The 57,671-nt window shown below is 41.7% G+C and carries 50 protein-coding genes (1 of these 50 only partly in view); 33 read left to right on the top strand and 17 right to left on the bottom strand.

The window, feature by feature from the left end; genetic code table 11:
* From J2Z69_RS05620 to J2Z69_RS05610, 3 genes are all read left to right on the top strand, one after another.
* Positions 1-968, top strand: partial view of a sensor histidine kinase gene (locus tag J2Z69_RS05620; RefSeq protein ID WP_209859908.1) — the 3' portion only. 34 nt of this gene lie to the left of the window's left edge; 968 of the gene's 1,002 nt are visible here — the last part of the coding sequence; its start codon lies off the left edge, out of view; the stop codon is at positions 966-968.
* A gap of 52 nt (positions 969-1,020) precedes the next feature.
* Positions 1,021-1,908, top strand: a complete 888-nt coding sequence (locus tag J2Z69_RS05615; protein WP_209859907.1) for a hypothetical protein — start codon at positions 1,021-1,023, stop codon at positions 1,906-1,908.
* A 63-nt stretch (positions 1,909-1,971) separates the two neighbouring features.
* Positions 1,972-2,409: a small multi-drug export protein gene (locus J2Z69_RS05610; RefSeq protein WP_209859905.1), complete on the top strand. Its 438-nt coding sequence runs from the start codon at positions 1,972-1,974 to the stop codon at positions 2,407-2,409.
* A gap of 130 nt (positions 2,410-2,539) precedes the next feature.
* Here J2Z69_RS05610 and J2Z69_RS05605 read toward each other — a convergent pair whose 3' ends face one another.
* Both J2Z69_RS05605 and J2Z69_RS05600 read right to left on the bottom strand, forming a co-directional pair.
* On the bottom strand, positions 2,540-3,937 hold the full coding sequence (locus J2Z69_RS05605) for an alkaline phosphatase (RefSeq protein ID WP_342591563.1): 1,398 nt from the start codon (positions 3,935-3,937) through the stop codon (positions 2,540-2,542).
* A complete protein-coding gene (locus J2Z69_RS05600) occupies positions 3,934-4,191 on the bottom strand; it encodes a hypothetical protein (RefSeq protein WP_209859904.1) in 258 nt (85 codons plus the stop codon). Before J2Z69_RS05600 ends, J2Z69_RS05605 begins: the two co-directional genes overlap by 4 nt.
* Positions 4,192-4,844: 653 nt before the next feature.
* Between J2Z69_RS05600 and J2Z69_RS05595 the strand changes: the two genes are divergently transcribed.
* The 5 genes from J2Z69_RS05595 (at position 4,845) to J2Z69_RS05575 (ending at position 10,326) form a co-directional block, all read left to right on the top strand.
* Positions 4,845-5,753, top strand: a complete 909-nt coding sequence (locus tag J2Z69_RS05595; RefSeq protein ID WP_209859902.1) for a cation diffusion facilitator family transporter — start codon at positions 4,845-4,847, stop codon at positions 5,751-5,753.
* A 129-nt stretch (positions 5,754-5,882) separates the two neighbouring features.
* Complete coding sequence (locus J2Z69_RS05590; protein ID WP_209859900.1) at positions 5,883-6,200, top strand: hypothetical protein; 318 nt, start codon at positions 5,883-5,885, stop codon at positions 6,198-6,200.
* Between the two features lie 119 nt (positions 6,201-6,319).
* Complete coding sequence (locus J2Z69_RS05585) at positions 6,320-7,528, top strand: cytochrome P450 (RefSeq protein WP_209859898.1); 1,209 nt, start codon at positions 6,320-6,322, stop codon at positions 7,526-7,528.
* 325 nt (positions 7,529-7,853) lie between these two features.
* Positions 7,854-8,810, top strand: a complete 957-nt coding sequence (gene opuFA, locus J2Z69_RS05580) for an osmoprotectant update ABC transporter ATP-binding subunit OpuFA (protein WP_209859897.1) — start codon at positions 7,854-7,856, stop codon at positions 8,808-8,810.
* The gene (locus tag J2Z69_RS05575) at positions 8,803-10,326 is read left to right on the top strand and encodes an ABC transporter permease/substrate-binding protein (protein WP_209859895.1); all 1,524 of its coding nucleotides are present in this window, start codon (positions 8,803-8,805) and stop codon (positions 10,324-10,326) included. Before opuFA ends, J2Z69_RS05575 begins: the two co-directional genes overlap by 8 nt.
* A 255-nt stretch (positions 10,327-10,581) precedes the next feature.
* On the opposite strand, the gene J2Z69_RS19260 is transcribed toward J2Z69_RS05575, so the two are convergent.
* Positions 10,582-10,704 (bottom strand): hypothetical protein, encoded by a 123-nt coding sequence (locus tag J2Z69_RS19260; protein WP_281069368.1) that lies wholly within the window; start codon positions 10,702-10,704, stop codon positions 10,582-10,584.
* 340 nt (positions 10,705-11,044) lie between these two features.
* Here J2Z69_RS19260 and J2Z69_RS05570 point away from each other — a divergent pair, with 340 nt between their 5' ends.
* The 5 genes from J2Z69_RS05570 (at position 11,045) to J2Z69_RS05550 (ending at position 15,752) form a co-directional block, all read left to right on the top strand.
* On the top strand, positions 11,045-12,214 hold the full coding sequence (locus J2Z69_RS05570; RefSeq protein WP_209859893.1) for a type III polyketide synthase: 1,170 nt from the start codon (positions 11,045-11,047) through the stop codon (positions 12,212-12,214).
* Complete coding sequence (locus J2Z69_RS05565) at positions 12,201-12,965, top strand: methyltransferase domain-containing protein (RefSeq protein ID WP_209859891.1); 765 nt, start codon at positions 12,201-12,203, stop codon at positions 12,963-12,965. The genes J2Z69_RS05570 and J2Z69_RS05565 overlap by 14 nt, the downstream gene beginning before the upstream one ends.
* Positions 12,953-14,110, top strand: coding sequence for an NAD(P)/FAD-dependent oxidoreductase (locus J2Z69_RS05560; RefSeq protein WP_209859889.1), 1,158 nt, complete (start codon positions 12,953-12,955; stop codon positions 14,108-14,110). Before J2Z69_RS05565 ends, J2Z69_RS05560 begins: the two co-directional genes overlap by 13 nt.
* A 201-nt stretch (positions 14,111-14,311) precedes the next feature.
* Positions 14,312-14,698: a MerR family transcriptional regulator gene (locus J2Z69_RS05555; protein ID WP_209859887.1), complete on the top strand. Its 387-nt coding sequence runs from the start codon at positions 14,312-14,314 to the stop codon at positions 14,696-14,698.
* Between the two features lie 79 nt (positions 14,699-14,777).
* Entirely contained in the window at positions 14,778-15,752 is a 975-nt protein-coding gene (locus J2Z69_RS05550) for an aldo/keto reductase (protein ID WP_245338958.1), read from the top strand.
* 124 nt (positions 15,753-15,876) lie between these two features.
* Here the strand turns inward: J2Z69_RS05550 and J2Z69_RS05545 are convergent, their stop codons facing one another.
* Positions 15,877-16,809: an amidohydrolase family protein gene (locus J2Z69_RS05545; RefSeq protein WP_245339069.1), complete on the bottom strand. Its 933-nt coding sequence runs from the start codon at positions 16,807-16,809 to the stop codon at positions 15,877-15,879.
* A 20-nt stretch (positions 16,810-16,829) separates the two neighbouring features.
* Positions 16,830-17,672 carry an alpha/beta hydrolase gene (locus tag J2Z69_RS05540; protein ID WP_209859883.1) on the bottom strand — a complete coding sequence of 281 codons (843 nt, stop codon included), beginning with the start codon at positions 17,670-17,672 and terminating at the stop codon, positions 16,830-16,832.
* A gap of 127 nt (positions 17,673-17,799) precedes the next feature.
* Here J2Z69_RS05540 and J2Z69_RS05535 point away from each other — a divergent pair, with 127 nt between their 5' ends.
* The 3 genes from J2Z69_RS05535 to J2Z69_RS05525 all read left to right on the top strand — a co-directional run bounded on the left by J2Z69_RS05535 (position 17,800) and on the right by J2Z69_RS05525 (position 19,808).
* Positions 17,800-18,357, top strand: a complete 558-nt coding sequence (locus J2Z69_RS05535) for a TetR/AcrR family transcriptional regulator (protein ID WP_209859882.1) — start codon at positions 17,800-17,802, stop codon at positions 18,355-18,357.
* A gap of 102 nt (positions 18,358-18,459) precedes the next feature.
* Positions 18,460-18,906, top strand: a complete 447-nt coding sequence (locus J2Z69_RS05530) for a GNAT family N-acetyltransferase (RefSeq protein WP_209859880.1) — start codon at positions 18,460-18,462, stop codon at positions 18,904-18,906.
* Between the two features lie 125 nt (positions 18,907-19,031).
* Positions 19,032-19,808, top strand: coding sequence for a polysaccharide deacetylase family protein (locus tag J2Z69_RS05525; protein WP_209859878.1), 777 nt, complete (start codon positions 19,032-19,034; stop codon positions 19,806-19,808).
* Positions 19,809-19,893: 85 nt separating this feature from the next.
* On the opposite strand, the gene J2Z69_RS19385 is transcribed toward J2Z69_RS05525, so the two are convergent.
* A complete protein-coding gene (locus J2Z69_RS19385; RefSeq protein WP_209859876.1) occupies positions 19,894-21,669 on the bottom strand; it encodes a sensor histidine kinase in 1,776 nt (591 codons plus the stop codon).
* Between the two features lie 7 nt (positions 21,670-21,676).
* Positions 21,677-23,236: a response regulator transcription factor gene (locus tag J2Z69_RS05515; protein WP_209859874.1), complete on the bottom strand. Its 1,560-nt coding sequence runs from the start codon at positions 23,234-23,236 to the stop codon at positions 21,677-21,679.
* 244 nt (positions 23,237-23,480) lie between these two features.
* Here J2Z69_RS05515 and J2Z69_RS05510 point away from each other — a divergent pair, with 244 nt between their 5' ends.
* From J2Z69_RS05510 to J2Z69_RS05490, 6 genes are all read left to right on the top strand, one after another.
* Entirely contained in the window at positions 23,481-24,788 is a 1,308-nt protein-coding gene (locus J2Z69_RS05510; RefSeq protein ID WP_209859872.1) for an ABC transporter substrate-binding protein, read from the top strand.
* 24 nt (positions 24,789-24,812) lie between these two features.
* Complete coding sequence (locus J2Z69_RS05505) at positions 24,813-25,688, top strand: carbohydrate ABC transporter permease (protein WP_209859871.1); 876 nt, start codon at positions 24,813-24,815, stop codon at positions 25,686-25,688.
* Positions 25,685-26,491, top strand: coding sequence for a carbohydrate ABC transporter permease (locus J2Z69_RS05500; RefSeq protein ID WP_209859869.1), 807 nt, complete (start codon positions 25,685-25,687; stop codon positions 26,489-26,491). The genes J2Z69_RS05505 and J2Z69_RS05500 overlap by 4 nt, the downstream gene beginning before the upstream one ends.
* Positions 26,492-26,524: 33 nt before the next feature.
* Positions 26,525-28,585 carry a beta-galactosidase gene (locus J2Z69_RS05495; RefSeq protein WP_245338957.1) on the top strand — a complete coding sequence of 687 codons (2,061 nt, stop codon included), beginning with the start codon at positions 26,525-26,527 and terminating at the stop codon, positions 28,583-28,585.
* A gap of 185 nt (positions 28,586-28,770) precedes the next feature.
* Positions 28,771-28,914: a hypothetical protein gene (locus tag J2Z69_RS19120; protein ID WP_245338956.1), complete on the top strand. Its 144-nt coding sequence runs from the start codon at positions 28,771-28,773 to the stop codon at positions 28,912-28,914.
* A gap of 12 nt (positions 28,915-28,926) precedes the next feature.
* Complete coding sequence (locus tag J2Z69_RS05490; RefSeq protein ID WP_245338955.1) at positions 28,927-29,298, top strand: NUDIX hydrolase; 372 nt, start codon at positions 28,927-28,929, stop codon at positions 29,296-29,298.
* 52 nt (positions 29,299-29,350) lie between these two features.
* On the opposite strand, the gene J2Z69_RS05485 is transcribed toward J2Z69_RS05490, so the two are convergent.
* Positions 29,351-29,659: a hypothetical protein gene (locus tag J2Z69_RS05485; protein ID WP_209859867.1), complete on the bottom strand. Its 309-nt coding sequence runs from the start codon at positions 29,657-29,659 to the stop codon at positions 29,351-29,353.
* A gap of 318 nt (positions 29,660-29,977) precedes the next feature.
* Between J2Z69_RS05485 and J2Z69_RS05480 the strand changes: the two genes are divergently transcribed.
* The 3 genes from J2Z69_RS05480 (at position 29,978) to J2Z69_RS05470 (ending at position 32,399) form a co-directional block, all read left to right on the top strand.
* Positions 29,978-30,400 carry a VOC family protein gene (locus tag J2Z69_RS05480; protein ID WP_209859865.1) on the top strand — a complete coding sequence of 141 codons (423 nt, stop codon included), beginning with the start codon at positions 29,978-29,980 and terminating at the stop codon, positions 30,398-30,400.
* A gap of 120 nt (positions 30,401-30,520) precedes the next feature.
* A complete protein-coding gene (locus J2Z69_RS05475) occupies positions 30,521-31,060 on the top strand; it encodes a GNAT family N-acetyltransferase (protein WP_209859863.1) in 540 nt (179 codons plus the stop codon).
* A 136-nt stretch (positions 31,061-31,196) separates the two neighbouring features.
* A complete protein-coding gene (locus J2Z69_RS05470; protein WP_209859862.1) occupies positions 31,197-32,399 on the top strand; it encodes a cytochrome P450 family protein in 1,203 nt (400 codons plus the stop codon).
* Between the two features lie 79 nt (positions 32,400-32,478).
* Here J2Z69_RS05470 and J2Z69_RS05465 read toward each other — a convergent pair whose 3' ends face one another.
* The gene (locus J2Z69_RS05465) at positions 32,479-33,672 is read right to left on the bottom strand and encodes a YhgE/Pip domain-containing protein (RefSeq protein ID WP_209860527.1); all 1,194 of its coding nucleotides are present in this window, start codon (positions 33,670-33,672) and stop codon (positions 32,479-32,481) included.
* Positions 33,673-33,759: 87 nt separating this feature from the next.
* On the bottom strand, positions 33,760-34,365 hold the full coding sequence (locus J2Z69_RS05460) for a TetR/AcrR family transcriptional regulator (protein ID WP_209859861.1): 606 nt from the start codon (positions 34,363-34,365) through the stop codon (positions 33,760-33,762).
* A 370-nt stretch (positions 34,366-34,735) separates the two neighbouring features.
* Between J2Z69_RS05460 and J2Z69_RS05455 the strand changes: the two genes are divergently transcribed.
* Complete coding sequence (locus J2Z69_RS05455; RefSeq protein WP_209859859.1) at positions 34,736-34,942, top strand: HAD hydrolase-like protein; 207 nt, start codon at positions 34,736-34,738, stop codon at positions 34,940-34,942.
* A gap of 162 nt (positions 34,943-35,104) precedes the next feature.
* Positions 35,105-35,602, top strand: a complete 498-nt coding sequence (locus J2Z69_RS05450) for a Crp/Fnr family transcriptional regulator (protein WP_209859857.1) — start codon at positions 35,105-35,107, stop codon at positions 35,600-35,602.
* Positions 35,603-35,816: 214 nt separating this feature from the next.
* On the opposite strand, the gene hmpA is transcribed toward J2Z69_RS05450, so the two are convergent.
* The 4 genes from hmpA to J2Z69_RS05430 form a co-directional block, all read right to left on the bottom strand.
* A complete protein-coding gene (gene hmpA, locus J2Z69_RS05445) occupies positions 35,817-37,022 on the bottom strand; it encodes an NO-inducible flavohemoprotein (protein ID WP_209859855.1) in 1,206 nt (401 codons plus the stop codon).
* Between the two features lie 668 nt (positions 37,023-37,690).
* The gene (locus J2Z69_RS05440; RefSeq protein WP_209859854.1) at positions 37,691-37,840 is read right to left on the bottom strand and encodes a DUF2188 domain-containing protein; all 150 of its coding nucleotides are present in this window, start codon (positions 37,838-37,840) and stop codon (positions 37,691-37,693) included.
* A gap of 36 nt (positions 37,841-37,876) precedes the next feature.
* A complete protein-coding gene (locus J2Z69_RS05435; RefSeq protein ID WP_209859852.1) occupies positions 37,877-39,103 on the bottom strand; it encodes an MFS transporter in 1,227 nt (408 codons plus the stop codon).
* Between the two features lie 61 nt (positions 39,104-39,164).
* The gene (locus J2Z69_RS05430; protein ID WP_209859850.1) at positions 39,165-40,070 is read right to left on the bottom strand and encodes an ArsR/SmtB family transcription factor; all 906 of its coding nucleotides are present in this window, start codon (positions 40,068-40,070) and stop codon (positions 39,165-39,167) included.
* 443 nt (positions 40,071-40,513) lie between these two features.
* Between J2Z69_RS05430 and J2Z69_RS05425 the strand changes: the two genes are divergently transcribed.
* From J2Z69_RS05425 to J2Z69_RS05410, 4 genes are all read left to right on the top strand, one after another.
* On the top strand, positions 40,514-42,169 hold the full coding sequence (locus J2Z69_RS05425) for a multicopper oxidase family protein (RefSeq protein ID WP_209860526.1): 1,656 nt from the start codon (positions 40,514-40,516) through the stop codon (positions 42,167-42,169).
* 20 nt (positions 42,170-42,189) lie between these two features.
* The gene (locus J2Z69_RS05420) at positions 42,190-43,683 is read left to right on the top strand and encodes a sensor histidine kinase (RefSeq protein WP_209859848.1); all 1,494 of its coding nucleotides are present in this window, start codon (positions 42,190-42,192) and stop codon (positions 43,681-43,683) included.
* A complete protein-coding gene (locus J2Z69_RS05415; protein WP_209859847.1) occupies positions 43,668-44,357 on the top strand; it encodes a response regulator transcription factor in 690 nt (229 codons plus the stop codon). Before J2Z69_RS05420 ends, J2Z69_RS05415 begins: the two co-directional genes overlap by 16 nt.
* 119 nt (positions 44,358-44,476) lie before the next feature.
* A complete protein-coding gene (locus tag J2Z69_RS05410) occupies positions 44,477-45,469 on the top strand; it encodes an NAD-dependent epimerase/dehydratase family protein (protein ID WP_209859845.1) in 993 nt (330 codons plus the stop codon).
* Positions 45,470-45,661: 192 nt separating this feature from the next.
* Here the strand turns inward: J2Z69_RS05410 and J2Z69_RS05405 are convergent, their stop codons facing one another.
* Complete coding sequence (locus J2Z69_RS05405) at positions 45,662-53,341, bottom strand: Ig-like domain-containing protein (RefSeq protein ID WP_209859843.1); 7,680 nt, start codon at positions 53,339-53,341, stop codon at positions 45,662-45,664.
* 646 nt (positions 53,342-53,987) lie between these two features.
* Entirely contained in the window at positions 53,988-54,947 is a 960-nt protein-coding gene (locus J2Z69_RS05400; RefSeq protein WP_209859841.1) for a helix-turn-helix transcriptional regulator, read from the bottom strand.
* A gap of 105 nt (positions 54,948-55,052) precedes the next feature.
* On the opposite strand from J2Z69_RS05400, the gene J2Z69_RS05395 reads away from it, so the two are divergent.
* Positions 55,053-55,535, top strand: coding sequence for a GyrI-like domain-containing protein (locus tag J2Z69_RS05395; RefSeq protein WP_209859839.1), 483 nt, complete (start codon positions 55,053-55,055; stop codon positions 55,533-55,535).
* A gap of 278 nt (positions 55,536-55,813) precedes the next feature.
* Positions 55,814-56,116: a putative quinol monooxygenase gene (locus J2Z69_RS05390; RefSeq protein ID WP_209859838.1), complete on the top strand. Its 303-nt coding sequence runs from the start codon at positions 55,814-55,816 to the stop codon at positions 56,114-56,116.
* Between the two features lie 112 nt (positions 56,117-56,228).
* On the opposite strand, the gene J2Z69_RS05385 is transcribed toward J2Z69_RS05390, so the two are convergent.
* Positions 56,229-57,428 (bottom strand): ROK family protein, encoded by a 1,200-nt coding sequence (locus J2Z69_RS05385; RefSeq protein ID WP_209859837.1) that lies wholly within the window; start codon positions 57,426-57,428, stop codon positions 56,229-56,231.
* Between the last annotated feature and the right edge of the window lie 243 nt (positions 57,429-57,671).

Genomic DNA, 57,671 nt, shown 5'->3' with positions numbered 1-57,671 from the left:
ATAACAATCAATTGACTCGTTATCTTATCATCATAAGCTTCATTATCGAAATGATATTATCTGCTATACTTCTCTTGTTCTTGCGTAAATTAACAAAACCAATTCATATTCTTCAACATGCTACTCGTACGATAGCCAGTGGCGTTTATAAGGATCGCATTCAATTAAAGGGACACGATGAATTGTCGGATTTGGCTTATAGCTTCAATCAAATGGCTGTAAGTATAGAAGATCAAATGGAAGAGTTAGCCCAAAATGCTAGAGACAAGCAACGCCTGATTGATAATTTGGCCCATGAATTGCGTACCCCACTGACCGCAATCCGTGGATATGCGGAATACTTGCAGGGAGCGAGCACTCACGAGCGGAACCGAATTAAGGCAACACAACATATGATTCAAGAGATAGATCGAATCAAGAATTTAGCTTTCAAATTGCTCGACTTATCCCTAACAAGAAATAGCAGTATCGAGTTACAGGATATTGAGCTTATGACCTTACTTTTACAAGTAGAAGCAGTTGCCGCTGCATCTCTCAAAGGCCGAATAATCCGTCTAGTAATACATAACGACTCTGGCCAGGCTAAGCTAAGGTGTGATGTATCTTTAATTCAGTCCTTGCTCCTGAACTTAATAGACAATGCAGCGAAGGCTTCACCCATGGGAACAGAAATTGTGATCAAGGCGTATCTAAATCCCATGATTATCATTGAAGTGCAAGATCAAGGAATTGGCATAGAGGAGGGGCAGTTAAAATTTGTGTTTGAGCCTTTTTATAGGATAGATACAGCTCGTTCTAGTACATTAGGTGGAGCAGGTCTCGGCCTGACGTTATGCCGAGAAATCGCTAACTTACATGGAGCGAACCTTGAAATATTATCAGAATTAGGACAAGGGACAACAGCACGATTGAGTTTTACAACTCCTTTACAACCTATTGAAAACCTTGAAATACCTCATAGAGTATGATGAGGGTGTTATTAATTAAGAGGTTGTAAATCTTGATAAAGGAGGAAATAGAGTGTCTAAACGAAGTAAAATTTTTATAAGTAAGGGCTATATTCTGGTAGCTGCGGGTTTAATGATTTTAGTGGGGGGCTCTATCCTACTTTTGGCTCTGAACAAAAGTCTACCTGAAAGAGTTGAGCTTAACGAAGAAAAAGTTAAAACAGAGGCAGCTCCAAATATTACCAATAAGGTCACACCTGCTGGATATACGATCATCGATTTTTCGCAACCTGTTCCGGGGGAAGAAGAGGCCTATGAAATTTACTTGAAAAAAGCGAATCCCACTCACACTCAAGAACAGATTGATGAGGAAAATAAGGAGTATCGGGAGCAAAAAATGGCTAGAAATCTGGGTCTAAATGCTACTCAGGCTGCTTCATATGCAACGAATTACTTGAAAAAATTCTATGGAGTAGACCTAACAGGTTACAGAGTTGAAACGCATTATTTACGTAATGCATTACCGAATTTGGATTTTTGGTGGTTTACTATTTACAAACAAAGGGAGGGCAAGAATAATAACCTTACATATTATATTAAAATAGATACAATGAAGGGATCTCTCCTAGCAATGAGTTCTGCTAGAGATAATTCAGATAAGGATTTGAGTACTAATCTGAGTGATCCTAGCTGGCGAAAAGCGGCTGTAGCACATGCCAAGCGTCTTATACCTGAGCAAGTCTCTATTATCGATAGCAAGGTGCTTTACGGCAATGCCACATTGGGAATTGTTGTTCTGATCAAGCTTTCTAATGGCTCAGACTCTGTAATCCGGGTTGCCGGCGCTAAGCGAGAAGCAGCAGCATACCAATCTTTCCCTTCAGGTTATGATGGCAGTTGGGAGCAGCCCATCGCAGATGGTGATAGTCCACCCTGTTGCAAGATCACAGAAAAACGTTAATAAGATCTAAAATTACTTTAGGTCTCTTTTTCTTGCTATACTTAGAGGAAAAAGGGGATTTACATGAGTAATATACTAGAGTGGTTATCCGTACTAGGCACCGGAATACTAGAGTTATGGGCAGCAATTCTTCTGGGGCTCGCCTTCAAGATTCATCCGATTCTGACAGGGACATTAAGTGCAGTAGGTTCTATTATCAGTACGTTAATTGTAATTTTCTTTGCTTCCTCGATACGGAATTGGCTGATACATATTACTCAAGGTAAAAATAAAGGAAGAGCCCGCAATATGAACCGAATTTGGGCTAAATACGGAATTGTAGGTATCGGATTCCTATCTCCTCTTATAACGGGCTCATTGCTTGGTGCGGCTATAGGCATATCATTTGGCGCCGAGCCACGCAAGCTGTTCATATGGATGACGATAGGTATTATATTTTGGAGTGCAGTTCTGACTACGGTGGCGGCTTTAGGTTTTAATGCTTTTCTTTTTGGAAATTAAAGTTGGGAACAAGATGCTATATCCTATATCTTCGTTTCATTTTGTTATTCTATTCTATTAAATTACAAAAAAAGCCGAATTCGTTGGTCTATCAACGAATTCGGCTTTTTACTAGCACTTCCCCCTTAAATTACTTGATCCAATCTAAAACACTACGGTCAATCCAAAGCTTGTTATCTATGAGCAAAGTAGAAATGCGCAGGAGTTTCTTTTGTCCATTAAGCAGAGCGTAGTTCTTATCAACGGCTAGGCGTACAGTCACACTTCCCTTTTTAATTACAGCTGCAGGAAAAGCTTTATCGCTATTATCGAAAGTAACCGAAGCGCCTAAGGCACGAATATCATGACCGGAAGCGTACTGCTTTTGAGCAAGCGCAGTCAAGTCCAAGCCAGACACGTATTGTACATATTTATTGATATCTGTATTTTGCACGACACCACTTTTCACAAAATCGGAAGGCTTGAAATTGTTAGGATGATAGGCATAAAGGATAACGTCTTCGGATGTATGATCTTCATGGGCGAAGGAAATGCCAGCTTTTTGTCCAAGCATTCTTCCGATCACGCCCGAGAAGTCCCCTTCTTCTTTTTTCCATTCTTGCTTAATAGTACTCAGATCTTTGGAGGACAGACTGCGCAGTCCATAGCCCTGATCCAACACTCGCTTTAGATTAGAGCCATCTTTGTTGATTTTATTGCGAAGCGCATGATTGGTCATCTTCGCTTGGTGCATCACATCGTTAAATGATGGGGAAGAATCATAATTTGTAAGGTAAAGCCCCCCTGTATTATGATCCGCCATCGATACTACAGCCGTATGGCCATCCTTCTTAGCAAAATCCATAGCTACTTTTAGCGCTTTATCATAAGCACGAGTCTCACTAATTATCCCAACGGGGTCGTTCTCGTGTCCAAATGTATCGATGTCGCTGGCCTCTACCATTAAGAAAAATCCTTTGGGATTAGCAGCCAAGATCGATAAAGATTTCTCGGTCATCTCGGCAAGACTGGGTTGCAGCTTCGGATTACGATCGAAATCGGCGTCTAAATTCCAAGGTTGGAACAAGCCCCAAATTTTAGTGGATTTGGACTGATCCATTTGATTCTTGTTGGTTACATAGCTATACCCTTGCGCTTTTAGGGCTGTAACTAAATTGACTCCGTCTGAACGATCTCCATCATCTACACCTTTGGGCTTCATGAGCGCTGCTCCGCCGCCAAAGAGAACGTCAACCCCACTATAGGCCATTTGCTTAGTAATATTCTCAGAATCATTCCGGCTAACGGCATGGGTTACAAAAGCATCGGGGGTCGCATCATCTATTGTACATGTAAACACGAGTCCCGTAGATTTTCCTGCGAGCTTGGCCGCTTCCAAAAGAGTAGGCACAGGCTTATTGGCCTCACCAGATTTAGTTGCAGGAACGCCAGGCATCGTAACTTTAGCAGGAAGGACACTAAGCGACTCGGTTACAGCTTTATATCCTGTGGCATACGCTGTGGCTGCTGCGCCCGAATCGGTTGTTATGGAATCAGATGCGTAGTTTTCACCAAGCCATCTACATACTTGTCCGCTTCTAGAGGAGTCCCATTCTGATACCAGCGTGTTAAACCTGTAATCGAGTTACCCATACCATCTGGAATCACCATGATTATATTTTTCACAGCATTCTCGCCCGCATTCGTAGCAGGTGCTGCATAGGACATTTGCTGTCCAGCCAAAGTTCCAGAGATAAGAAGTGAACCTAGCATGCCGTAAATCCAAGGTGCTTTTGACTCCATGATGTAACATTCCTCCAGTATTTAAGTATTCCCTAGATTAAGGGCTTATTTTATTAGTATTACGTAAACATGTTTACAGAACGTCAAGGAGAGTAGTTTAATATGTTAACTATTACTTGATAGAGTTCACCAAGTGCACATACATGTTTTTTGAGAATTAAGCAGTACATTGGCATAGCGCCGGCTAAATACATTAAATGGAGCAAGTACATAAAAAGGCAATCTCTCTACATAGATTAATAGACTTTTTTAGGAAAATAAAATAGATATTTATAAACGACACGCATGTCGTTATTATTGTGTTAACTATAACATTCTGCTATTCTTGTACATTGGCAAGTATCGTGGGTATGGTTACCCCTATTATTCTTCATGGGTGGTGGAGCAGCAGGTTTCGTAATTATCCCTTTTCAAGCTGGAGTTAATAAGAGAACGTGGCTTTTATTGTCTCAGGTAGCTTGTTAGTAGGTATAGGTAGTGGAGCTTGGTTGTTGAGGAAGCACGTAGAACGAAGATACATTTGATTGATATGCAAGAGCGTGAGATTCAACTTAAATCATTGTGTTTATGAGATGATACCGGACGTTGAGGACGGTAAATTAATAGAGATAGACAGAGTGTAAGTCGAACTTAGCGCAAAGGGGATCTAATGAATGAGCGAGAAGCATGGGCATGATCATGCTCACGGTACAATGAACTACAATAAGGCTTTCGGCATCGGTATATTTTTAAATAGTGCTTTCGTTATTGTTGAAGCAATTTATGGGGTTATGAGTCATTCTCTATCTCTAATTGCGGATGCAGGGCACAACTTAAGCGATGTGCTTGCATTAGTGTTAGCTTGGGTAGCAAGCATTTTGGTGAATAAAAAGCCTACAGCTCAGCGGACCTATGGTTTTAAGCGTTCTTCTATCCTTGCTGCACTTTTCAATGCACTATTCTTGCTAATTGCGATTGGGGCGATTGCCTGGGAGGCAATACGTAGGTTTAATAATCCTCAGCCCGTGGTTGAAGGAACGGTAATATGGGTTGCGGCCGTAGGCATCGTAATCAATGCAATTACAGCGCTGCTGTTCATGAGGGGGAGCAAAGGAGATATTAATGTCAAAGGCGCGTTTCTTCATATGGCAGCAGATGCAGGCGTTTCACTAGGTGTTGTTATTGCAGGGGTCATTATTCTAATGACCAATTGGGTCTGGCTCGATCCTGTAGTGAGTCTGCTAATTGTTATTGTCGTATTCATCAGTACATGGACTTTATTAAAAGATTCCGTGAATATGGCTCTAGACGCTGTTCCTAATGGTATCAATATTTCAGAAGTAAAAACCTACTTTGAGGGTCTTTCCTCCGTTACTAACGTCCATGATCTGCATATCTGGGGAATGAGCACAACAGAGAATGCTTTAACAGTGCATCTAGTTGTCCAAGAGCCGATGGATCATGAGGAACTGATTAGACAGAGTACACAAGATTTACATGAAAAGTTCAGTATTGATCACGCCACGATACAGATTGAGAAAAATAACTATGATTGCAAATTGGCCCCGGATCATATTGTGTAACTAGAATGAAATGAAGATAACTATTTAGCACGATTCTCTGTTCTATTAAGAGATGAGTGCTTTTTTTATAATTTTTATCCGTACAATTCAATTCTCATCTATAGTCTAAGTTCTGAAAAGGGGCACGATATGAAATTTAACAAAGGGTTATTTATCGCGTGGATTATTCCCCAAATCGCCATGAGTATAGCAAATGTAGGGGTATTAATCTTCATACTCATGCATTGGGAAGGACTTGTACAAATCCATAGGGCAGCCATGTGGACGATGAACTGGTTCCTATTTCTAGTCGTGATGGTCTTTGGCTGGATTCGAATCCGTCATGGTATCGGCAAGGTAGATTTCATGTTCCTTATGACCAAGAGGGTCATGAATGACTGCTACAAAATAATAGAACAAAAAATACTAGCAAGCCTATGGGCGTACCCGATCCAGAGGTCAGGCTAGTTTTGTTTTAACTAAAATAACAAAAATAGAGTATGCCTATATTTTCATATACATAAAAGGTAAAAAATGGTACATTTGTCTTGCGAGATGCCTTATTTTAATTTTAAAGGAGGATACTTATGAAGACGAAGGATCAGCTGTATGTACAGGAAATTACTCAATTCAAGACTAAGGAACAATTCTGGAATCCACACGTATGGTACAAAGAAATGAGAGAGAAATCTCCGGTATTTTATGATGAACAACAAGATACTTGGAATGTATTTCTGTATGAGGATGCCAAGAAAGTGTTGAGTGATTATCAGCTTTTTCCTAGTGCACGAGATCGAAGCCTGATTCCTGTTCCGCTTGAAGAGAACAAAGTGAATCTGATTTTCTCGGATCCTCCTGAACATAAGAAACGTCGGGCACTACTTGCCAAAGCTTTTACTCCTAGAAGCCTTCAGATGTGGGAACCCCGGATTAAGGCACTAGTAGATGAGCTGGTGGGGAACCTTGTACCTGGTGAACCTATTAACATTGTTGAGAAATTAGCCATCCCCTTGCCGGTGACGATCATAGCCAACTTGCTCGGGGTGCCAACTGAAGATTGGAAGATAATCAAAGAATGGTCAGATGTGTTATTCCTGAGTCACGACCTGCAACGTGTGAAAGAGCTCAAACAGCTCAAAGAACAGGCAGGAAAAGAGTTCGGGGCCTATCTTTATCCGATTGTCGTGGCCAAACGACTTGATCCCGCAGATGATATTATCTCGGATCTTATCCGCGCAGAATATGAGGGTTCGCATTTTACAGATATGGAGATTGTGCATACCGTAATGGGTTTACTAGGGGCAGGTAATGAGACCACGACAACCTTAATTACGAATATGTTCTATAGTCTTGCAGAAGATAATATGGCTGCGTATGGGCAGCTCCGTGCAGATCCAAGTCTTGCTCCCAAAGTTATTGAGGAAGTGTTACGCTATCGATTCAATATTACATTAGATCGACGAATTGGCGAGGATACGGATATATTTGGACCTCATATGAAAAAAGATCAACATATCATTGCATGGATTTCTTCAGCGAATCGTGATGAGTCTCAATTTCCGAATGGGGAACAATTTGACATCCTTCGTGAAGGGAGCAACAAACATTTAACCTTTGGAGGGGGTAATCATTTCTGTCTAGGTGCACCTCTTGCTAGAATGGAAGCGGTACTTGCACTCGAGGCTTTCGTTAAGCGATTTAGCAGTTACCGTCTTGCAGATGACTATATTCCACAAGATCATCTAGGGCAAAATAGTCACGAATTGAAGGCATTGTCCATTATCTTAGAAGAATAGTTAAATGATAAAGAGGTTTAACCCGCGAAAGGATAACATTCCAATTGCGGGTTATTTCTGTGACCGTATACCTTATGAGTCATTCCATTGATGAGGCATCCTGCTCATGACGATATTGCATCAAATGATGCTTTCTTGTTTCTGTATTGTATATTTTTGTTAAAGTTGCTGATTCACTTGCTAGTTTTGTGATTAAAGGCTGATAGAGGACATTTGAGAAGTTCTTCATATCCACATATACATAAATTCAATTTACTTCATGAACTAGCTAACAGTTGTTGTTTATTCTAGTAAAATTGTATAACACTTATAAGGGAAGTGACCCATGATAACTTTTAAAGATGCGTCAAAACGTTTTGCAAATGGCGCAGTGGCTGTAGATTCTTTGGATCTAGAGATCGACAAAGGGGAGTTTTTTGTTCTGATTGGCCCTAGTGGCTGCGGGAAAACAACAACATTAAAGATGATCAATCGGTTGATCCCCTTATCAGATGGCACAGTATGGATTAAAGGAAAGCGAATTAGTGATTATGATATCCATGAACTTCGATGGAGTATTGGTTATGTATTACAGCAAATTGGATTGTTCCCTCACATGACTATTGCAGAGAACATAGCGGTCGTGCCAGAACTTAAGCAATGGGACAAGCAAAAGATCAAAGCGCGTGTGGATGAGTTGCTACATATGGTGGGCCTTGAACCATCCGAATATCGTGACCGCAAACCTCATGAACTTTCGGGAGGACAGCAACAGCGCATTGGTGTCTTGCGGGCATTAGCTGCGGATCCAGAAATTCTACTAATGGATGAGCCGTTCAGCGCCTTAGATCCTTTTAGCCGAGAGAAATTGCAAGATGACTTGTTAGATATCCAACGTAAAATTAAAAAGACCATTGTGTTTGTCACCCATGATATGCAGGAGGCTGTAAAGCTTGGGGACCGGATATGTCTAATGAAAGATGGGAAAATCGTGCAACTGGGAACACCGCAGGAACTGATATCAAATCCTGTGAATGACTTTGTCCGTGAATTTGTAGGCGAGCAAGCCGTTCGCTTTGATTGGGAGAAGCTAGTTACTCCGCATGGACCATCAGACATCCATTCAGAGCACACGAGCAAAGTAACTTTAAGCACGCCTTTACATGAAGTGTTAGAGCATTTCAGTGAACACGAGCTGTTGAACGTCGAGGATCAAGGGCAGTTCATCGGAACTATCCGTAGACAACAGGTGCTTGAAGAATTAGCGGACCAACTGAAGAAAAGAGGACAACTCCATGAATAATGTCATGAATACATTTGTGGAGCGAAAAGGGCAGCTCTTCACAGCTTTGTTGCAGCATATACAGCTCTCCCTAGTAGCCTTGTTTTTTGCATTGCTGATTGCGATCCCCCTTGGAATTTATCTAACGCGAAAAAGAAAAGTCGCGGAGTTCATCATTGGAATTACGGCGGTTCTGCAGACGATTCCCTCTCTAGCGCTCCTTGGATTATTGATTCCTTTATTCGGCATCGGCATTGTTCCAGCGATGATAGCCTTAATCGTGTATGCGCTGTTACCGATTTTACGGAATACGTATACGGGAATTAAGGAAGTAAGTCCCTTACTGATAGAAGCAGCAAGTGCAATGGGCATGAATTCTCGCAAAAGATTAATTAAAGTAGAGTTGCCTTTAGCTATGCCTGTCATTATGGCGGGTGTAAGGACAGCGGCGATTCTTATTATCGGGACGGCTACGATGGCAGCACTGATTGGTGCTGGTGGATTAGGAGATTTAATTTTGCTTGGAATTGATCGGAACGATTCCTCACTTATCATCTTAGGTGCGGTACCCGCTGCGTTATTAGCTATTCTATTTGATATTTCCCTTCGTCAAATGGAGAAGATTTCGTTCAAAAAGACGATGATTACCGCAGGAGTATTCGCTCTAATTGTGGTTCTTGTCGTCACGATTCCTTGGATGGGGAAGGGCAGCAAACAAGAGTTAGTTATTGCAGGTAAGCTAGGTAGTGAACCTGAAATACTAATCAATATGTATAAACTCCTCATTGAGCAGGATACGGATCTGAACGTCGAATTGAAACCGGGGCTAGGTGGAACATCTCTGGTATATAATGCTTTGAAATCAGGCAGTATTGACATCTACCCTGAATTCTCCGGTACGGCTATTGCCGAATTTTTGAAAGAAAAGCCTATAAATACGGATAGTAAATCCGTATATGAACAGGCCCAAGCAGGAATGGCTAAAAAACTTAATATGGTTATGTTAGAACCCATGCAGTATAACAATACGTATGCGCTAGCCGTTCCTCAAAAACTTTCACAACAATATCAACTAAAAAAGATTTCTGACCTTGTACAAGTCCAAAATCAGATCCATGCAGGCTTTACTAGAGAGTTCACAGATCGCTCGGACGGATATCCGGGGCTAAAGAAAGTATATAATTTAAACTTCCCATCAATCACTACGATGGAGTCCAAGCTTAGATATACCGCCTTAAATAGTGGAGATATTAATTTGGTGGATGCTTACTCTACGGACAGTGAATTGCAACAATATAAAATGACTGTATTAGAAGACGACAAGCACTTCTTCCCTCCTTATCAAGGTGCACCTTTGCTGAAGCAAGTCACTCTAGATGAGCATCCGGAACTTAAGGGCGTACTCAACAAGCTAGGCGGCAAAGTTACCGATGACGAAATGCGCAAAATGAATTATGAAGTAGCTGTTCAGGGTAAGAGTGCTAAACAGGTAGCTGAGGAGTTCTTACGAGAAGCGGGTCTATTGAATAGTAAATAATTTCATTTGAAGGATGGTATCAGGAGTAATAAATTAACATTTAAAATATAAGAAAAAAGTCCACGCTTTGAGGTGGGCTTTTTTCTTATATAAAAATTGAATTTTAATATGTGGGAAGCTTATATTATGCTCTGTAAAAAAAGAAAAAGAGAGGCAAAGGACGCCTCTCTATGGATAGCTTATGATAGCTACAGATCATTCTTAAGTAGTGCTGCTTGATGATAGGCTAACAATACTAGAATGCTTTTTTGCTAATTAGCAGCAGCCATCCGCGTAATAACCGCCAAAGTCATTCCAGCTATAATGTGTGTTGTAATAATGACCACTATTACCATAGCAGTTCAGAGCACTTCCACAATAAGGTTGATGTGCTTGCATAGGATTCACCTCCTTTCAATAGACAACTTGAGTAAAGTCATATATTTCAGTCCGTTATACTTCTGAGATGTCCTTGTAGTAGATGAAGGGGCACTGCGGGGAAAACATAGTCGAGGTCAATTGTGTAAGCGCTTTTATTTAAATATAATATAGCATATCACTATATCAAATGGAAATATATTCTATTTAATTATTTTAATTAGAAAGTATACATTATAGTGAACCTTCCTTAGTTAGGCTGTGTCCTTTTCTAGCGGGAAAGTTTTTGGATATAACTGACTGTACTGGTTATCTTATTCTTAACGAAAAGATTTCCATTTCTTGCAGGGGGTTATACGATATGAACCACACGAGTAGTAAAGAAGCGGTCGCAATCCTAGGGATCGGAACGGCATTACCCCAACATTCATTTTCACAGTCGAGTGTGGCTGAATTAATCACTTCTTCATTACAGGACAAGCCGGATTTAGCTCGTTTTGCTAGACGCATATTCAAATCTTGTGGAGTAGAGACACGCTACACCTGTGAACCGAGCTACCTAAGTTCGAAGGAAGACTGTCGTTATATTCCCTCAGGCCAGTTGTCTGATGTTCCCTCTACGCAGGAACGAATGAACACATACAAGAAAGAAGCATTTCCCCTAGGTATTCAAGCGGCTGCGGAAGCTTTAAGCGAAGCAGGAACTTCCCTAGATGCCATTACGCATCTAATTACGGTAAGCTGCACTGGTCAGTATCTCCCGGGCCTTGATGTGATGTTGATGGGGCATCTCGGATTGTCGCCACGCGTGAACCGCATTCCATTGATTTTTCAAGGCTGCGCAGCTGGCCTTAAAGCGATTCAGATGGCAAGAGATGTGGTTCAAGGAATGGCAGATGCTCAGGTGTTAATAGTATGTGTGGAGCTATGCACACTTCATTTTCAGCCTGTATCGGAGAGGGAAGCATTATTCGCGGCTTCTTTCTTTGGCGATGGTGCCTCCGCCTGTGTCATCGGACCTCCAACAGCCGATCATCATGATTATTTTAACCTTGGGTATGGTTATTCCGTTCTCATACCTCATTCTACGGAAGATATGACTTGGGAGGTTGGCAATACAGGGTTTGATCTTTTTTTATCGCCGCAGATTCCCAAACTGCTCGGCACACATTTAGAGTCTGAGTTACAGTCTCTGCTTAATGGTGATCCACTTCCTGAACTGTGGGCCATCCACCCAGGAGGACGTGGCATTGTCGATGCAGTTCAGACGGTCATGCATTTATCAGATGAACAGACGCACTATAGCCGGGAAATTCTACGCAATGTAGGCAACTTATCTTCTGTAACTATTCTTTTTGTACTGAAATCCATGCTTAAGGATCAAAGCTCACATCACAGCGACCATCCGTCTCCACTAACAGGCATAGCAATGGCATTTGGACCGGGATTGACCGCTGAGCTTATGCGTTTTGAATATGTATCTTCCTATGCTGCATACTCCGCTAAGGAGCAGCAACATGTTGTTCTTTAGATCCTTAGCGAATCGTGCTCAAGAAGATGAACTTATGGATGACTTCTCCTTAGGTGGCGAGGAACTTATAGAAGCACTGGAGCATTTAAGACGCCTAAATCGAATATTTGCAGCTCCAGGGCCCACGATATATGGGGTAGAAAAACTATGGGAAGCCATTGGAAAGCCCTCTACACTAAGTATCTTGGATGTGGGTGCAGGGTCAGGCGATGTGAATCATAAGCTGCTTCAGTGGGCAGATCAGAAAGGAATTCAGCTCGAAGTTACACTTGTGGATATGACCGCAGAGGCATGCGCTGAAGCTATACGTCAATTTCATAATGAATCGAGAGTTAAGGTACTTCAGGCGGATGTCAAGGAACTACCCAGACGTATGGCCGACATCGTTACGGGGTCCCAATTTGTTCATCATTTCAGTGGGGATAGCTTGGTAGAGATTGTCTCACATATGCTCAAGGCTTCAAAGTATGGCGTAGTCATCAACGATATACATAGGCATCCGATATCTTACACGGCAGTATGGTTGATGACCCGTCTCATTTCTCGTAATCGCTATATCCGGCATGATGGGCCGCTCTCCGTCGCCAAGGGATTTACAAATCGAGATTGGCAGGAGCTAAAACAAAGACTAGATCACGATTCCATGACCTATACATGGCAACCGCTTTTTCGATATTCGGTCGTGATTCCTCAATTACCAGACTTGGACTCACGTGTAACCAAGGAGGCTGTGCTAACATGGCAACGGTAAAGGAAGTGGATGTGGTCGTAATTGGGGCAGGTATTGCTGGCAGCAGTTGCGCCATTCAACTTGCCTCCCTTGGACATCATACAATTCTTCTAGATCGTCAGGAATTCCCCCGTCATAAGACATGTGGAGAATTCATGTCCCCTGAGACAAAGGAAATGCTGGATCACTTAGATATAGACCTTTTAGAGCAATCCCACTCACCAAGTCTTATACACTCCGCTAAAATATATATGCCCCGTGGTGGAGTCATCCAAGCTAATTTACCTGGACCGGCCTATGGCATCAGTCGCTTTACGTTGGATCGTCTTCTGCATCAGAAAGCGATTAACGCTGGGGCAGAGGTTGTGACAAAAGCAGTCGTGACCCGAATAGATCAAGCTCAAGAGCAACGCTATGAAGTACATATAAAACAGGGGAGGCAAGAGACTAGGTACGTGGCAAAAGCAGTCATCGGAGCCTATGGAACAAAAGGTCCTCGTCATTCCCATGCCACTAAAGAGAAAAGTTCGAAGGATGTATATGTGGGCATCAAGAGTCATTATAAGGGGATCGACTTATCTTCGGAAGTGGAGCTTTATTTTTGCGATGGAGGGTATGTAGGGATTTCCCCGATTGAAAATGGACTCGTGAATGTTGCAGCGCTGCTAAGTTTGGAAGTCGTGCAGCGTTATGGGAAATCAGTATTAGACATTCTAAACGGAATAGCAAATACCAATTCACAATTAGCAAAAAGGCTTGCAGAAGGAGCATCTGTCCCAAAGACTCAAGTCTCGGTGGCACCTATTCGGTTGTCTGAACATCCACAGCCATGGTCCGAATACCCTCATGTGGGTGATGCTTTACTCGTTATCCCGCCGTTGTGTGGGGATGGGATGTCCATTGCGCTCCGGTCCGCCGTGTTATGTTCGCGTTGTACCGATGCATATTTACGGGGATCATTAAGCTTGGTTGAATGGCAATCTCAGTACTCGCGTGAAGCACATGAAGAGTTTGAAGTTTTGCTCAAGCGAGCTAGGAGAATACAAAACATGGCCTTTGCCAAGACAAACTGGATATATCCTAGCGTGGTGAGGCTTTTCCCCGGATTGGGTAGATACCTAGTGAAGATTACCCGATTAACAACGATGATGCCCACCAAAAATTAAAGTGAGAAAAGATTACTTCAAATATAAGATTTCTAAGGTAATTTAGCCTTGGACTGAAACGTTAACCGTGTAGATGGCGTGTGGCTACTAGACAGCTAAATGCTGAATGAATAAAGGTAAATTACCAAGTTGACAATAAAATGTATCGGAAGTATACTCATGAACATGACGTTAACGTAATGTTTAAAGAGGTGAGTAAATATGAACACACGTATGCGAATCGGAGAACTGGCAGAACGAGCGGGGGTAACTCAACGCACGGTTCGACACTATGAGAGCATAGGAATCATGCCTCCAGGTGAGCGTGAAGGAACAGGGCAGCATTATTATACGGAGGAATCTCTTGAACGTCTTCGAAAAATTAATCAATTAAAAAAACTGAATTTAAGCTTAGATGAAATACGAGAGGTAGTTCAGCTATATTTTATCGATCCTAGTGGAGTTCAGTCCAAACGCAAAGCTCTTGCCGTTCTTCATCAACATCTTGCTGAAGCGAATCAGAAATTAAGTGAAATGGAGCAATTTCGTGGCGAATTAATCGCCCTGATCGAACATTTTGAGCAATGGCTTAAACAAAGAGAACTATGAATAACTAATTAGACGTAGGCCCTAGATCTGAGATTTATCCATTTTATAATTATTTAATGAATTCTAGGAGGTCTTTAAGTTGAAAAATCACTCAAATGAAAAAGAAATCACAAGACTTGGCATCGGCTGTAGTCGTATGTCGAATGCTAATTCGGATCGAGCCGAGAGCATAGCTACCATTCATGCTGCGTTAGATGCTGGAATCGCTCATATTAATACCGCAGATTTCTATAGCAGTGGTCATAACGAAATGCTAATTGGAAAAGCACTGAAAGATTACGATCGGGACAAGGCGTTTCTTTCGGTAAAGTTCGGGGCTTTAGTTGGTCCAAATGGCGCGATGTATGGTCTGGATGTAAGACCTCAGCACATCAAGAATTATTTGACTTATTCGCTTAAACGATTAGGTGTGGACTATGTCGATCTTTATCAACCGGCAAGACTTGATCTAGGTATCCCTATTGAAGAGACAATCGGAGCCATTGCGGACATGGTTAAGGCTGGATATGTCAAACATATCGGAGTGACGCAAGTGGACGCGGATACATTAAGAAAGGCGCATTCCGTTCATCCCATCCTTTTAGCGGAGTATCAATATTCTTTGTTCAATCGTAGCATGGAGAAGGATATTATACCGACCGCTAAGGAACTGGGCATTGATCTTGTGGCATTTGGAACGCTAGCCCATGGATTGCTTGGAGGCCATTGGTCAAAGGACAAAGTTAATCATGGCAATGCTCATATTCCGCTATTCGCAAAAGAAAATATAGATAAAAATCTGTCTCTTGTAGAAGCGTTACGTGAAATAGCTGAAGAGAAACAATCTACAGTGGCGCAGCTTGCAGTTGCTTGGATGCTAGCCAAACAGAAAGATATGACACTATTAATCGGTGCCCGAAAAGTAAACCAGCTTCAGGAATCCTTGAAGGCGCTGGATGTTCATCTATCTCCTACGGATATCACGAGAATTGAAGAGGCTATTCCAGCTCATGAAATAGCAGGAGGCAGCTTTCCTCAGATGAAATTCAAGAATGGAGTGGTTGTTCATCAATAAAGTTGTTTAACAATATATCTTTCAATGAAATAACAAAAAAGCCTAATTCTCAAGTTACTGGTCATATCCCTCTCTCTACTTGACAGAGATATGACCATGACTACGGAGAGAATAGGCTTTTTTGTTAGATGCGGTTCAGCAATTTTTGCGCATTGGCTGTGAACATGTTGTGTTTCTCAGCATCAGACAATACCCCCGTTTGTTCAAGCTGCTCCGCCAAATGTATGACATGTGGGGTAGGGGTGTAAGGCGTATCTGAAGCATATAGTAATTTCTTGGGGTCAATTAAATCTAATAAAGCAGGAAGTTGTTGTGGGAAAACCAAGCCAGCCACGTCAAAATATTGCGAACGCATGACAGACAGGATATCCACTTGTTCATCAGTAAGCTTTGGATTCAGGGCTTGTGCTAATTGTACTCGGCTTGCCACAATAGGAAGAACTGCGCCCGCATGAGGAATAATAAATCGGATATTAGGATAACGAAGGAACACTTTGTTTTGTAACATATTGAGAACGGTACGCGTTGTATCAAAGAAAAATTCAATAATTGGAACTGGAATCTGGCCGGCTACATGAGTGTCATAGGTCCCCGGTTCATTAGGGTGCAAGGCCACAATAGCTTGATGTTCATTTAATAATGCCATAATTGGATCTAATCTGGAATCACCTAGATAAATTCCACGCGAGTTCGTAGGCATAGTAAATCCTGCTGCCTTTTGTACGTTCAGTGCGTGCTTAATCGTTCGTAGACTTGCATCTATATAAGGAAGGGGTAAAGAAGCAAAAAAACCGATTTGATTTGGATATTTTTGCTGTTGTTCTGCTGCATAGTCATTGACCTCGGCGGCTAGCTCAATCGTGCTTATTTGTTCCCCTGTGTTAATATGGGGGGATGAGATAGACAATCCGGTATAGTCAATCTTTGTTTTATTCATGATTTCTAGGGTTGTCTCAATCGAGTAGGCGGGGGTCTTAACTCCGTCGCCCATATCATTAAATTTTTCCTTTAGAAACTTTTTATACCCAGGAGAGAGGTAATGTGCATGGAGATCCATTTTAGAATATTGCATACAGTTTACCTACTTTCTGTAAAGCATGTTGTTAAGACTTGCGCGAATTCCTGTGGTTTTTGTGCATAACCCAAGTGACCTCCGGCAATAAGATGGATGGGAACATCCAGTTTGGCGGACAAGTCCTTGACTACTTCTTGAGGGAATGAGCCCACCGAATCGGTACCATTGAATAAAATAATTTTGTCTTTTTGTTCTGCAAGCGCCTCTAGAGCGATATGCCGCCCCGTGTATTGACGAATTTCAAATTTGAACCAGAATAGCATTCCTTTAATGACAGGATGATCTCCATTTTCAATTGTTACTGCGGGTTTAGCCATCATTTGGGCATCAATCGGTGCAATATTTAGAGTTTTACCAAAAAGTCTCATTGCAGCAGGCATGCCTTCAGTTTGAGCTATTTCAATAATTTGATTATTATTAGCTATCCACTTAGAGGAGTCTGACAAAAAAGTATTAATTGGAGGTTCGTGAAAAGCAATTTTTCTAACGACATCCGGATGATCTTGTAAGGTCTCCATAGCGACAATAGCTCCGGAACTGCTACCTAAAATATATACAGGTTCATCACTAAGGTGCTTGGCTAAGGCGGCTACGTCATCAGCGTCCGTCTTCACACGATACGAACTCAGCGGACTAGCTGCTTCTTCGGGCAGTGGTTCGGTCAATTCGCTGTGTCCGTAGCCACGACGATCAAAGGTTACCACGGTATACTGATCTTGCAAATATCTTGCGGTACCTGCGAAAATATCTCCAGTACCGTTTGCTCCAGGAATGAAAATGAAGACTGGCCCTTTTCCTACCTTTTTGTAGAACAAATTAGCGCCCTTAACTTGTAAATAACTCATGTTCACTGCTCCTCACCAAGTTATGATTAAATTAGATACTTGTACGTACTGCTAACTCATGAAATGAATTATAGACTCATGATATGAGTTTTACAAGTAATAAAGAAAAATGAAAAGGACTGAACCTATGAATAAAAGAACTAGTCTATCCAGAGAAATTGTGCTTAAACAAGGCTTGAAGATTAGCAGCGAGCAAGGATTTAATCAACTGACTTATAACGGTTTAGCTCGTTCTTTATCTGTTCAGCCCCAATCCCTTTATCGATATGCTCCTAACCTGGAAAATCTTAAAAGTGGCATTGTGGCACTCTATTTGCAAGGCTTAATTGAATTAATCTACCATGAATTATTAGCTTATTCTGGAAAGGAAGCTCTTCGCAGATTTGCAGGTTGTGTGATCAGCTATTCACAATCAGAGCTACGCTTTCCACATATGGTTGGTGCATTGACTGAATTTAGTCATACAGAAGATGTTGCACAGCAAGTGGAGAAGCTGCATACGATTCTGGTCCAGATCCTCACACCTATCACCGAAGATAAATCCATGATTGAGCAAAATGAGCAATTATTTTTGACCTATCTCCTGGGACATTTACAACTAATGAATAATGGAATTGCACCGAATAAAGCCAATATTCAGCAAAATTTTGATAGAAATATTGAAAGGTTGATCTCATTGTTTTGAAGAGTGCGTTAAGTAGAATGCACATAAACCGAGCTTAAATTCATGCTAAGGAAGATTTTTTAGGAGCATTAGTTGCTGAAATTAAATTGGGGAGAGATTCAAATGAAACTTATTGAAATAACGAAGGACAATTGGGAGAAAGTTATTTTATTGACTACAAATAAAGACAACCTACATACGGTTGATGAGGAATATGTTGCTTCTAATGCCTATTCGATGGTGGAGTCATTTTTCGAATCACATATGATAGTAAAAGCGATTGAGCATGATTGTGAGTTGATTGGTTTTGCAATGTTTGGAATTCCGGGAGATGGGCATTCATATGAACTTCGCAGATTTATGATTGATAGAAAATTTCAGGGACAGGGTTACGGTAAACAGGCATTATTTCTGATTGTTGAGTACATGAGAAATCGATTTGGCTGTAAAGAGATTTATTTATCTACAGATCCTGATAATACAAAAGGCAAACATGTATATGAGTCCCTGGGATTTGTAAGTACAAGGGAAATACAAGATGAAGAAGAAGTATATGTGTTGAAATTATAAAGATTTAAATATTTCAACACATACCCTATTTTGTTTTGACCCGAAGCCCCTCTATGACTTAGAGTACATGGAACACCTAGCTCCAGCACATAATATAATGATTCTAAGTGCTGTGAGGGATGAAGATGAATACACTTATACTAGCATGGCTTTGCTTCTTTAGCTGGGCGGGTGGACAACCTTTGGAATTTCAAGAAGGACACCCTGAGGATAGAATTCATTTAGCAAAAGGGACGCCTACTTGTTCAGTCCCGATTTTGTTATATCACCGCATTGGTAAGGATACGTCGGATCTTCTCCAGATGACGCCGGATCATTTTGAAGAAGAGATGAACTACTTGAAAAGTGCCGGGTACCATTCCATTCAATTCAAAGATCTACAGGCATGCTGGGACAGAAGACAATCTTTGCCTTCCAAGCCAGTCCTTATTACTTTCGACGATGGATATGAAGATAATTATACGGCTGCGTATCCCATACTTCTTAAAACAGGGATGCGAGCAACGATATTTGTGGTCACGGGCAGCATCGGCACACCCGATCGTCTAAGTTGGGAGCAATTACAAACAATGGAGGATTCGGGTGTAATCGATACCCAGTCGCATACGGTAACGCACTTCAATCTAACCAAGCTAAATGAGCTGGGGCAGCAGCGAGAATTAGGGCCATCTAAAGATCAAATTTTGCAGCATTTAGGTCACGTTGCTAGTGTTCTGGCTTATCCCTATGGCTTCTATGATCAACGTTCTAAGCTTGCCGTGCGGAAAGCGGGCTATGCATTTGCCGTTATTGCAGAACCGGGATCCGCTTCTAAGTCACAAGGGAGATTTGCGCTACATCGCATTCTGATTCCAGCAGATTTAACATTGGAAAATTTCAAAGAAAAAGTTGAATCCCATTAACAGAGATATACACATGACGAAAAGCCGAAGGTCTCTCTATTCAGAGTACCCCGGCTTCTAATTTATGTTCACAATTATGAAAGAATCACACATCTGCTAGATTGGATTCTGGCTCTTCCATAAAAGGTAGGGTAATGCGAATAGCCGTGCCGAAGCCCGGTTCGCTTTCAATGCGTACACCATACGAGGAGCCGAACAACAACTGAATACGGCTGTCCACATTGTTGATACCAATTCCCGATAAATGCTGTTGTCGATCTTCATTGACCTGATCTGCAATAGATGACATCCCGATTCCGTCATCGATGACCTCCATAATGAGTGTATCTTCCTGTCTACGAACGAATATATGGATATTACCGCTTGGATATCCCGGGAAGGCATGAAAGAAGGCATTCTCTACAAAGGGTTGAAGGATTAACTTGGGTACAAGTGCGTGCATGCATCTAGGCTCAATCTCATAATGAACCCCAATCTGGTTCCCGTAACGGATTTGCTTAATATAGACATAATGTTTGAGCGTTGTCATCTCCTGATCCATGGTGACGCGATCTTCCGTGGAACCTAAAGTGCTTTGAAGCATCGAAATAAGACTGTTAATGGTCTCATCGACTTGATCGATGCGATTCATTTTGGCTAGATATTTAATGGAACTTAAAGTGTTATAAAGAAAGTGTGGATTAATCTGCATCTGCAGCGCATTTAAGTCTGCTTTACGCCGCTCTTGCTGCTCATAGACAAGCTTATCTGTGTACTGATCAATTTTATCGATGAACCGATTATAGGCTTTCGTTAATACATATGTCTCATAGCTCCCATTTTCTTGCAAAGGTTGATGCTTCAAGTTGTCGCCTTTGGAGTCTCTCATAGTCTTGACTAACCGATTCAAAGGACGGGTGATCCGCCGGCTGAATGAATAGACGATGACCATACTTACTAGCAATATAAGAAGGACTACCTTAAGGATCTCGTAGGAAATTTTATATAGCGAGGAAAAAGCCGTCAATTGATCGATCTCCTCGATGAGATACGCATTATATTCAGGCAAAAAATTAGAGATATAAGTCTGCTTAGTATTCTTATCAGACCAGACCCCCTCATGGTTCAAAGAGGTCTTCGTGGCTCTCGCGAGCAGAGCCGGATTTTTGCTGCTGATGAGATCCTTATTGTTGCTTGATAGCACAATACCGTTGGATGAAATAAGAGAAATATGAATGCCTTTTGAAATGTAAGGCTTGTATTTGCGATATATATTTTGTTCATCCATAATCACGGCGACATATCCATACATGCGGTCACTTGTCGTATCCATCAAGGGCTTCACGGCGAACAAGTAATTATCATAAGGGACCGATTCTGAGAACAGATCCAAACTGCTATAGTACTGAATTCGGTTCTGGATTTTACCCTCTACATTCATGAACTTCGTTATGAAATCCTGAGGAATTTTGTCCCATTTCAATGAGTTGCTCGAATAGTGACGCCCTCCCTCACTAGGGATGCCTGACACAATAATATGGGAATTCTCCGGACTTAAGTAATCCTTATACAGATCGATGTAGCGACCGAGCGCGATGACTAGGTTGATTTGTTCAATAGGCGTCGTCGCTGGCTTCGTAATATAATTCTTGAACTCTGAACTTCGATTCACTTGAAGCATCGTATTGACCACTTGATCGTTATAGCTCAGCAGATCGTCCTTAACGAGATTCATATTGGCAGAGGAGCTGCGTGTCACTTGATCAAGCAATATTCGCTCTGAGATAGAGGAAGAAGTTAACATAAGTAGGACTGATATAAGAACAATCCCCGAGAACATCAACATTAGAATTTTAACAAACATGCTATTTTTGCGTAACACTCCTGCTTCACCTGTCTTTGGCGTTTTGATTGCGATATTCTACAGGCGTCATACCCGTCATCTTTTTGAACACTTTTGAGAAGTAATTATGGTCAGAATAACCGGTCATCTGACTAATCTGAGAGATGGAAGCTTCATAGCTGCGTAAAAGTTCTTTCGCTTTATCCGTGCGCACGCGATTAATATAGGTAGTAATATTTTCATTCGTTCGTTGTTTGAAGTAAGAAGATAGATAGCTATAATTCAGATGAAACTGTTCAGCAAGCTCAGATAAAGAGATTTCATTAGCATAATTCTGATTCACATATTCATAGATTCTATGCACAATCATAGTTTGCGGGTCCGTCTTACGAATGACACGCTTCAAGTCATCTAGGAAAAGAATAAATATGCTATGCAGCTCATCCCAGTCAAAAGCGAGATCGATTTGCTTGAATAACTGTAATTTGGAAGCTGTCAGGTCGGACAGAGGCTGCTTCATCTCCTCTAGTGTGCTCATGGCAGAGTAGATGATGTTTTGAGCAAGTCTTTTCAAGCTGTATTCGTCATAAGCTTGGGTGGAACGAATAAGTGAGAACAATGACTGTAACTCGGCCTGAGCTTCATCAATAGACCAAGAGCGGAGCAGGGAAGTAAATGCAGCCTGATCAAAATGGACTTTAGTGCTCTCTGAGTGAATCTCACAGGCTTGAACTTCATATCGATTGGGAAAATAAATGAGCTTGCCCAAATACGAAGTACATAGCTGATGCTCCTTGGGAATCTGTTCCATGTGGTTAAATTCACGTGATACGATAAACTTAACATAAGTAAGCGATTTCATAGCTTCGCGAGTGAATTCTAATATAGCGGATGGTACATGTTCTTTTTCGTCACCATCGTAATGGAGAAGCACGACACATTCATTTTTCAGAAACATGCAGACGGGTTGATATACATGTAGATGTTGCCGAGTCAGTCCAATGCATTGCTGCTCCACTTGAGCCTGAGTCCAGTCGGTCCTAGTTAAAAGAAGCGAGGTACTTGCTTGCAGTATACGAAAATGTTTTTTTCTAAAAATGGATTGTAAGTTTTGCCATGCATCATTCGTATCTTCACAACTATTTTGCAGGACCTCCGCAAGTACAAGCGCGATATCCGGCTTTTTGGATTTCGTATCTATTGGACTGGGTATAATCTCGCTACAAAGGGATTGAATTAAGGAAATCAATTCAGGAGCAGCTACTTTTGGTTTTAGAAGATAATCGTTCACACCATATTTAAATACTTCACGTACGTAATCGAATTCGCTATAGCTACTTAGAACAATAACTTTGATGTTAGGATACTGCTGTCTCAAGATTCTAGTGAATTCAACTCCATCCATGACAGGCATTACGATGTCAGTAATGACGACATGAGGTTGGGCCTGATCTATGCATGCCAGTGCTTCTTGCCCATTCGAGGCTTGGGCGACAATCTCGATATTGTGCTGAGCCCAATTACATAGATGAAGGATACCTGTTCTTAGAATAGGCTCATCATCTACAATCATCACACGATAACTTGTTGCGGAAATCTTACTCATGATGGAAGACACCCCACTGTAAATGTATTTTCTCATCATATACTAATCCCAGGAATCCGTCCAAGACTAGCCATAATTAATACTAAGATCTGAAAATATTACTAGTGAATCGCTTTCATAAAGTGGACTGCTAAAATTATTGCTAATTAAAAGCGAATTAAGCTTATACATGTCACCTAATTATTTTCTACAATACGAAGGCAGGATATAAAGCGTTTACAAAAATATAAAGGGGTTGTACAACTTGAAGAAATTTCTATCCGTATTACTGCTAGTGACACTGACAGCTTCCATGCTGGCTGCATGTGGTTCCTCAAATTCTGATTCCAAAACTGCTGACAGTACAGATCAAGGAGGAGCTTCCAAAAAGAAAGTAATCGCTTGGGCATGGGACCCTTCCTTTAACGGAGCTGCTCTAAAAATTGCCAAAGAATTATATCAAAAAGAACATCCTGACTTTGACTTGGAAGTCGTGGACATGGCTAAAGCCGATCTGGAGCAAAAACTAAATACCAATCTTGCGGCAGGTGTAAAAGAAGGCTTGCCGGATATTATCTTAGTGAATGATCCTAATATTCAAAAATATGTAGCCTCATATCCGAATACATTTGCTGATTTCACAGATAAAGTCGATTTTACCAAATTCTCTCCTTATAAAGTTGATGCTCTTCGTGTAGATAACAAAATCTATGGAGTTCCTTTCGATATCGGGGTGACTGGAATGTTCTATCGTTCGGATTACTTGGAGCAAGCTGGCTATTCAGCTAAAGATTTAGAGAATATCACGTGGGACCAATATATTGCAATCGGCAAGAAAGTGAAAGAAAAAACGGGCAAATACATGGCCACGATTAACCCGAATGACGAAGCACTAACTTCCATTCTTTTGCAGTCCGCAGGCTCTTGGTACATTACGCCAGAGAACAAAGGGAATTTCGTGAATAACCCAGCCATGACGGAGACACTTCGTGTGTACAAAGCGATCGCCGATTCAGGCATTGCCAAGCCCGTCACAGGTTGGAGTGAATTCGTAGGCAGCTTCAATGCAGGCGATGTAGCTACGGTTGTATCCGGCGTATGGCAAGTATCCTCCATTATGGATGCGAAAGATCAAAGTGGTAAATGGAAAGTTGCCCCTATTCCTAAGCTGAATGTTCAAGGCGGCGTGAATGCTTCCAATGAAGGTGGGTCCAGTTGGTTCGTACTGAATAACTCTGCCAACAAAGATACAGCTATCGATTTCCTTGCGAAAACTATTGGTGGAAGCAGTGAATTCTATGAACGCTTCTTAAAAGAAAATGGTGGAGTAGGCTCTTATATCCCAGCTTTCTCTAGTGCTGCATATAGCGAAAAACCGGAATTCTTCGGTGGACAAGCGATTTACCGTGACTTCACGGATTGGTCTAAGAAAGTTCCAGGGATCTCACTAGGCATGTACACCCAAGAAGCCAAAGACGCCCTAAAGAACGAACTTCCTAACATCTTGCAAGGTGCGGACCTTACGCAAAGCTTGACTAACATCCAGTCACTCTTCGAACAACAAGTGAAATAAATACAAAGTTAGCAGGTGTAAACTATGGACCGCAAAAGGAACAAAATCTCGCTGAACGGATGGCAATTCGTTGCCATTCCTTCAGCATTAATCTTATTATTTAGCTTCTATCCGATGGTCCAGTCACTACTGTTATCCTTCCAATCGGGTAAAGGTAGCGTCTACCACTATGTAGGTATCGACAATTATATTCGATTATTGTCCGATCCAATATTTAAGCAGGCGGTATTCAACACGGTATTATATCTAGTTGTCCAAGTGCCCATCATGCTTCTCATTGGATTAGTCATTGCCCAGTTGCTGAATAATCCTAAGCTGCGATTCAAAGGATTTTATCGAACAGCAATCTTTCTGCCTTGTGTGACATCACTCGTGTCGTATGCCGTATTGTTCAAAAGCATCTTTGCGGTAGATGGCATCTTGAATAAAATGCTGGTCTCTATTCATCTGATTGCAGAGCCCGTAGCCTGGCTAATGGACCCCACTTGGGCGCGTGTTGTCATTATTGCAGCGATCACATGGCGCTGGACAGGTTACAATATGATCTTTTATCTCTCGGCCATGCAAAATATCGATCCAAGCATCTATGAAGCGGCATCCATGGACGGAGCGTCCAAGTTCCGCCAGTTCTTTGGCATTACGATCCCGATGCTCAAACCGATTATATTGTTCACCGCCATTATCTCGACGAACGGGACGTTACAGTTGTTCGATGAGGTCGTGAACATTACTAAGGGCGGACCCGGCAATGCAACGATGACGATTTCGCAATATATTTATAATCTATCCTTTGTCTATACGCCGAACTTTGGTTATGCCGCTACGGTGTCCTATGCGATCGTGATTATGGTTGCTGTACTTGCCTTGTTCCAGCTGAAGATTGGAGGGGAGAAACGATGAAGAAAATTACCCCAATTATGGTGCATACCTTTCTAATCTTAGCCTCCATCATCTCCTTATTTCCGTTCTTATGGATGCTGATGGGGATGACGAATACGTCCTCAGATATTTTGAAAGGGAAATTTGGATTTGGCTCCATGCTCATGGACAATATTCATAAATTACAGGGCATGACCCATCTAGGTGCAGCTTTCTATAATTCTACTATTATTGCGGTAGTGGGAACGATAATCACGCTATTCCTAAGCTCCATGGCGGGGTATGGTTTTGAAATTTATCATTCCAAAGCAAAAAGTCGTCTGTTTGGCTTGCTCATGCTCTCCATGATGATGCCTTTCGCTGCGGTTATGATTCCGCTGTTCCGTATGTTCAGCAACATGGGACTTCTGAATACGCCTACGGCAGTTGTACTTCCATCGATTACTACGGCATTTATGATCTTCTTTTTCTTGCAAAACACGAAGTCCTTCCCAAGAGAACTTCTTCAAGCAGGCCGGGTGGATGGCTTAAATGAATGGCGATTATTCACCCTGATATATGTGCCCACGATGAAGCCTACGTATGCTGCGGCAGCGATTATTACGTTCATGAATTATTGGAATAGCTTCTTGTGGCCGCTAATCGCCTTACAGACTCAAGATAAAAAAACGCTCCCGTTAGTTGTCTCGTCTTTGGCCTCATCGTACAATCCGGATTACGGCATCATTATGGTGGCTATTGTTGTAACTACATTACCTTCAGTTGTAATTTTCTTCTTGCTACAAAAGCAATTCGTACAAGGGATGCTTGGCTCTGTGAAATAGGGCATAAGACTTTGATATATGGAAGTGATGGATATGAAGAATGTGGATAAGATGGACTGGTTCAGCAATCATCTGTTACACGGAGCGGACTATAATCCTGAACAGTGGCTTCATGACCCTACAATACTGGATCAAGATATACTGCTTATGAAGCAGGCGAACTGCAATGTCATGTCCATCGGCATTTTCTCATGGAGCTTGTTAGAACCAGAGGAAGGGAAGTACGAGTGGGACTGGATGGACCAAGTGATAAATAAGTTACATGAAAATGGGATCTCTATTTTCTTAGCTACCCCATCCGGCGCTCGTCCTGTATGGCTTGCGCAGTCCTATCCCGAAGTGCTCAGAGTAGGGCCAAATCGTCAGCGCAACTTATACGGAGCTAGACATAATCACTGTTATACTTCTCCGATCTATCGAGAGAAAATAGCACAAATAAATCAGCAGCTCTCTGCACGATATGCGAATCATCCAGCTGTTCAATTGTGGCATATCTCCAATGAATATGGGGGAGATTGCCACTGTGACCTATGTCAAGACGCGTTCCGTACATGGCTTCAGCAGAAGTATGAGACACTAGATCAACTGAATGCACAGTGGTGGACCACGTTCTGGAGTCATCGATATACGGACTGGTCACAGATTGAATCACCGGCTCCACATGGCGAGCAAGGCACGCATGGACTGAACCTGGATTGGAAGCGGTTCGTAACAGATCAGACGCTGAATTTCATGCAACATGAAATTGCAGCAGTCAAGACAAGCCAGCCTACAATCCCAGTGACAACTAATTTCATGTATTACTTTGAGGGACTTAATTATTTCAAATTCAAGCAAACAATAGATATCGTGTCTTGGGACAACTACCCCACATGGCATAAGGAGGACAATGGCGAGATTGCTATAGATACCGCGATGTTCCACGATATGATGCGGTCGATTAAACGTCAGCCATTTTTACTCATGGAAAGTTCACCAAGTAGTACGAACTGGCAGAGCGTCTCCAAGCTGAAAAAGCCAGGCATGCACATCCTTTCTTCTATGCAGGCTGTAGCCCATGGTTCTAACTCCGTTCAATATTTTCAATGGCGTAAAAGCCGCGGGGCCAGTGAGAAGTTCCATGGTGCCGTTGTATCCCATAATGGTAGCCCGAATACCCGCGTATTCCGTGAAGTTGCTGAACTTGGAACCCTCTTACATGAGCTATCTGAAGTAGCGAATACCGATCAAGTAGCACAAGTTGCCATCGTCTACGATTGGGAGAACAAATGGGCAATTGAAGACTCTGAGGGACCCCGGAATAAGGGGATGGGCTATAAGGAAGAAGTTCAATTGCATTATCAAGCTTTCCTACAGCAAGGTGTGACGGTTGATTTTGTCGATATGGAATGTGAATTAGAAGGATACGAACTTGTTATTGCTCCCATGCTGTATATGCAACGCGCTGGATTCGAGCTTAAATTAAGAAGCTTTGTAGAAAAGGGCGGCACCCTAGTTATGACCTACTGGAGCGGGATAGTCAATGAGAACGATCTCGTATTTTTAGGGGATGCGCCTCACGGACTTACCGACATTGCAGGGGTCATTAGTGAAGAAATCGATGGATTATATGAACATGAGCACAATTGTGGTGAAATTACGCTCCAACTGGAAGGTCGGCATCTTGCTGGGCAGTACACCTGCACTAAGCTGTGTGACCAGATGCATCTTCACGGCGCCGAGATCTTAATGGTATATACCGATAATTTCTATGCAGACCGTCCTGTACTGACTCGTCATCGTTATAAGAAAGGCCAGACGTATTATATTGGTAGTCAATTCGAACCGAAATTCTATCAGGACTTGTATCAAGATCTGCTAGAGCAACTCTCCATTCATCCTCCTGTGCAAGCTCAGATGCCAGAAGGGGTATTTATCTCTACACGATCGAATGAATACGTAGAATATGTATTTGTTCAGAACTTTACGGAGAAGCATCAGATCATTCCAGCACTTGGGGAAGCTTGGACGGCTGTGAATGCAGAGGTTGATCTGAGAAGGATAGGGTCTTTGAAACCGCTAGATATCTTGGTAGCTAAGCGCAGTCTAATTTAATTAAATACGTTGTCGAATGGATAAGTAACTATGAAATAAAGCGTAACTTTGAGCTGTTTCCGATTAGGGAAGCAGCTCATTTTTTGTCGCTATATGCTATAATTTCACAATAAAAATGTTGATGTCTTACCGAAAATGATAAATTTCCTTAGTTACATTTAACTAGTAGGGGAGCTCAAGCCAAAATGAAATTAATCAAGCAAATAACTGATGTCGATATTCTGGTTGAAGGAGAGAATGCTCTTGTAAAGGAAGTTTCTAGGTATGGATCTAGAGGAGTAGTGATGGATGACAAGTCTAACCTTGCTCTACTTCATATGACAACATAACAACTATACAAGTTGCCCGGTGGAGGGATGGAAGAGGGGGAACATCCTAAAGCAGCATTTTTACGGGAGATCGAAGAAGAACTAGGATATAAAGCAAATATTGTACACGAATTAGGATACATTGAGGAACATAAGAGTATGACTTGTTTTATGCAGCGTTCTTATTGTTACATAGCACAGACTGTGGGTGTCTGTAATGAACCTAGATTTACCGAACAGGAACAAGCATTAGGACTATCTATACACTGGATGACCATGGACAAGGCGGTTGAGTTAATGCATGCATCTGTGCTACACAGTTACGACTATGCAGCAAAATTTATGACGTATAGAGATCAATTAATTCTAGCAGAGAGCTATAACTTCTTGTCATGTGCAAAATAAAAAAAGCCTCGACATCGAGGCTTTAAGTGTATGCTCTACGTATTGATATAATTTAGAAGTTGTAGTGGAAATTTGAAACAGAGATAGCTTGTCCACCAATGATGATTTTGTAAGTACCATAAGGAAGGTTAGGAATTGTAGCATTAATAGTGCCAGAAGTGAAGATTTTGTCATATACTTCTTGGCCATTTTGATTAGTGATGTAGAGCTCTGCGTAAGAAGAACCAGTGAAATTTGCTGTAACGGTAAGCTGGCCTTGCCCTGTAATCTGTGCAGTACTTGCCGCTGATGCTGAGAGGGGAATTACGATAAACAATGCAAGACAGAGAAGCATGAGTGCTACGAAACGGTTCTTCTTCATAAATACACTTCCTTTTCCATAATTTATCTTACAATCTCAAAATATCACAAAATTTTATGCGTGTATATGGATAAATATGTACTATTTAATTGGGTTTTTTTAGTATTTAAAGGGAATTTAAGGATTTTAATTGTAAATTAATGCATAAAGTTGTATAAAGAAGGGTGTGAAGTTTTGAAGATGTCAGAGGGTTCGGAGGAACATGGCGCCGCCATAGCCGTCCATTTGTTATATAGAGGTTCTAGGACTCCGTGTAGCTAGATCTTTATGAGTATGAACAGCTAGTTGACTATAAACTAACGAAAAGGAGAATTACATATGGTTCAATCTCTTCTGCATATTGCTCTTGTCGTGAAAGAATACGACGAGGCCATTGAATTCTATACTAAAAAACTAAATTTCACACTCATCGAGGATACGTATCAACCTGAGCAAGACAAGCGTTGGGTAGTTGTAGCTCCGCCGGGTTCCGTTGGAACGTCCATATTACTAGCTCGAGCTTCCAAACCTGAACAACAATCTTTTATAGGCAATCAATCTGGGGGTAGAGTATTTCTATTTTTGAACACGGATGATTTCTGGAGGGATTACCATGAGATGGTCTCAAAAGGAATAGAATTTGTAAGAGAACCTAAGGAACAGCCTTACGGTATAGTAGCGGTGTTCAAAGATCTTTACGGTAATCTATGGGATCTAGTACAGATGACATCAAGTCCGTTAACGGATGAGAATAATAAGTAACTTGAGGGAGGGAGTATGACTAAACTTTTATCACATACTGGCCAATACATTTTACCAGAAAGCTGGATTTACCAAATATAGAGAGTTCGTGCAAAAGGAACTTTAGGTAGGAGAGTTAGATTGAGAATAGAAAACGTGATGGAATATGATCTGACCCCTGCATTATCAGCGGAAATTCAAGAATTATTGAATTTCAGTTTTCCTGATGTGTATCCGAAGACTAGAAATTATTTTAAACAGCTGCCGCATTTGAGAATACTTGCGTTCAATGAAGAGGATTACCTCATAGGACATCTAGGTCTAGACTACAGAATTATGAATCTAGATGGGGAACCTGTGACCGTTGTAGGCATCGTTGATTTATGTGTATCCCAAAGTATACGATCTCGGGGAATAGGATCATCGTTATTACGGGAAGTAGATAAATTCTGCTTGGGACGTAACATTGACTTTGTACTTTTATTTGCAGACTGCAAGGAAGTTTATTTGAGAAATGGATACAAGCCCTCAAGGAATACATGTACTTGGATGAAAATAGATACGGAACTTCAAAGGACAAGGGGCATAGGTCAAGAAGTTATGGAAGAACTTATGATAAAAGAAGTAGGAAATAAACATTGGTCTGAGGCAGACCTAGATTTGTTAGGTTATCTGTATTGAAATAATACTAAACACTAGTGTTCACTTTTAAATGATCTTAACCCTGTGCATTTGGTGCGGGGTTATTTGTTATTGCAAACTTAATTATGCTATATTTTGGTATAAATCTAGTTAAAATTTGAAAGGAGAATGGCTCATGAGTTCAAATCCACATGAATCTAAGGGTAGTTCTCTATTCACGAAAGAATTTACTACGAATCCTTTTCCTACTTATGCGGGTTTAAGAGAGACGAATCCCATGTATCGCTGTGTGTTCCCAGATGGTCAATCAGGATGGATGGTAACTAGATATGAAGATGCCGTTAAAGCATTCAAGGAAGCTAGGTTAATTAAAGATAGATCGATGATAGCTGGTATTTCCGAGCACCAGAGCGTCTTTACGCAGAATATGCTCTTCTCCGACCCGCCAGATCACAAAAGGTTAAGGGGACTGGTTCAGAAATCGTTCACGCCAAGACTTGTAGAGGAAATGAGAGGGCGTATTCAAGAAATTACGGATGAACTTCTGAAAGAACTTAAAGGACGCGAGCATATTCATCTGATCGATGAGTTCGCTTTTCCACTTCCTATTATAGTGATTTGCGAAATACTAGGTGTGCCTGCTGAAGATCGAGATAAATTCCGTCTCTGGTCCACCTCCTTAATTGAAGGTAGGAATGGGGAATATGCTAACGATATGCAGCAACATATGAAAGATTTTATCCACTATTTAAAATTTATGTTTGAGAAATTGCGGGATACTCCCGGATCAGATTTGATCAGCCAGTTGATTGTATCCGAAGAAGATGGGGATACATTAACAGAGGGAGAACTGTACGGGGTGGTAACCCTGCTTATTATTGCAGGTCATGAAACAACGGTGAATCTGATAGGAAATACGGTCCTTGCACTACTCGAACATCCTGAGCAGCTTGAGCTACTTCGGAATCAACCTGAACTTATTCATTCGGCGATTGAAGAATCACTTCGATATAACGGTCCAGTGGAATTTAGTACATCACGCTGGGCTAGGGAGGACTTTGACTTTAGGGGAACGAGGTTCAAGAAAGGCGAGATGATCATTGTTGCACTTAGCTCTACAAATCGCGATTCAATGGAGTTCGACCACCCGAATGAATTCGATATCACCAAAGAAAAGAGTCCGCATCTAGCATTTGGAAAAGGAATTCACATGTGTCTAGGTGCTCCGCTCGCCCGACTTGAAGGAGAGATCGCAATTCGTAGTCTTTTGAAGCACTTTCCGCTGATGAAGCTAGATGTGGATAGGAATGACTTGGAGTGGAGACCGGGTATGATCGTACGAGGAGTCAAAGAAATTCCGCTTTCTGTAAGGGAATAAGCAGATTATTTCTATATTCATGAAAAGAATACTGGAAATTATATAGAAACATAGGACACTCCAAGGAGTGTCCTATACATTATGAATCTAAGGAATGCATTTCAACAAGTAATTCGGATTTTGCGTTGCGTTTGAATGATGAAGCCATTAAAACAATAAAGCTAACAACACCAATCCAAATTAGAACGATGGTAGCATGATTCAAACTTAGACCATGCCCAAAGAAGAAGATTTCACGCAACCCTTTCACCATAAAGTTCATAGGTAACCAAGTTAAGATCCAATCTTGATAAAATGTGGATAAGAGCTCGGGCGCTGTGGTTAATAAAGGTGTGCCAAAGAATAAGAACAACATGAATATAGCCATACCAGCTAGACCAATCCATGAAAGAACGGCAGAGATCATCAGGAAGAACGAAAGGTAACTTATAGATAAGAACAAGGCCGTATCATTAAAATGTTGAATATTTAGACCCCAAAGATCAGCGAACCATGTGAATGAATAACCGGCAACTAGGGACAGAACTACGCCCCAAATAAATTGCAGCAGATTAGCTTGTAATTTTTCTTTGCGAGTCATCAAAACAAATTTTCGCTTGATGAATAGGAATACGATCCCACCAACAATGCTACCCATCCAAAGCGGTTGGAACAGTGACACTGGCGCGTTACCGCTAGCACTATGCGTACCAATGGCATTCACATTTGTGACCTGCTTCACGATAGGTGAAGCTATAGCTGCAGCCTGTTTAGTAGTTAATGTTCCACCTTTTTGATCGATAGCAGTTAACAGATCTGTACGTATTTTATTATTTACACTTTCAATCACTTGATTCAAAATTTGGGCAGCCATATTAGAGGCGAGGGCATTCATCCCTTGATTGACATACAATTGAATGTTCGGTGAGACAGGATTAGCCGTACGAAGGGAGGCTTGTTTTGTACTAAAGTCTGAGGGAATTACTAGCGCAGCATAGTAGTCCTGTCGGTTCAGACCTTCTTGAACCTTAGCATTACTTTCAACGGAAATCCATTTAACAGAGGAGTCTGTACCTGATTTAAAGGATGACATGGTCTGAATGTTCTTTGCGATTAAATCTCCCATATTCATTTTTCCTTGTTGTGGTACATCAATTCCCTTATCCTCGTTAACGATAGCGATAGGTAGATTCTTAGGCGTAGGGTTAATGGAAGGTATCATGGTAAGGCTGAACACAAATATAATCGCGAGTACAAGGATAGGTAAAACAATAAATAGCTTATGTTTTAAGATAGACAAGTATGTCACTCCTTTAATTTAATTGATTGAACGTTTGTTGAATATAACTCGAAAATAAAATCCTTAAACATATTATACTGCTCAAGGATTTTTCCATAAATCACATGTGAAATCGACCATTTGTTCATGGTAAGTATCAATATTCACATCTTCAATAATATTAATGCCAATGACCGGGCCAATTGTACTTTGCATAATCATCGTCAGAAATTGCCGAGCAGCTAAGATAAAATTCATTTCTTTAATTTCACCTTTAGCATGACTTTTCCGTAAAAAATCTGCGAACAGAAGAACCTGTTCTTGGATGAGATTGGAGAGCTGTGTAGTCTCATCAAGATCAAGCACATGATTTTCTCGAAACAAAATCTTCATCAGTTCGACATCATCCATAAATAATTCATGCATCCTTGTGCTGATGGTCAACAAAGCTCGCCGGAGATTCATGGCTTCAATAGTCTGAAGCGTGCGTCTGATTTCACTCCTGCGGTACTCAAAATTTTCCTTTAGCAGTACAGTCAGAATCTCACGTTTCCCACCAGGAAAGTAATGGTAAAGTATGCCGTCCCCCTTGTTAATTTTACGATTTATTGCCCGTACGGGAGTGCCATGGTACCCTTTTTCTGCAAATAGACTTTTCGCTGCTTCTAGAAGGTTCTCACGAGTTTCTGCTGCTTGCTCTTTTCGCATGTTGCGGACCATGTATGCCTACCTCTTTCGTTCTACAATCGTTTAGCGAAATTATATCTTGAGGATTGATTTGTTGTCAATTGAAAAATCGTATGTATGTGCGTGAATTCTAAATTAAACATGGGTATCAAAGAGTCTTCTATTTATAATTCGCCGTCATAATTTTTTTGTACAATTGAAAAAACGCTTGACTCAGAAAAGGGGAATTTGTCCAAATTATCTGAGATGGAATGATCTGAATCGCAGAAGTGAAAAAAAAAGAAAATAGAAGGGTGAAATGAATGAAACCATTTTTGGTTTTTGATTTTGACGGTACAATGGTGCAATCTAAATCTTTAGCGATTCAATTGTTTAATGAGCCATATCAAGTATGGGGAGAAAGCATGGAATTAATCTAGACGAAATGCTATACATTGGAGATGAAATACGAGATGTAGAAGCCTGCAAAAAGATCAATGTCACTGTAGTTGCTGTAACTTGGGGATGGGACTCCCCTGAACTGCTTAAAGAAGCAGCGCCTAACTTTATTTGTCATACTCCAATGGAATTAGAAAAGTTAATTGTACAGGGGAAATAATCATTTCACTCTCTCCTGGTACCCGCTACCGTTAACAACAATTGATGATGTTTTTTGCTATTTAGGTTTACGAACTAGGTAAGACTTATACCCAGATAACGACTTAATTTGGAGGTCAAGGAAACATAATGGGAAGTAGCTCAATATAAAGGAGATTAACGTATGATCTTGCACAAGGGAGAGACTTTATTCAAGCAAGGAGATAGTGGAGAATATTTATATCACATCAAAAGCGGATTGTTTAAAGTGACAAGACTACATGTGAATGGAAATATGGTTTTATTTAATATCTTATATGCCGGCGAGACCGTCCCACATCATTCACTCATTACTCCAAAAGAGGCTCATGGTACGGCTATTGCTTTGATGCGTAGCGAAGTTGAGAAAATTCCAGTGAATGATTGGTATCGTGAGCTTCGAGAGGATCCAAAGAAACCACTGGAAATTGCACTTCTCCTTCAGGAGAAAGTAAGATTTATGCAACAAAGATTGGATCATCTCACAATTGGAACACCCGCAGAGCGTTTGGAATTGCTCTCCGAATGGCTAAATGATTATTCGCATGGTGTCCAAGTTACGGATCTGCTAACGCAAGAGGAGATTGGACAACTGATTGGTGTCAGGCGTGAGACCATAAATCGGCTGCTCAGGGTGCATTAAATTGTTGCATCATGTTGAAAATATGGAGAGACATACTTAGTGTGTATGCAGACAGAGGAGAGATTTTGTAACAAGTTGATCTTATGGCATCGATGTTGAAGTAAAAAGGGGTATCTATCCTTTATACGGACAGATACCCTTTTGCAGGTGGACCGGATCGTTACGCTGTGTTCTTTGAGGATCAGAACCGTATAAGAGTAGTGATCATAAGTGACTAAGCTTCGAGGCTAGAGGCTGGACCAAAAAATTCGTAGTGAATTCGTTCAGCAGGCACGCCTAGTTCTTGCAAAGCATGATTTACAGCACGCATAAAAGCTTCCGGACCACAGAAATAAAAGTCGGCTTCAGGAGATACAATTTGCTGTAGCCATGCCAAATCGATATAACCTGTTTTATGGCTAATGTCATTCTCACGTGGTAGTTCGTAACATAAATAAGATTTCATGTGAGAATGAGTTGCATCCAATTGTTCTACATGCTCTTTCAGAGCATGAACTCCGCCATGAATAGCAGCATGGATGAACGTCACGTAACGATTAGGCTGTTCTTTAAGGATTGTTTCAAGCATGCTCACCATTGGAGTTATACCGACACCACCACTTAGAAGCACTACAGGGATGTCTTGACTTTGGTCGAGAGTAAATGTTCCAGCAGGTGCACTGACTTCAATAATGTCTCCTTCATTCAAGGAATCATGCAAATATGTTGATACAATGCCGGCTGGTTTATCTGTTGCAGCAGCTTCTTTCTTCACCGTAATCCGATAGCTCGGAGCGCCTGCTGCGGTTGACAAGCTGTAATGACGAATATGTGTGTACTCTTCTCCATCAGGTTTTACACGTACTGTAATGTATTGACCGGGTAGATAAGTCGCTATGGCTTTACCATCTTGCGGTTTAAGATAGAAGGATGTGATGACATCACTTTCCTTAACCTTTAAATCTACGACAAATTTATGGAATCCAAGCCAGCCACCTGAGATGTTTTCGACTGCATCATACATATCTGCCTCTACACCAATAAAAGCATCAGCTATAATGCCGTAAGCCTCAGCCCAAGCATTTAAAATTTCAGGTGTTGCTGCGTCACCAAGTACTTGCTTCATTGCTGCAAGTAATGTTTCTCCCACAATAGGATAATGTTCGGGTTGAATATTTAGCGCACGGTGTTTCTCGCTAATTTGCTTCACAACAGGTAATATGGCTTCTAGATTATCAATATGAAGAGCAGCAGCATACACTGCGTTTGCAAGTGCTTGAGGTTGTTTGCCTTGACGTTGATTTACATGGTTAAAAATATTTAGTAAATCGGGATGGTTTTTAAACAACATTTCATAAAAGGTTGTTGTAATGGCTTGTCCATGAACCTCTAATACGGGAACAGTTGATTTAATAATGTCTATAGTCTTAGATGTAAGCATGTCGCTTTCCCTCTTTCATATGTGTGAATTGTTAAATTCGTTCTTTCTTACTCAGTATAATAAGAGGACGAAAATGTAATTGTGATTCTAATCACAGGAATCATTGCGAATATGTGAACATCATTATATTATGGAATCGAAGGCATATTCTAGTGTAAAGTAGGTTTTTCTGTTCGACTATAGATATTAAGAATACATTGATTGCCACGTTGTCCTTGTCTATTTTTTACGACCTGCTGGAACGTTATTCAATATTGGTAATGGATCTTCATAATAATTAATTTCTTGCAGCTATCTGATCAGGTTTGGTAACGGGATTTGCTGCAGGTTTGGTTCTACGTTTCGGTGGGGCTACCAGCGGTGATGATATTCTTTCCATCTTAATCAGTAAATGTAATGTACGAAGTTAAAAGTGGGTACTGTGTTTATTATGATGGATGCAGTCGTCGTACTGCTGATATCGCTGTTTTATCGACCGCTTTAAGAAACGTTATTTACTTTTCTCTCGGTGAGTATAGCAGGTAAACCCTTACCACCACGCCGATTCATTCGGTACGGAGTGTGCTCTAGTGATATACGATGTAATCGTTAAATAACCGCCAAATCCCTTCATGTATGGGGAGTCAGGCGGTTTCTTTGTGCAAATAAATGATAGAGCTGGAGCATCGTTATCCCTTTGGCGCGGGATGATCTTTATCCCATTTCTCAGCTTGTGAAATACCAATGGCAATGGTGCGCTTTTCCTCGTAGTCTGCACCTAGTAGTGCATCTGCAATCTCAATAGCTTTGTTACGAATTCTTGGCTTTAAATTTTTCATGGATATACATATGACTCAAAGATAAAGCAATAAATATCAACTTGATAATTTTTCTAACATTAAATCCCCATTTAAATCCTTCAAGTTCGGAATAAATATAGCTGCAACTGAACAAAGGAGAGGAAGAAGACCTAAGGACAAGAATAAGAAGGGCAGACCATACCATTCTGCAACCGTTGCTCCTGCTAATGCACCTAAAGGTTGCAGTCCTCCACCAATTAAAAAACGAATCGAGTTGACTCGTCCTTGTAGATGTGCGGGCACAAGCGTTCCATGCAAAGAAGAGCTGAGAGAACCAAAGAAAGGGCCAGCAACGCCAGCGGCACATAAGCCAAAAAGTGCAAGCGAATAACTTGGGAATAGACCTAGTAAAGCATTGAAAAAACCTGTGGCAGCTAAGCTGCATAACATGACGGTTCGCCGTCTCTTCATTTCACCTATCCATGAAATGATCGCTAGTCCGGTTATTGTTCCAAGGGCTGAAGCGGTCGTAAGTGTGCCCATGGCAGTAGCATCTCGGTGCAGCACTTCGCGAACATAAGGGATCATCATCGTCCATATCCCTATAGAGGACATGTTGCTAATGGAGACCATGCCCATAATAGAGAGCATAGCTGGATAATTTCTGTAGAAGGAAAGACCTTCGCCCATGTCTTTTACATAAGTCTTTAGAGAAAGTGAGGCCTCTTTTGCTACGGGCCTCTGCATTTTAGGTAAATAAAGCAATGTAAGGATAGCCACAGCATAACATACAGCATTAATCCCGAGTGTAGGCAAAGCTCCCATAGTAGCCGTTACAGCTCCAGCCAAGGCTGGCCCTAGCAGGGCCGCTGCACTACGGCAACCGTCAATTACTGCGAATGCGCGCATCAGTTTGTGTTCATCTGCTATACCTGGCACAATAGCCATCGCAGTGGGCATGAACAGAGCAGAGCAAGCTCCGCTAAGTCCGGCTGCGAGAAATAAATGCCATAAATGCAGCTGACCTGCGAGTCCAAGACTCAGCGGCAACAATAACGCCAACAGCCTTATTGAAGCAAGTCCGGCCATAAATCGTCCGCGATGCAGCCGGTCAGATAGTGGCGAGCCCAGTAAACGCAGGACAACTTCGGGTACACTGAAGCTTAATGCCATAGCACCCATGGCTAGTTTGGAAGCAATTAAGTCATAGACAAGCCATTCCATGGCTAATAGACCAAATACATCACCGAATGAACTAAGCGTGACCGTAGTAAGCAAACCGTAATAACTGCGTTTAAGCATAAGAATTCCTCCGTACATGCGGAATAAATTGACTGGCGGAAGTGGAATATTCCTGTCCTATTCAGTCTTGAATATAAGTTCCTATTTGCTGAGGGAGGTTATTCAAAGCTTCTAGACGCAGGCTGTACCTGATATTTTTTTGATCATAATGTACAATGACCAGCCCGGCGGCCCTTAACGCTATGAGGTGGTAGTGTACGGTGGACTTGGACAATTTAATTTCACGAACGATCTCTGTGAAGGTCTGTTCTTTTCCCGCCAATAGGCGAAGGATGTACAATCTGTTCTCGTCCGATAAGGCTCGCGTTAGACGTAGTAGCTCAGCTGTGGGTCGGCCTAATTCAGATGGGAAAATGTCACAAGAGTAACTAGTGAAAATCATTTCGTCAAAAATTACAGAGTTTACAAAAGGGCGGGCGTGAAATTGTGGAATCAGCACCACTTGCTTCAGCAATGAGTTAGGGTACAGGCGCATGCCCTGAGTGGCCTGTTCATAAACCTCACGATCATTGTTACCCGCTAAAGTAGAACGCCTGAAATTCGCTTCCTTTGCTAAGCCTTCTATAATAGCAGGGTCAATCTTGCTAAAGTACTGATTGTCCCATTCTCGTAGGGCTTCCGATGTCCGGATGCGGAGTTCATGAAGATGGGAGGGTACCGATAAATTCAAACCTGCTATGATATCATAAAGCTGACCTGTAGAAAGATCGTCAAACCATTCCAAAAAGCCATTCACCGTTCGCTCACCAGGACAATTCCAAATATAAGGAGCTAGATTGAAGCCGTCCGTAGCTTTCATCGTATCGCGTATTTGTTGAAGCCTAGCTGGAGCAAAGCGGTCCTGCACTTCACGGACCCAAAGTTTTCCGATATCTAGCGTATTGTGATTTTGTTTACTCAAAAATGCAGTCATACTGCTCACACATTCATAGATGGGCGCAAAATCAACATTCACTTTATAACTCATAGGTTGTACAGTTCCTTCCTAGAATAGTTCTATGTATATAGAACAATATTATAGTTTTATATTAATCGAACTAAATATAATGTGCAATATATAACTTTCAAGTGTTGGCTACCTGATAACCACACTTCTACGAAGACAAAAACGGGATATTTCTTCTATATACTCCTTGCATTTTACTTAGCTTTGACGATAACGATAATGTTATTTGGCAGGATTTACAATTAAGAAGTTTCGATATACATGGTTATAGTTATCTGTAAGCAATGAATTACAATTTAAATAATAAAAGAAGCTCCTCTCCTTAGTGAAAGTCCTAAGGAGAGGAGCTTCTTTTGCTCTTAAAAGCGCATTTCTTTACAAAGTCTTTATCAATTCTTCAAAGTTTCTTTTTTCCTTCATGCTATGCTGGTCGTCTATAAAATAAAGAGGGAAAAGTGACTAAAATGAAAAATGGATTCTTTCGAAGTATCAGAGGAATTATTATCATGGCTTCTGTCGTGTTCCTAGGGTTAGCGGTGTGGGGTTATTTTTTATTTAATAATATGAATAGCACAATTAATGAAGAAGATTCCCCGATGGGTATGAACTCTAATGGGATATCTGTAACCACACTCACCACGCCGGATTCAAAAAGGAACACAAAGACGTTTGATATTCAAACACAAGTGAAAAATATTAACTTAGGACATGGGAAACAGGTAGAAGCTTGGACATTTAGTGGCACATCACCCGGTCCTGAAATTCGTGTAAAACAAGGAGATCGCGTTGTTGTGCATTTAAAAAACGATCTACCCGTAGCATTAACCATTCATTGGCATGGGCTGGATGTTCCTGCAGCTATGGATGGTGTGGCAGGGATTACCCAAAATGCCGTTAAGCCGGGTGAGACGTATACGTATACTTTTAATGCTGACCAAGTAGGAACATACTGGTATCATTCTCATCAAATGAGTGCGGAGCAGACGGAACGTGGTTTATTCGGAGCGATTGTCATTGAACCGAATACCCCGATAGTCCAATATGAAAAAGATTATACCGTCGCCATTCATGAGTGGAAAAGCGGAGTTGAAAGCTCTTTTGATGACAGGGATCATAATAGGAACGATGAGGAACAGAGTGATATTAATAATGAAAAATACGATAATGAGGATGACCGAGAAATAGACTGGAATACTCCCCAAAGTAACATGCTAGTAGGTGCTCTGATGAAGCCAACGGATGATCAATTAGAAGAACTTTCAGATGGGGACGAGTATGACGTATTCACTTTAAATCAGACTAGTGAAGGGTTACATCTTGACGCCAAGCCAGGTGAGAGGGTACGTCTTCGCTTGATTAATACATCTAATAATACACATATAATGACGCTTCTTGGTGTACCTTTTCAGATCATTGCACTCGATGGTCGGGATATAAAGGGAGGATCTCAGCTGAATCAGGCTATTCTTCCTATTGGAGCGGCACAACGTTATGATTTAGTTTTTGAAATGCCGAAGGTAGGATCGGTGAAGCTCGTTAACGCTAATCCTTCTACACGTATGAATTCCATGTTGAGTGCAACCGTGGGAGATGGGGTATCGCCTAAGGTACCTGTTAATCTAAAAAGTTACCCTTGGTTCGATTTCACGAAATATGGACAAAAGGGAGTTGGGAAATTCACAATCGATTCGAAGTTTACTCAAAGTTTAGACATGGATCTAGCCGAAGGTAAATATGGTCAGCAAGAATGGGTCTATACTATTAACGGAAAGTCAGGTGCAGATATACCCCCTATTCAAGTGAAAACAGGAGATACTGTAAAAATCCGTTTTCGCAATAAGGGGGTAGAGATTCATCCGATGCATCTACATGGACATACATTTCAAGTAATTTCGAAAAATGGAAAAGCTATGGAAGGAAGTCCAATCTATACAGACACCGTTAATATCTTCCCCGGTGAAGAATATGAAATTGCCCTTGAAGCTAATAACAGTGGATTATGGATGGTCCATTGTCATGATCTCGTTCATGCAGAGATGGGTATGCATACGATGATGAATTATGAAGGCGTGACAACGCCATTCTCAACGGGAGAACATTCCGGCAATCATCCAGAATAAATGAACATGGGAGTTACTTAATGTCCATACGTATCAAGCTATTACTATCCTATATCGCGATGATTATTATACCGATCATTTTTTGTGGAATAACGGTCATGTTAATTAGCTTTGCTTTATTTGGTGATAATCGCATCATAAGATCATTCATAGATACGGACCATCAGACGACGGTGAGTAATGTGGAGGATGAAGATGATATTTTCAGTAGACTGAAAATCCTTTCATCGTATACGCCAAAGAAGTTGGAGGATACAGCATTTTTAGCGAAAACCGATCGAGAATTAAATGAGAACCAGGCTGGACTATTGATTCGTAGAAACGAACAGCTTATCTATGTATCACCTTACCTTGACCCCTATTCGTTCGAGAAATTTCTTCCTCCTTTTGAAGGGAAGGGACAAATTGAAAATTTGGATTTCAAGATACAGGACGTATACTTTTACTACAAACAATTTGATTATTATGATGCAAACCACAATGCGATTAGCATTATTGTCATTGAACATATCAGCCCCATCGAAGAACTGGCACGTAAGTATTTTCTTTTATTCGTAATCACTCTAGTATTTGGATTAATTGTTACCAATGGAATGATGACCTATTACATGTCTCGAAGTATTATTAAGCCGTTACGTTCTTTGAAGCTGGCAACCGAACGGATTCAAAAAGGGGACTTGGATTTTCAAGTCATCCCTCATAGACATGATGAAATAGGCGAATTAAGTTTATCTTTTGAAGAAATGCGCAGTAGATTGAAGGAATCGTTAGAAGTACAAGTGCAGTATGAGCGGAATCGCAAAGAGCTTCTCTCCAATATATCACATGACTTACGAACACCAATTATGGCTATCAAAGGTTATATACAAGGAATTAAAGAAGGTGTTGCTCGTACGCCAGAACAGCAAAATAAATATCTAACGATTATCTATAACAAAGTTTTTGATATGGACCAATTAATCCATGAACTTTTTTTATTCTCAAAGCTGGATTTGAAAGAAGAACCCTTTCATTTTGAACGAGTTGAATTGTATCAATACTTAGAAGACTGTATCGAAGAACTGCAGCTAGAACTGCAAGACAAAGGGATTACCATAGGTTGGGAGGATCAACAAAAGACCACCATCTTTGTTACTTGTGATCGTGAGAAATTACGCCGCGTCATCATGAATGTGATATGGAATAGCGTCAAATATATGGACAAGGCAGCGGGAGCTATTAGAATGCACATGACGGAATCTAGCGAATATATAACCATAGTAATCAAGGATAATGGAAAGGGGATAGAAGCGGAAGCCCTTCCACATATATTTGAAAGATTATATCGTGCCGATCATTCACGGAATTCGCAGACAGGGGGAAGTGGAATTGGATTATCCATTGCACATCATATCATTAGCCAGCATGGCGGAAAGATTTGGGTAACGAGTGAAAAAGGAAAAGGAACGACCCTTTCGTTCACACTGCGAAAAATGGATCAGGAAGAAGGGGAGTATTCTTGCCAAAAATTTTAATTATCGAAGACGAAACAGTAATCGCAGATTTGGAAAAAGACTATTTGGAAGTATCTGGATACAATGTGGATATCGAATACTCTGGAGATAAGGGACTGAAGAGAATACTAGAGGACCATTATGATCTGCTTATTTTAGATATCATGCTACCTGTAATAGATGGATATGACATTTGCAAACAAGTCCGTGCAAAGAAAGATATCCCCATTCTCATGGTATCAGCCAAACAAGAAGAAGTTAACAAAATTAAAGGGCTAGTACTTGGCGCAGATGATTATATTATCAAACCCTTCAGTCCGAGTGAACTTGTAGCAAGAGTAAATGCACATCTGGCTCGTTATAACCGTCTAACAGGGAATCGAGAACAAGCTAGAGATGAAATTCGCATTCGTGGAATGTTGATTGATCGATCGGCACGACGTGTCTTCGTGAATGGTACCGAAGTGATATTAACCGGAAAAGAGTTCGAATTGCTAACTTGTATGGCAGAACATCCTAACCAAGTTTTCAGTAAAGAACGTCTCCTTAAAATTGTCTGGGGAATGGACGTGATCGTTGACACAGCCACGGTTGCAGTACATATTAAAAATCTGCGCAAAAAAATTGAACTGGATCGATTTGATTCATCCTATATCGAGACCATCTGGGGAATTGGATATCGATTTACGAAATAAGATAAGGAAGGTTGTTAGGATTACAGGAAGGTTATCTTGGTTCTGAAAAAATGGGTAAATACTAAGGATAGGGAAATACAAATCCTCTACTGAATAATTCCATATGGGAGATGGGCTTCATGAACAATGTATTTGTATTAGGTGGGACGGGATTTCTAGGCTACTTCACAGTTAAGGAATTGATAAAACGAGGCTATGAAGTATCTACAATCTCACGGCACGAGATGCCGACTGAGAATCTTTTACCGAGTGAAGTTAAGCACAGAGTAGGGAATATTCATGAGATGTCAGATGAAGATATACGGGGAATGCTGGAAGGTGTCGATGGATTTATATATGCCGCTGGAGTAGATGAACGGACACTGCCTGAGGCTCCGGCCATGAAATTTTTTTATGAAGCCAATGTTCTTCCTACACAGCGTATTGCTAGATTAGCCACACAAGCTGGAGTGAAGAAGTTTGTAATATTAGGTTCGTACTTTGCCCATTTTGCGGAAGCATGGACTGATATTCCTTTAAAAGAAAATGCTTATCCTCGCTCTAGATTGCTGCAAGAGGAAGTAGCGTATATGGAGGGCATTGGAAAGATGGATGTGATGAGTATTCGTCTACCTTACATTTTTGGTGTAATGCCTGGCCGGATGCCATTATGGACCCGGTTTATAGAGCGAGTTAGAGATCAAGCTAGTGTTCCGGTACTAGGTGGAGGTACAGCAATGGTCACCGCACAGCAGGTTGCCGAAGCAGCGGTAGGGGCCATGGAGCATGGAGAACACGGCGGAAAATATGCGATTTGTGGTCTCAACATGAAGCATAGTGAATTTTATGAAATGGTAGCCGACGCACTGGGACAGAAAGACACTACCGTCAAAGTTGTGCCACTTGAGCAGATGCAACCAGCCATGGAAATTATGGATCGGCAAAAAGCTAAAGCAGGCAAAGAGCAGGGGGTGCACATGAGCATGATGGCTGAGATCCTACACCGGGATGCTTATCTGAGCCCCGCGGATACGATGTCCATTCTTAAGTACAAAGAAGATGATGTTCGCGCATCTATTAAGGAGACGCTCCACAGATGTATTCAGTCCTTGGACAAACAATCATACAACTGAGCATGCGAGCTTTTGCTATTTAGTCAAAAATTCATTAAAAAGTCGCCTAAAGCGGCTTTTTTTGTTAATTGGAAATTCACAGATTAGAGAAATAAACTCAAATTAATTATGTTCGCAAAAAAACCTTGCTGCAATGAAGCAGCAAGGTGGAGGAGAAAATATTTTGATGTATTTTAAAATGAGCGCCTTGTATTATTCTTCAGCATCTTGACTGAGAATTACAGTGATATTTATTGTATATTCTTTGCCAAGCTCATTCGTAACGATAATGGTGAACTGAATTTTTCTGCTATTACGGTTAGGCACAATTCGGAAAGATCCATCCTCATTTAAAGAAAGTTTGGCATTGAGTGGTCCTTTCACCACTCTGGCCCGAACAATGCTACCCAGCCCGAGCGAATTAACGTTCCCGTTAAATGGCCGATTCTCCTCTCCCTTTAAGATTAAGGTTAAGGTATTCCCTGACTCAGCATTGCCCCCTGTATTTGGAGTTGTGCCCGTATTCCCTGATCCTGATGTTGGTGTGCTCGCGGCTGCGACAGTCACTGTGACGATATAAAGATATACTTTGCCTTGAGCATCGGTATAACGAATTACGAAGCGGTCCGTGCCTACGAATCCCGGATTCGGTGTGTATACGTAGGAACCGTCTGCACCTAGTGCAACTACACCTTGGGATGGATTCGTAACTAGGTTGTAGACAGCTCCCGGACCTCCGGGTACCGCACCTCTAACCGGTACTCCCTCAATTGTACTCAGTGTGGCATTAATGGTTGTTGGTGTATTCGGATTCGTAGGTGCTCCAGGATTCACTGGAACGGGAGGCACATTAACAGGATAGACGACGACCGACACTGTAGAAGTTACACTTCGTCCTGCACTATCTGTGATGACCACAGTGAATGAATCGTTACCTGTGAAATTTGCATCTGGTGTATAGGTAAATCCTCCGTTCGGATTCAGGACAATGGTGCCATGACTTGGAGCAGTTCCGACTGTGTAAGTCAGAGGAAGACCTTCTGGACTGTTCGCCAAAATTTGACCTGATACAGGCTGCCCTGCATTGGTGCCAATGCCTATATCTGTAGTAACAGGCCCCGTTCCGCCACTAGATACCACAGTTACGTTGACCGGAATGATGGTAAGCGCTCCTGCACTATTCGTAGCAATGACCGTAAAGGAATCTGGACCCACGTAATTCGGATCGGGTGTGTAGGTGAATGATCCATCTGCATTGACGGTAGCATCCCCGTGACTTGGCGGATTTCCCAAAGAGTAGGTTACTGGGAGCCCTGAAGGATCTGTGACTTGAACTACGCCTGATACGCTTTGCCCTAGCGTAGTAACTACATTAACAGGTGGGCCTACTGGCACATCACCCACTACGGTAATCGTGACAACTGCGATGGTATTCAATCCATAAGCATCCGTTACGATGACAGGGAATTTGTCTACACCTGTAAAGCCCGGGTTCGGTGTATAGGTAAATGTGCCATCTGGATTGACGACAGCCGTTCCATTTGCCGCTAGAGGATTATAGAGCGTATAGATCAGTGATGAAGAATCCGGATCATTGGCCTGAACTCTTCCAGATACTGGTATATTCACAGGTGTGGTTAAGAATACATCAGGTGCCACTAGCGGACCTGCAATGACAAGTATGGTCACCGTACCCGTTGTGGAGGCCCCATTGGAATCCGTTGCTGTGACTGTGAACGTATCGGTACCTACGAAGGCTTGATTAGGTTGGTACGTAAAGCTGCCATCTGGATTAACAACGACCGTTCCGTTGGTCGGAGGCGATGCCAGTTGCACCGTCACTGGGATACCTTCTGGGCTGGATGCGTCTAATTGTCCGTTAAGTGGTAGATCGGCAAATACGGTGTACTGCGTGTTATTAATCACAGGTGGAAGAATTGGAATCGTGATGGTTACGGTAGAGATTACGCTTGTTCCATTGCTACTAGTTACTTTGGTTGTAAAAGAATCTACACCTGCGAAATTAGGATTTGGCGTATACACAAAGGTGCCATCTGGATTCTGAACCACCGTACCATTGGTTGGTAGAGAGCCAAGAGTATACGTGAGCGGATCTCCACTAGGACTGGACGCAATAATTGTGCCGCTCAACGGTGTATTTATGGTACCCAACAGATTTTGATTCTGAGTAATAGGTGGCTGACCGGATACTGTCACCGTTACGGTTGCAATTGATGTTCCTCCAAATGGGTCTGTGACGATGACCGTAAATGTATCTTGGCCTACATAACCTGGGTTCGGTGTATAGGTAAAGGTTCCATCTGGATTGACTATAGCTGTTCCATTCACAGGTGGGGAATTTAAGGCAAATGTTAACGGGTTGCCTAATGGGCTGGTGGCAGTTACGGCGCCATTAACAGGTGTATTCTCAAGAGTACTAATCGATGTTCCTACGGCGACGGGTGGAATATTATTCACTTGAACCGTGACAACACCGGTTCCGACACCTCCACCAATATTAGTCGCCTGTACAGTAAAGCTATCTGTTCCTACAAATCCCGGATTTGGCGTATACGTATAGGTCCCATCCGGGTTAACCGTAACCGTTCCATTAGCAGGCGGTGATAACACAGCAATAGTTAAGGGTTCGCCATCTGGATCTGTAGCGGTAATCTTTCCAGTTACAGGAGTGTTGCTATTCGTACTTACAGTCTGATCCGACACTACAGGAATATCTGCCCTCACATTAATCGTAATAACGCCGGAAGCCGTTCCTCCATGCGTATCGGCAACGTTAACCGTAAAGAAGTCTGTACCTACAAATCCTGGATTTGGCGTATAGGTAAATGTGCCGTTAGGATTCAAGACGACCGTTCCATTGACGGGTGGATTCCCTACTATATAAGTTAGAGGGTCTCCATCTGGATCCGTTGCGATGACTGTCCCGTTAACTGGAATGGACTGAGGTGTGTTTAGAATTTCATTCTGTACTACAGGTGGTTGATTAACAACCTGAATTTGGACGGTAGATACTGCGGTACCACCTTTTCCATCGTCCACTAGAACTGTGAAGGAATCTTGCCCACTAAAGCCTGGATTCGGTGTATACGTAAATGTACCATTAGGATTGACCACAGCAACTCCGTTAACTGGTGCTGAGATTAGACTGAATGTAAGCGGATCACCTGCTGGATCAGTAGCGGTGACTTGACCTGCTACGGGAATATTTATATTTGTAACAAGGTTCACGTCCGTGGTGGTTGGTGGATTGACTGCAACGTTTACGATTACCCCTGCGGCATCGGTTGCGCCGAGACTATCAGTCGCAAGGACACTGAAGGAATCTTGACCGACAAATCCCGGATTCGGTGTGTAGGTGAATGTACCATCGGGATTTACAACGACCGTACCATTTACAGGTGGACTAAGGAGAGTAAAGGTTACAGGTCCTCCTTCAGGATCAACGGCTGTCACTGCTCCATTAACAGGGACACTCTCTAATGTATTTACTGTCGTGCCTGTAGCTACAGGTGGGAGATTAAATACATTTACAGATACCGTAGAAAGAGCAGTCCCCCCCTTACCATCACTGACAAGGACGGTGAAACTATCGGGCCCAATGTATCCTGGATTTGGTGTGTAGGTAAATGTACCATCAGGATTAACCGTAACCGTACCATTCGCAGGACTAGAGTTCAGTGTAAAGGTGAGTGGATTACCATCTGGATCTGTGGCTATTACGGCTCCGTTCACAGCAATATTAGCCGGTGTGCTGATCTTCACATCTTGAGTTACTGGCGGTTGATCAATAATATTTACTGTCACTATCGATGTGGCTGTTCCTCCCAATCCATCGCTCACAAGCACACTGAACGTATCTGTGCCCACTACGCCCGGATTTGGTGTATAGGTGAAGGATCCATCATTATTCACAATCACTGTGCCAAGCGTAGGTGGGGTAGCTAAAGTATAGGTTAATGGATTACCATCTGGATCAATCGCTATAATCTGACCATTTACAGGTGTATTTTGAACGGTACCTACCGTAAGATTTTGGGCAACTGGAGGCTGGTTATCTACGTTAACAGAGACCGTCGAAGTTACAGGTACACCGCTAGAATTGGTTACCGTGACTACAAATGTGTCCGTACCTACGAAACCAGGATTTGGGGTATATGTGAAAGCCCCGGTCGCTGGATCTAATGTGACCGTACCATTAGAAGGAGGTGTGGTTAGTGTATAAGTCAGCGTCTCTCCTTGGGGATCGCTAGCCAAAATTTGGCCGGGAACAGGAACGTTAGCGTTGGTATTGATGACTAAATTCGAAGTTACAGGTGGCGAGACCGGCACGCCAATCTGCACATTGGATACGGCTGTTCCCCCCTTGCCATCACTAACTAATACGGTGAAGGTATCCACGCCTAAGAACCCATTGTTCGGTGTGTACGTGAAAGCTCCTGTTGCCGGATCGAGCACAAGCGTACCGTTGGCTGGAGGTGTAGTCACTGTGTAGGTCAATGGATCACCATCCGGATCGGTAGCAGGAATCTGTCCGTTCAATGGTGTATTAAAGTTGGTTGATAGGGAGAGGTCTTGTGCAACCGGTGGCTGATCAATAACATTAATGGATATACTTCCAACGGCTGTGCCCCCCTTGCCATCGCTGACAAGAACAGTGAAAGAATCTAGACCTACAAAACCGTTTGCTGGAGTGTAAGTGAAACTACCATTAGGATTCACAATGGCAGTCCCATTGCCTGGCGGTGATTGCAGTGCATAGGTTAAGGGATTACCATCTGGATCAGTAGCAACAACCTGACCATTGATGGCTGTATTTTGCGGTGTATACAGTACCTGATTCGTTACTACTGGCGGCTGATTAGCTACGTCTATTGTAACGGTAGATACCGCTGTTCCCCCTTGGCCGTCACTTACAAGCACAGAGAACGTATCTTTGCCTACAAAGCCTGTCGCGGGTACATATGTGAACGAACCATCTGGATTTACAGTTACTGTTCCATTTGTTGGTGGAGATAACAAGCTATAGGTTAGAGGGTGAGCATTAGGATCCGTAGCTATGATTTGGCCTGAGACGGGAGTATTTTGTAATGTAGACAAGCTTTGATCCGAAGTTACAGGCGGTAAATTTTGTACAATGACAGTTACTGTAGCAATAGCAGAAGCTCCGGCGGGATCTTTAACAATAACCGTAAACGTATCGGTACCACTAAAACCGGTCGTTGGTGTATACGTGAAACTACCGTCTGGATTAACAACGGCGGTTCCGTTACTTGGAACGGAATTCAGGGCATAAGTTAGAGGATCTGCATTCGGATCCGTTGCAATAACCTGGCCTGAAATAGGTGTATTTCCTGGGGTAGTGATCGTCTGGTTCTGTGCAACCGGGGGCAGGTTGGTAACCTGAATGGATACATTGCTAAGTGCCGTACCTCCGCGACCATCACTAACCAGCACGGTGAAGTTGTCAGTACCTGCAAACCCTGTGTTGGGGGTGTAAGTGAATGTTCCGTCGGGATTCACGACGGCTGTGCCATTAGCTGGAGGAGAATTCAGTGTGAACGTTAAAGGATCCCCATTCGGATCTGTAGCAATAACTTGACCTGACACCGGAATATTGGAGGATGTAGACAGACTAACATTTTGAGTGACAGGGGGTAGATTTACAACATTAATTGTAACTTTGGATACTGCGGTTCCTCCGCTTGGATCAGCTACTAATACCGTGAATGTATCTACGCCAATGAAATTCGGATTCGGTGTATACGTGAACGTACCATTTGGATTGAGAGTGACCGTACCGTTAGTAGGCTGAGAATTTAACGTATAAGTTAAAGGATCACCATCGGGATCAATGCCAACGACTTGACCAGAGACTGGGATGTTTTCAGGTGTAGTTAAGTTTACATTTTGAGTGGTAGGAGGGCGATTGGTTACTTGAACAGTCACGGTAGATATAGCCGTTTTTCCGTTCGGATCACTAACGATCACAGTGAATGAATCGGTTCCGGAGAACCCTGGATTAGGAGTGTAAATTAAGCTGCCATTCGGATTGACTGTAACTGTACCATTCGCAGGAGGGGAGTTGAGTGCATAGGTAAGTGGATCACCATCCGGATCTGTAGCTATGACCTGGCCATTCACAGGAGTATTTTTATTGGTCGATAAATTTAAATTCTGAGCAGTTGGGGGTTGATCGACAATCGTCACGGTTACCGTAGAAACCGCGGTTCCACCTTGACCATCGCTGACTAGAACGGTAAAAGAATCCTGTCCAACATACCCGGGATTCGGCGTATACGTGAATGTACCATTAGGATTAACAACCACTGTTCCATTGTTAGGTGTGGAGTTCAGTGTATAAGTTAGTGGGTCCCCGTCAGGGTCAGTACCTACAACTTGAGCTGATACAGGTACGTTCTTATTGGTTGTATAGTTGTAATTGGGAACGGTTGGCGGTCGGTTATTAATTGTAACGTTATTTCCATTAGACTGTGACATACCTTGAAATGTAGGTCCATTAGGAAGACTTTGAAAATTATAAGTAAGATTGGCTACATTGGACTGGGTTGAACCTGTGGGGCGTGAGACAATTTGTACAGAATACACGACGGTGATCGTCTGACCTGGAGTAATAACCCCTAAATTTAGCCCGGTTACAGGACTTGCAGCAGGTTGGGGAACACCATCAACGGATAAGCTACCCGGAACGAAGTTACCCGATGCAGGGAAATTATCTGTCAAAAGAACAAGTGTAGCGGATGCGGTACCTTGATTGGATGCAGTAATCGTATATTGAACAATATCGCCAACAAAGGCACTAGTTACATTGGAACTTTTATTGAATACGAAGAAAGGGGCATTCACATCCACCTGAAGACCCACACTGTTAACCAAATATTGATCTTGCGTGGATAAAAGCTGAATGACTGCGGTAGTTTGGGAATTGACAAGTTCAGGAGACACATCAACATTGGTAATGTCCCATCCTTGTCTAGCACCGATAACTGCCGTTCCGGGAGTACTGTTGAGATTACCAAATGTACCATTTGTGTTCAGTAGACCCTGATCATTATTAATCTGAGAGGCAAAGAAATTGTTGACAAGATTGTTCGGCCCCGATATGGCAACCAGTTGAGCAGCTGTAGGTCCAAAGAGCGCTTGGTCACCAGCAATTTGTGGATCGCCTTCACAAGCACTAACCATGAGTCTTCCGGTCACTACGCCCGTAACGGGTGTGGCGAATCCTGTTATGGATGCTGTTGCTGCGCCAATCGTAGCATTTACGATTTCAGCGCCAACAAAAATGCTCATATTCCTTGAGGGCAAGAAGGGGCTAGCATAGGCAACAGCTAACGTCCAACCGGTGAAATTGGAATTGTTCTCGGTTGCAGCAGCGGTTCCTGGAATAGCTCCCGCTACGTACGTGCCGATTCCTCCTTGCTGAACCAAAGATGTAACATTGGCTGAATTGACATAGAAATTAGCTGCAGGTGCTGTATTGGCAGCCGTTGCTGGATCTGGAGTAATGGAGAACGTTCCGGCAGGAGTAGTGAACTTGATTGGATTCGCAATTGCAGCGCTCACATCCGAACCGCCATAATTGTAACTTCCTGCCCAGACCAATTCTGCATACAGTACAGTTGACCCTGTAGGGAGACTCAGAATGGCAGCTGATGAGTTCTGAGTGTAATCTAGTGTCGTACCCAGAGGGAAGTTCCCTACTTGGGATGATGTATTCAGTGTAATAAAGGCCCCAATAGATCCTGCTGTTCCCTGATTATTCTGATTAGCGACTTTATTCAGACCTAACGTATTACCTGTAAAAGTCATGGCTCCGTTCATTGTTGTGTTATACCTCAGTATAAAAGCCATAATTCCATATCACCTCCACAAAAGAATAGCTTCATCGGGGATATATATTATGCGATGAGATTGTACTATTCCAGTTTCCTTCAGTTTGGAAGTGTCTACTTTTCCATGCCAATAAATTGTAAATAATTCCATAAAAAGCTACACTAATATTATAGAGGGAGGGATAAGGTGAAACGTTCAGATTTTTTCTATATTTGGGTTGCTATTATAAGCTATATAACCGGACCTATGGTCTATGTATTCACGCTTCGTACGATATACGGAGAGACCTCAAATAATATGGGGCCGCTGATTACTTGGACAGTCCCTACATTTTTCACAGTAGATATATTGCTATATCTTCTATGTGTGATCCTACTGCGCTCCATAAACAGGTATTATTTTTGGTTGCAGACCTTAGCTTTTGTATTCCTTTCTATTATTCCTGTATACATTGTTCTATTAATGGCCGGTTTCTTTATTAATAGGGCGGATTCTTTTCTTTTATCAGAAGAAGGACTACTTTTCCTTTCATTCTTCTCAAGTATTGCTATCGTTGCTTCTTATGGAACTTGGATAGCACAAAAACATCTGAGTAAAAGGCCATTTTATATTGTTTCCGTGATGATCTTAGGGCTGTGTATGTCGCTGTATATTTGAGCAAAGTTTACGTGTACATTCCGATCCTCGCTTGAATAGCTTCTGAGACGTCTTTGGGTAGCCTCCTAATTTTAATATCCAGCCCTAGAAAAAGTAGCCAATCCGCCATTTCATTCAGTTCTTCTGAGTTCTCAGCATGTATAGAAGTCTTTAATACAGCAGTAGTCTGGAAGGGGTCCATATAGGAAAGGGAGAGTTGGAATGGATGATACTTTTTGAATTGAGCAATCGCCTTAGGCCCTAGCTCAAGGACAATGTTGTATACTTCTTCCTGTTGATTTAATTTTTCTACAATCCTTTTCCTAGTCATCCTTTTTTTGATAGGGGATACTTCTACATGAACGAGATCATCTACTGTGAGCATCTTTCTCTTATCTTCCACGGTATCAAAACCTTCAATATACCAAAAGCTTTTTTCACGATAAAGATGCAATATGTACATACAATAATATTTAAGGCCACTCTCTTCTTTGACAGTAACTGCAACATATCTATCCACAAGGAGAATCTGAATAAGTTGCTCCAACATGGGATGGGGAAGATCTGAGAGATCCAGTAGGTCAGGGTTATGGGGGTTCGTACCTTCAAAGAGCAATATTTGATTTAAAATAACTAAGTCATCCTGCTGATGAGTGGAGAGGAGACCCAATAACTTCTCAGCAAGAGACTGTCGGCTCTTAAGGTAGGGAAGTTGTTGGTTTCTTGTAGCCATAAACGCAATAAAAAGAGCTTTAATCTCATTATCCGTGAAGCGCACGGTGGGAAGCACAGAATTATTCATGACGAAATAGCCACCCTCTCGGCCCACCTCAGCCACAAGAGGCATTCCCATCGTTTCAATTTCTTTTATATCTCGAATCGCTGTCGAACGTGAAATTTCAAATTCTCGCATGATTTCAGAAATTGTAAAATGGGCACGATTATTGATATACCGCATCATAATATTGATTCGTTCAACTTTTCTCATAAGCTCTCCTAAACAGTATCATATTGTGACATGATTCATAGTTATTATAAACGTAGCAAGTGAAAAGAGAAATCATCAAACTAAAAAGAGAAGGAAGTGTTCAGTTTGCAAAATTATTCGTTAGAGGAAAAAGACAGCTTTACCGTGTTAGGTATTGGAACGGAGATCAAGAGCGATTACAAAGACTTTAAGGCTATAAATCAAGAGAAGAAGGATTTTTGGCTGAAAATTCAACAAGATGGCACATTGGAACGGCTGCAGGATATGGCTAAAAATGATTACATTTTTACTGTGCATGAGGCCATAAATAACAAGATGATGTATTATGCGGGCGTTTTAACAGAAGTAGTTGCATCCGAGCCTCATAGGTTAATTCAGTTCCCAAAAGGTGAATATTTAGTTATTAAAGGAGAAGAGAAGACGGCAGAAGTGCTCAGTACTAAGCTTGCAGGTACTGCCTTTGGACAGGTGTTACCAGAAGCGAAAGATTTTGCTTATGTCGGCGGACCGAATACCATCGTGGAGATGGGACAGCGAGACGGCTTAGTGTATGGTGAGATGTGGATTCCTGTTGTGAAGAAATCATGAGATTTTAGAAGTTAAATATACCTCAGAACACCCTTGTGAGCATGCTTTCTTGTCGTAAGATAAGGGCAAATCATAAAGGTGTTTTTATATTTGTAAAGAAAAAATTATTTGTGAAGAAAAAATGTACTGAATTTAATTTGTTATCACTCAAAAAAAATATATATAGCTAAAAGAATCATTGGTTTGCAATAGAACAGAGTACAATAAGCAGGTAATAGATGAGAAATTGTATCATAAGAAAATTATTATTATTTATGAGAAAGGATGACAAAATTACAATGGACAAGTATACCATGTATGGAAAATTGACGGCTCTACCCGGCAAACGCGAGGAACTAAGCACGTTATTACTGGAAGCGTCGCGGTGTCTGAGACATGTCGATGGTTGTGAACTCTATATAATCAATGAATCTGTAGAGGACCCCGATGTTATATGGATCACAGAGATGTGGCGGGATACCGAAGCACATGCAGAATCTTTGCATAACACCGAGGTGTTAGCTATCATTCAGCGTGCGCGTCCTCTCATTGCCACCATAGAGCCAATTCGACTCCGTCCTTTAGGCGGCATAGGGTTGTAACTACATAAATGAAAAAAACAACATATGAAAAATTAGAAATAGCAACTGTTTCTAATCAAATACGATATATCCCATCATTTTTTTAAAAGCTGACAAACAAAACTTAAGAAACTCAAAAAGGTATATTTTTCCACACACTTAAAGCTGCCCCTGTTGCAACGGCGGCTTCTTTGAGTTGACCTTTGGAGAAGTGAGGTTGATATTTAGGATGATAATACGTATTTTTTAGGGCGACTTCTATAACGGTATCATAATATAATGGGCTTGAATTAATGAGAGCCCCACCGAGGATAATCTGATCTGGATGGAACATGTTAATGATATTGGCAACACCAACCCCTAAGTACGTAGCAGACTGCTTGAACAATTCTTGAGCGAACGGGTCTCCCGATTTTTGTGCCTGTCTGAGGAATTCAAAATTGATTCGTTCCGGTGCAACTTCTAGTTGATGAGCAAAAGGAAATCTTCCCATTTTAGCCTGAGTTCTTGCCTGCTTTTCCAAAGATTCAATCGAAGCATAGGCTTCTAATGATCCATAATTTCCCGTATGATTCAATCTGGAACCATCCGTCTGAATGATCATTTGCCCAATTGCACCTTCCATATCTACCGTGCCATGAATAATCCGGCCGTGCGACATCATCGCCGAGCGCAAGCTAACCCCCGCATGAAGATACAAGGCATGCTGAATAAGTTCGTTCCGCAGCACCCACTGTTCCCCAAGTAAAGCCGCATTTGCCCCGTTCTCTATCGCTGTAACCCAACCTGTCTCATCACTTAGCAGCGCACATATGGGAACATTGCTCCAACCTGAGGCTGAGAAGTATACAGGATCCAAAATCATTCCGGAATCTCGATCTAGAGGACCCACAGCGCCTATACCTACCCCCATCACTTGTTCGTGGGATATATGGTGATCCCTTAGAAATAATCGCATTTGCTGTAAGGCATATTTCAAAAAACGTGTCGGCGTCATCGCTTCATCCATTCGCCACTGAATGAAGGACTTAGCATTCAACTGCATATCAAATAATCCAATCGAGGAATGAATTCTAGAAATCTCTATGCCAAAAATATAACGGTAATCGGCATTAATTTTATATAAAATGGGGCGTCTTCCACCCCGAGAAGGTCCTAATTCAGCAATCTGAATAAGTCCTTCCTCCATCATCTCATCCAACAAACGAGTTAATGTGGTGCTTGTTAACCCGGTATTGGCTAGGAGTTCTGCTTTTGTGATAGTTATTTTATCTGCAATATGGGAATAGACGATTTTTTTGGAAGAGGGAATATAATGTTCCTCATTATTCATGCATGGGATGCTCCTCGGAATATGAAATAGATAAGAAGATTATATCTAATAAAAGTATCTTTTTCCACGCGCGACTTTTATCCATTATAGAATAAAGTATAAATATAATACAAAATTTAGTTGGTTTTACATTTTATTTTCTTTATTTAATCTCGTTTTTTTCTTTAATTCCACTTAATTCATTAAACTTAATACCAAAATGGAATTAATGTGATATGATCAATTCAGGGAATTCATTGAATG

It is taken from the genome of Paenibacillus shirakamiensis, from assembly GCF_017874255.1.
In the GTDB taxonomy this organism is placed as follows: Bacteria; Bacillota; Bacilli; order Paenibacillales; family Paenibacillaceae; genus Fontibacillus; species Fontibacillus shirakamiensis.
Note: the sequence above shows the minus strand (reverse complement) of the source record. Positions and strands in the feature narration are given on the sequence as shown.

What these genes read in the sequence shown, in the direction of transcription:
- J2Z69_RS05525 (WP_209859878.1), top strand. Translation starts at nt 19,032, where the DNA reads ATGAATACACTTATACTAGCATGGCTTTGCTTCTTTAGCTGGGCGGGT.
- J2Z69_RS05405 (WP_209859843.1), bottom strand. Translation starts at nt 53,341, where the DNA reads ATGGCTTTTATACTGAGGTATAACACAACAATGAACGGAGCCATGACT.
- J2Z69_RS05390 (WP_209859838.1), top strand. Translation starts at nt 55,814, where the DNA reads ATGGACAAGTATACCATGTATGGAAAATTGACGGCTCTACCCGGCAAA.
- J2Z69_RS05450 (WP_209859857.1), top strand. Translation starts at nt 35,105, where the DNA reads ATGATCTTGCACAAGGGAGAGACTTTATTCAAGCAAGGAGATAGTGGA.
- J2Z69_RS05470 (WP_209859862.1), top strand. Translation starts at nt 31,197, where the DNA reads ATGAGTTCAAATCCACATGAATCTAAGGGTAGTTCTCTATTCACGAAA.
- J2Z69_RS05560 (WP_209859889.1), top strand. Translation starts at nt 12,953, where the DNA reads ATGGCAACGGTAAAGGAAGTGGATGTGGTCGTAATTGGGGCAGGTATT.
- J2Z69_RS05480 (WP_209859865.1), top strand. Translation starts at nt 29,978, where the DNA reads ATGGTTCAATCTCTTCTGCATATTGCTCTTGTCGTGAAAGAATACGAC.
- J2Z69_RS05565 (WP_209859891.1), top strand. Translation starts at nt 12,201, where the DNA reads ATGTTGTTCTTTAGATCCTTAGCGAATCGTGCTCAAGAAGATGAACTT.
- J2Z69_RS05420 (WP_209859848.1), top strand. Translation starts at nt 42,190, where the DNA reads ATGTCCATACGTATCAAGCTATTACTATCCTATATCGCGATGATTATT.
- J2Z69_RS05410 (WP_209859845.1), top strand. Translation starts at nt 44,477, where the DNA reads ATGAACAATGTATTTGTATTAGGTGGGACGGGATTTCTAGGCTACTTC.
- J2Z69_RS05530 (WP_209859880.1), top strand. Translation starts at nt 18,460, where the DNA reads ATGAAACTTATTGAAATAACGAAGGACAATTGGGAGAAAGTTATTTTA.
- J2Z69_RS05500 (WP_209859869.1), top strand. Translation starts at nt 25,685, where the DNA reads ATGAAGAAAATTACCCCAATTATGGTGCATACCTTTCTAATCTTAGCC.
- J2Z69_RS05485 (WP_209859867.1), bottom strand. Translation starts at nt 29,659, where the DNA reads ATGAAGAAGAACCGTTTCGTAGCACTCATGCTTCTCTGTCTTGCATTG.
- opuFA (WP_209859897.1), top strand. Translation starts at nt 7,854, where the DNA reads ATGATAACTTTTAAAGATGCGTCAAAACGTTTTGCAAATGGCGCAGTG.
- J2Z69_RS05585 (WP_209859898.1), top strand. Translation starts at nt 6,320, where the DNA reads ATGAAGACGAAGGATCAGCTGTATGTACAGGAAATTACTCAATTCAAG.
- J2Z69_RS05455 (WP_209859859.1), top strand. Translation starts at nt 34,736, where the DNA reads ATGGGGAGAAAGCATGGAATTAATCTAGACGAAATGCTATACATTGGA.
- J2Z69_RS05385 (WP_209859837.1), bottom strand. Translation starts at nt 57,428, where the DNA reads ATGAATAATGAGGAACATTATATTCCCTCTTCCAAAAAAATCGTCTAT.
- J2Z69_RS19260 (WP_281069368.1), bottom strand. Translation starts at nt 10,704, where the DNA reads ATGCAAGCACATCAACCTTATTGTGGAAGTGCTCTGAACTGCTATGGT.
- J2Z69_RS05495 (WP_245338957.1), top strand. Translation starts at nt 26,525, where the DNA reads ATGAAGAATGTGGATAAGATGGACTGGTTCAGCAATCATCTGTTACAC.
- J2Z69_RS05600 (WP_209859904.1), bottom strand. Translation starts at nt 4,191, where the DNA reads ATGGAGTCAAAAGCACCTTGGATTTACGGCATGCTAGGTTCACTTCTT.
- J2Z69_RS05555 (WP_209859887.1), top strand. Translation starts at nt 14,312, where the DNA reads ATGAACACACGTATGCGAATCGGAGAACTGGCAGAACGAGCGGGGGTA.
- J2Z69_RS05460 (WP_209859861.1), bottom strand. Translation starts at nt 34,365, where the DNA reads ATGCGAAAAGAGCAAGCAGCAGAAACTCGTGAGAACCTTCTAGAAGCA.
- J2Z69_RS05595 (WP_209859902.1), top strand. Translation starts at nt 4,845, where the DNA reads ATGAGCGAGAAGCATGGGCATGATCATGCTCACGGTACAATGAACTAC.
- J2Z69_RS05430 (WP_209859850.1), bottom strand. Translation starts at nt 40,070, where the DNA reads ATGAGTTATAAAGTGAATGTTGATTTTGCGCCCATCTATGAATGTGTG.
- J2Z69_RS05545 (WP_245339069.1), bottom strand. Translation starts at nt 16,809, where the DNA reads ATGGATCTCCATGCACATTACCTCTCTCCTGGGTATAAAAAGTTTCTA.
- J2Z69_RS05570 (WP_209859893.1), top strand. Translation starts at nt 11,045, where the DNA reads ATGAACCACACGAGTAGTAAAGAAGCGGTCGCAATCCTAGGGATCGGA.
- J2Z69_RS05535 (WP_209859882.1), top strand. Translation starts at nt 17,800, where the DNA reads ATGAATAAAAGAACTAGTCTATCCAGAGAAATTGTGCTTAAACAAGGC.
- J2Z69_RS19120 (WP_245338956.1), top strand. Translation starts at nt 28,771, where the DNA reads ATGAAATTAATCAAGCAAATAACTGATGTCGATATTCTGGTTGAAGGA.
- J2Z69_RS05505 (WP_209859871.1), top strand. Translation starts at nt 24,813, where the DNA reads ATGGACCGCAAAAGGAACAAAATCTCGCTGAACGGATGGCAATTCGTT.
- J2Z69_RS05540 (WP_209859883.1), bottom strand. Translation starts at nt 17,672, where the DNA reads ATGAGTTATTTACAAGTTAAGGGCGCTAATTTGTTCTACAAAAAGGTA.
- hmpA (WP_209859855.1), bottom strand. Translation starts at nt 37,022, where the DNA reads ATGCTTACATCTAAGACTATAGACATTATTAAATCAACTGTTCCCGTA.
- J2Z69_RS05425 (WP_209860526.1), top strand. Translation starts at nt 40,514, where the DNA reads ATGAAAAATGGATTCTTTCGAAGTATCAGAGGAATTATTATCATGGCT.
- J2Z69_RS05590 (WP_209859900.1), top strand. Translation starts at nt 5,883, where the DNA reads ATGAAATTTAACAAAGGGTTATTTATCGCGTGGATTATTCCCCAAATC.
- J2Z69_RS05435 (WP_209859852.1), bottom strand. Translation starts at nt 39,103, where the DNA reads ATGCTTAAACGCAGTTATTACGGTTTGCTTACTACGGTCACGCTTAGT.
- J2Z69_RS05440 (WP_209859854.1), bottom strand. Translation starts at nt 37,840, where the DNA reads ATGAAAAATTTAAAGCCAAGAATTCGTAACAAAGCTATTGAGATTGCA.
- J2Z69_RS05400 (WP_209859841.1), bottom strand. Translation starts at nt 54,947, where the DNA reads ATGAGAAAAGTTGAACGAATCAATATTATGATGCGGTATATCAATAAT.
- J2Z69_RS05575 (WP_209859895.1), top strand. Translation starts at nt 8,803, where the DNA reads ATGAATAATGTCATGAATACATTTGTGGAGCGAAAAGGGCAGCTCTTC.
- J2Z69_RS05610 (WP_209859905.1), top strand. Translation starts at nt 1,972, where the DNA reads ATGAGTAATATACTAGAGTGGTTATCCGTACTAGGCACCGGAATACTA.
- J2Z69_RS05515 (WP_209859874.1), bottom strand. Translation starts at nt 23,236, where the DNA reads ATGAGTAAGATTTCCGCAACAAGTTATCGTGTGATGATTGTAGATGAT.